Annotated in this window: 54 protein-coding genes and 1 riboswitch (1 of these 55 running past the window's edge); of the genes, 23 read left to right on the forward strand and 31 right to left on the reverse strand. The window is 60.6% G+C overall.

Annotated features, from left to right (window positions below; all coding sequences use genetic code 11):
* From BZK31_RS21685 to BZK31_RS21695, 3 genes are all read left to right on the forward strand, one after another.
* Positions 1-2,615, forward strand: a 2,615-nt coding sequence (locus BZK31_RS21685; protein WP_102136519.1) for a transglycosylase domain-containing protein, incomplete at its 5' end; no start/stop codon positions are given.
* Positions 2,616-2,716: 101 nt separating this feature from the next.
* Positions 2,717-3,316 (forward strand): PadR family transcriptional regulator, encoded by a 600-nt coding sequence (locus BZK31_RS21690; RefSeq protein WP_083185310.1) that lies wholly within the window; start codon positions 2,717-2,719, stop codon positions 3,314-3,316.
* Positions 3,313-4,080, forward strand: coding sequence for a siderophore-interacting protein (locus tag BZK31_RS21695; RefSeq protein ID WP_083185312.1), 768 nt, complete (start codon positions 3,313-3,315; stop codon positions 4,078-4,080). The genes BZK31_RS21690 and BZK31_RS21695 overlap by 4 nt, the downstream gene beginning before the upstream one ends.
* Before the next feature lie 54 nt (positions 4,081-4,134).
* On the opposite strand, the gene BZK31_RS21700 is transcribed toward BZK31_RS21695, so the two are convergent.
* Positions 4,135-4,794 (reverse strand): Pr6Pr family membrane protein, encoded by a 660-nt coding sequence (locus tag BZK31_RS21700; RefSeq protein WP_083185314.1) that lies wholly within the window; start codon positions 4,792-4,794, stop codon positions 4,135-4,137.
* Positions 4,795-4,836: 42 nt separating this feature from the next.
* Positions 4,837-5,064, reverse strand: coding sequence for a VF530 family protein (locus BZK31_RS21705; protein WP_083185316.1), 228 nt, complete (start codon positions 5,062-5,064; stop codon positions 4,837-4,839).
* Between the two features lie 436 nt (positions 5,065-5,500).
* Here BZK31_RS21705 and BZK31_RS21710 point away from each other — a divergent pair, with 436 nt between their 5' ends.
* Both BZK31_RS21710 and BZK31_RS21715 read left to right on the forward strand, forming a co-directional pair.
* Complete coding sequence (locus tag BZK31_RS21710; RefSeq protein WP_167378076.1) at positions 5,501-6,862, forward strand: carbohydrate porin; 1,362 nt, start codon at positions 5,501-5,503, stop codon at positions 6,860-6,862.
* A 125-nt stretch (positions 6,863-6,987) separates the two neighbouring features.
* Positions 6,988-9,411: a glucose/quinate/shikimate family membrane-bound PQQ-dependent dehydrogenase gene (locus BZK31_RS21715; RefSeq protein ID WP_083185319.1), complete on the forward strand. Its 2,424-nt coding sequence runs from the start codon at positions 6,988-6,990 to the stop codon at positions 9,409-9,411.
* Between the two features lie 138 nt (positions 9,412-9,549).
* Here the strand turns inward: BZK31_RS21715 and BZK31_RS21720 are convergent, their stop codons facing one another.
* From BZK31_RS21720 to BZK31_RS21755, 8 genes are all read right to left on the reverse strand, one after another.
* Positions 9,550-10,746 carry an ABC transporter substrate-binding protein gene (locus BZK31_RS21720; protein ID WP_083185321.1) on the reverse strand — a complete coding sequence of 399 codons (1,197 nt, stop codon included), beginning with the start codon at positions 10,744-10,746 and terminating at the stop codon, positions 9,550-9,552.
* Entirely contained in the window at positions 10,743-11,762 is a 1,020-nt protein-coding gene (locus tag BZK31_RS21725; protein ID WP_083185323.1) for a CobW family GTP-binding protein, read from the reverse strand. Before BZK31_RS21725 ends, BZK31_RS21720 begins: the two co-directional genes overlap by 4 nt.
* The gene (locus BZK31_RS21730) at positions 11,759-12,058 is read right to left on the reverse strand and encodes a hypothetical protein (RefSeq protein WP_083185324.1); all 300 of its coding nucleotides are present in this window, start codon (positions 12,056-12,058) and stop codon (positions 11,759-11,761) included. Before BZK31_RS21730 ends, BZK31_RS21725 begins: the two co-directional genes overlap by 4 nt.
* 23 nt (positions 12,059-12,081) lie before the next feature.
* Positions 12,082-12,831: an SDR family NAD(P)-dependent oxidoreductase gene (locus tag BZK31_RS21735; RefSeq protein WP_083185326.1), complete on the reverse strand. Its 750-nt coding sequence runs from the start codon at positions 12,829-12,831 to the stop codon at positions 12,082-12,084.
* A gap of 253 nt (positions 12,832-13,084) precedes the next feature.
* Entirely contained in the window at positions 13,085-13,846 is a 762-nt protein-coding gene (locus BZK31_RS21740) for an SDR family NAD(P)-dependent oxidoreductase (protein WP_083185327.1), read from the reverse strand.
* 10 nt (positions 13,847-13,856) lie between these two features.
* A complete protein-coding gene (locus tag BZK31_RS21745; RefSeq protein ID WP_083185329.1) occupies positions 13,857-15,197 on the reverse strand; it encodes an MFS transporter in 1,341 nt (446 codons plus the stop codon).
* A gap of 27 nt (positions 15,198-15,224) precedes the next feature.
* Complete coding sequence (locus tag BZK31_RS21750; protein WP_083185330.1) at positions 15,225-16,106, reverse strand: polysaccharide deacetylase family protein; 882 nt, start codon at positions 16,104-16,106, stop codon at positions 15,225-15,227.
* A gap of 73 nt (positions 16,107-16,179) precedes the next feature.
* Positions 16,180-17,559, reverse strand: a complete 1,380-nt coding sequence (locus BZK31_RS21755) for an amidase (protein WP_083185332.1) — start codon at positions 17,557-17,559, stop codon at positions 16,180-16,182.
* Between the two features lie 341 nt (positions 17,560-17,900).
* On the opposite strand from BZK31_RS21755, the gene BZK31_RS21760 reads away from it, so the two are divergent.
* Positions 17,901-18,893, forward strand: a complete 993-nt coding sequence (locus BZK31_RS21760; RefSeq protein WP_167378077.1) for a GntR family transcriptional regulator — start codon at positions 17,901-17,903, stop codon at positions 18,891-18,893.
* Positions 18,894-19,088: 195 nt separating this feature from the next.
* Here BZK31_RS21760 and BZK31_RS21765 read toward each other — a convergent pair whose 3' ends face one another.
* From BZK31_RS21765 to BZK31_RS21780, 4 genes are read right to left on the reverse strand one after another with little or no spacing between them, the layout of a single operon-like run.
* The gene (locus BZK31_RS21765; RefSeq protein WP_083185336.1) at positions 19,089-19,511 is read right to left on the reverse strand and encodes a group I truncated hemoglobin; all 423 of its coding nucleotides are present in this window, start codon (positions 19,509-19,511) and stop codon (positions 19,089-19,091) included.
* Positions 19,511-20,377: a DUF3034 family protein gene (locus BZK31_RS21770; protein ID WP_083185338.1), complete on the reverse strand. Its 867-nt coding sequence runs from the start codon at positions 20,375-20,377 to the stop codon at positions 19,511-19,513. Before BZK31_RS21770 ends, BZK31_RS21765 begins: the two co-directional genes overlap by 1 nt.
* Positions 20,367-22,736 (reverse strand): putative bifunctional diguanylate cyclase/phosphodiesterase, encoded by a 2,370-nt coding sequence (locus BZK31_RS21775; protein WP_083185340.1) that lies wholly within the window; start codon positions 22,734-22,736, stop codon positions 20,367-20,369. Before BZK31_RS21775 ends, BZK31_RS21770 begins: the two co-directional genes overlap by 11 nt.
* Positions 22,733-23,407: a methylamine utilization protein gene (locus tag BZK31_RS21780; protein ID WP_083185342.1), complete on the reverse strand. Its 675-nt coding sequence runs from the start codon at positions 23,405-23,407 to the stop codon at positions 22,733-22,735. Before BZK31_RS21780 ends, BZK31_RS21775 begins: the two co-directional genes overlap by 4 nt.
* Before the next feature lie 186 nt (positions 23,408-23,593).
* Between BZK31_RS21780 and lon the strand changes: the two genes are divergently transcribed.
* The 4 genes from lon to cmoB all read left to right on the forward strand — a co-directional run bounded on the left by lon (position 23,594) and on the right by cmoB (position 28,386).
* On the forward strand, positions 23,594-26,011 hold the full coding sequence (gene lon, locus BZK31_RS21785; RefSeq protein ID WP_083185344.1) for an endopeptidase La: 2,418 nt from the start codon (positions 23,594-23,596) through the stop codon (positions 26,009-26,011).
* A 170-nt stretch (positions 26,012-26,181) separates the two neighbouring features.
* Positions 26,182-26,574: a protease inhibitor I42 family protein gene (locus BZK31_RS21790; protein ID WP_083185345.1), complete on the forward strand. Its 393-nt coding sequence runs from the start codon at positions 26,182-26,184 to the stop codon at positions 26,572-26,574.
* Between the two features lie 112 nt (positions 26,575-26,686).
* The gene (gene cmoA, locus BZK31_RS21795) at positions 26,687-27,430 is read left to right on the forward strand and encodes a carboxy-S-adenosyl-L-methionine synthase CmoA (RefSeq protein ID WP_083185347.1); all 744 of its coding nucleotides are present in this window, start codon (positions 26,687-26,689) and stop codon (positions 27,428-27,430) included.
* On the forward strand, positions 27,427-28,386 hold the full coding sequence (cmoB, locus tag BZK31_RS21800; RefSeq protein ID WP_083185349.1) for a tRNA 5-methoxyuridine(34)/uridine 5-oxyacetic acid(34) synthase CmoB: 960 nt from the start codon (positions 27,427-27,429) through the stop codon (positions 28,384-28,386). Before cmoA ends, cmoB begins: the two co-directional genes overlap by 4 nt.
* Before the next feature lie 9 nt (positions 28,387-28,395).
* Here cmoB and pdxJ read toward each other — a convergent pair whose 3' ends face one another.
* The 11 genes from pdxJ to rpoE all read right to left on the reverse strand — a co-directional run bounded on the left by pdxJ (position 28,396) and on the right by rpoE (position 38,713).
* A complete protein-coding gene (gene pdxJ, locus BZK31_RS21805) occupies positions 28,396-29,136 on the reverse strand; it encodes a pyridoxine 5'-phosphate synthase (protein WP_083185351.1) in 741 nt (246 codons plus the stop codon).
* Between the two features lie 50 nt (positions 29,137-29,186).
* Entirely contained in the window at positions 29,187-29,870 is a 684-nt protein-coding gene (gene recO / locus BZK31_RS21810; protein ID WP_083185353.1) for a DNA repair protein RecO, read from the reverse strand.
* A gap of 67 nt (positions 29,871-29,937) precedes the next feature.
* The gene (gene era, locus BZK31_RS21815; RefSeq protein WP_083185355.1) at positions 29,938-30,840 is read right to left on the reverse strand and encodes a GTPase Era; all 903 of its coding nucleotides are present in this window, start codon (positions 30,838-30,840) and stop codon (positions 29,938-29,940) included.
* Positions 30,833-31,522: a ribonuclease III gene (rnc, locus tag BZK31_RS21820; RefSeq protein ID WP_083185357.1), complete on the reverse strand. Its 690-nt coding sequence runs from the start codon at positions 31,520-31,522 to the stop codon at positions 30,833-30,835. The genes era and rnc overlap by 8 nt, the downstream gene beginning before the upstream one ends.
* Positions 31,519-31,902: a DUF4845 domain-containing protein gene (locus tag BZK31_RS21825; RefSeq protein ID WP_083185359.1), complete on the reverse strand. Its 384-nt coding sequence runs from the start codon at positions 31,900-31,902 to the stop codon at positions 31,519-31,521. The genes rnc and BZK31_RS21825 overlap by 4 nt, the downstream gene beginning before the upstream one ends.
* An 85-nt stretch (positions 31,903-31,987) precedes the next feature.
* Positions 31,988-32,842 (reverse strand): signal peptidase I, encoded by an 855-nt coding sequence (gene lepB, locus BZK31_RS21830; RefSeq protein ID WP_083185361.1) that lies wholly within the window; start codon positions 32,840-32,842, stop codon positions 31,988-31,990.
* A 9-nt stretch (positions 32,843-32,851) separates the two neighbouring features.
* Positions 32,852-34,648: a translation elongation factor 4 gene (gene lepA / locus BZK31_RS21835; protein WP_083185363.1), complete on the reverse strand. Its 1,797-nt coding sequence runs from the start codon at positions 34,646-34,648 to the stop codon at positions 32,852-32,854.
* A gap of 171 nt (positions 34,649-34,819) precedes the next feature.
* On the reverse strand, positions 34,820-36,202 hold the full coding sequence (locus BZK31_RS21840) for a DegQ family serine endoprotease (RefSeq protein WP_415639725.1): 1,383 nt from the start codon (positions 36,200-36,202) through the stop codon (positions 34,820-34,822).
* A 334-nt stretch (positions 36,203-36,536) separates the two neighbouring features.
* A complete protein-coding gene (locus BZK31_RS21845; RefSeq protein ID WP_083185367.1) occupies positions 36,537-37,496 on the reverse strand; it encodes a MucB/RseB C-terminal domain-containing protein in 960 nt (319 codons plus the stop codon).
* Between the two features lie 8 nt (positions 37,497-37,504).
* Positions 37,505-38,098, reverse strand: a complete 594-nt coding sequence (locus tag BZK31_RS21850; protein ID WP_083185369.1) for an anti sigma-E factor RseA C-terminal domain-containing protein — start codon at positions 38,096-38,098, stop codon at positions 37,505-37,507.
* Between the two features lie 33 nt (positions 38,099-38,131).
* Positions 38,132-38,713, reverse strand: a complete 582-nt coding sequence (gene rpoE / locus BZK31_RS21855) for an RNA polymerase sigma factor RpoE/AlgU (RefSeq protein WP_002554912.1) — start codon at positions 38,711-38,713, stop codon at positions 38,132-38,134.
* Positions 38,714-39,201: 488 nt separating this feature from the next.
* Here rpoE and nadB point away from each other — a divergent pair, with 488 nt between their 5' ends.
* Positions 39,202-40,818, forward strand: a complete 1,617-nt coding sequence (gene nadB / locus BZK31_RS21860; protein ID WP_083185371.1) for an L-aspartate oxidase — start codon at positions 39,202-39,204, stop codon at positions 40,816-40,818.
* Here the strand turns inward: nadB and BZK31_RS21865 are convergent.
* Positions 40,787-41,251 carry a protein YgfX gene (locus tag BZK31_RS21865; protein ID WP_083185372.1) on the reverse strand — a complete coding sequence of 155 codons (465 nt, stop codon included), beginning with the start codon at positions 41,249-41,251 and terminating at the stop codon, positions 40,787-40,789. The genes nadB and BZK31_RS21865 overlap by 32 nt on opposite strands.
* The gene (locus BZK31_RS21870) at positions 41,235-41,489 is read right to left on the reverse strand and encodes an FAD assembly factor SdhE (RefSeq protein WP_083185416.1); all 255 of its coding nucleotides are present in this window, start codon (positions 41,487-41,489) and stop codon (positions 41,235-41,237) included. The genes BZK31_RS21865 and BZK31_RS21870 overlap by 17 nt, the downstream gene beginning before the upstream one ends.
* A 148-nt stretch (positions 41,490-41,637) precedes the next feature.
* Between BZK31_RS21870 and ygfZ the strand changes: the two genes are divergently transcribed.
* Both ygfZ and BZK31_RS21880 read left to right on the forward strand, forming a co-directional pair.
* Positions 41,638-42,579 (forward strand): CAF17-like 4Fe-4S cluster assembly/insertion protein YgfZ, encoded by a 942-nt coding sequence (gene ygfZ, locus BZK31_RS21875; RefSeq protein WP_167378078.1) that lies wholly within the window; start codon positions 41,638-41,640, stop codon positions 42,577-42,579.
* A gap of 109 nt (positions 42,580-42,688) precedes the next feature.
* A complete protein-coding gene (locus tag BZK31_RS21880; protein ID WP_083185374.1) occupies positions 42,689-43,510 on the forward strand; it encodes an HDOD domain-containing protein in 822 nt (273 codons plus the stop codon).
* Here BZK31_RS21880 and BZK31_RS21885 read toward each other — a convergent pair.
* Positions 43,504-44,895: a sensor histidine kinase gene (locus BZK31_RS21885; protein ID WP_083185376.1), complete on the reverse strand. Its 1,392-nt coding sequence runs from the start codon at positions 44,893-44,895 to the stop codon at positions 43,504-43,506. The two genes, BZK31_RS21880 and BZK31_RS21885, sit on opposite strands and share 7 nt — an antisense overlap.
* On the reverse strand, positions 44,888-45,559 hold the full coding sequence (locus tag BZK31_RS21890) for a response regulator (protein ID WP_083185378.1): 672 nt from the start codon (positions 45,557-45,559) through the stop codon (positions 44,888-44,890). The genes BZK31_RS21885 and BZK31_RS21890 overlap by 8 nt, the downstream gene beginning before the upstream one ends.
* A 486-nt stretch (positions 45,560-46,045) precedes the next feature.
* Between BZK31_RS21890 and BZK31_RS21895 the strand changes: the two genes are divergently transcribed.
* The 4 genes from BZK31_RS21895 to BZK31_RS21910 all read left to right on the forward strand — a co-directional run bounded on the left by BZK31_RS21895 (position 46,046) and on the right by BZK31_RS21910 (position 50,094).
* Positions 46,046-47,029, forward strand: a complete 984-nt coding sequence (locus BZK31_RS21895; RefSeq protein WP_208617221.1) for a Bug family tripartite tricarboxylate transporter substrate binding protein — start codon at positions 46,046-46,048, stop codon at positions 47,027-47,029.
* A gap of 62 nt (positions 47,030-47,091) precedes the next feature.
* Entirely contained in the window at positions 47,092-47,550 is a 459-nt protein-coding gene (locus tag BZK31_RS21900) for a tripartite tricarboxylate transporter TctB family protein (protein WP_083185382.1), read from the forward strand.
* Positions 47,551-47,552: 2 nt separating this feature from the next.
* Entirely contained in the window at positions 47,553-49,067 is a 1,515-nt protein-coding gene (locus BZK31_RS21905) for a tripartite tricarboxylate transporter permease (protein WP_083185384.1), read from the forward strand.
* Positions 49,060-50,094, forward strand: coding sequence for an AbrB family transcriptional regulator (locus BZK31_RS21910; RefSeq protein ID WP_083185386.1), 1,035 nt, complete (start codon positions 49,060-49,062; stop codon positions 50,092-50,094). Before BZK31_RS21905 ends, BZK31_RS21910 begins: the two co-directional genes overlap by 8 nt.
* Positions 50,095-50,098: 4 nt before the next feature.
* Here the strand turns inward: BZK31_RS21910 and ung are convergent, their stop codons facing one another.
* Positions 50,099-50,791, reverse strand: a complete 693-nt coding sequence (gene ung / locus BZK31_RS21915; RefSeq protein ID WP_083185388.1) for a uracil-DNA glycosylase — start codon at positions 50,789-50,791, stop codon at positions 50,099-50,101.
* A 170-nt stretch (positions 50,792-50,961) separates the two neighbouring features.
* Here ung and BZK31_RS21920 point away from each other — a divergent pair, with 170 nt between their 5' ends.
* Positions 50,962-52,074 (forward strand): enoyl-CoA hydratase/isomerase family protein, encoded by a 1,113-nt coding sequence (locus BZK31_RS21920; RefSeq protein WP_083185390.1) that lies wholly within the window; start codon positions 50,962-50,964, stop codon positions 52,072-52,074.
* A 217-nt stretch (positions 52,075-52,291) separates the two neighbouring features.
* Here BZK31_RS21920 and BZK31_RS21925 read toward each other — a convergent pair whose 3' ends face one another.
* Complete coding sequence (locus BZK31_RS21925) at positions 52,292-52,648, reverse strand: hypothetical protein (protein WP_167378079.1); 357 nt, start codon at positions 52,646-52,648, stop codon at positions 52,292-52,294.
* A 478-nt stretch (positions 52,649-53,126) separates the two neighbouring features.
* Positions 53,127-53,229, forward strand: a riboswitch (guanidine-I (ykkC/yxkD leader).
* 59 nt (positions 53,230-53,288) lie between these two features.
* Here BZK31_RS21925 and BZK31_RS21935 point away from each other — a divergent pair.
* The 5 genes in view from BZK31_RS21935 to BZK31_RS21955 are tightly spaced (at most 27 nt apart) and all read left to right on the forward strand, a layout consistent with a single transcriptional unit that may run on beyond the window.
* A complete protein-coding gene (locus tag BZK31_RS21935) occupies positions 53,289-54,362 on the forward strand; it encodes a putative urea ABC transporter substrate-binding protein (RefSeq protein WP_083185394.1) in 1,074 nt (357 codons plus the stop codon).
* Between the two features lie 27 nt (positions 54,363-54,389).
* Positions 54,390-55,205, forward strand: coding sequence for an ABC transporter permease (locus BZK31_RS21940; protein WP_083185396.1), 816 nt, complete (start codon positions 54,390-54,392; stop codon positions 55,203-55,205).
* A complete protein-coding gene (locus BZK31_RS21945; RefSeq protein WP_083185398.1) occupies positions 55,202-55,984 on the forward strand; it encodes an ABC transporter ATP-binding protein in 783 nt (260 codons plus the stop codon). The genes BZK31_RS21940 and BZK31_RS21945 overlap by 4 nt, the downstream gene beginning before the upstream one ends.
* Complete coding sequence (locus BZK31_RS21950; protein WP_083185400.1) at positions 55,981-56,706, forward strand: urea amidolyase associated protein UAAP1; 726 nt, start codon at positions 55,981-55,983, stop codon at positions 56,704-56,706. The genes BZK31_RS21945 and BZK31_RS21950 overlap by 4 nt, the downstream gene beginning before the upstream one ends.
* Before the next feature lie 13 nt (positions 56,707-56,719).
* On the forward strand, positions 56,720-57,251 hold the 5' portion of the coding sequence (locus BZK31_RS21955; RefSeq protein WP_415639724.1) for an urea amidolyase associated protein UAAP2. Its footprint extends 92 nt past the window's final position; only the first 532 of its 624 coding nucleotides appear in the window; it begins with the start codon at positions 56,720-56,722; its stop codon lies beyond the right edge, outside the window.

Below are 57,251 nucleotides of genomic sequence, written 5' to 3' on the forward strand. Positions count from 1 at the left end.
CCCTCGCTGACATCCCGCCGGTGGTAGTGCACAGCCTGTTGTTCATCGAAACCCGCGATCTGCTGGACCCGCAGCAACCCATGGCCAACCCGGCGGTGGACTGGCCGCGTTTCGCCAAGGCCGCGTGGTCGCAACTGGCCCGAATGCTGTCGCTGCCCGGCCAGTCCGCAGGCGGCAGTACGCTGGCCACGCAGTTGGAAAAGTATCGCCATTCTCCAGACGGCCTGACCCAGTCCGGCTCGGAGAAGATACGGCAAATGATTTCCGCCAGCGTACGTGCCTATCAGCCCGGCGCGCAGACGCTGGAAGTGCGCCAGCATGTGGTGCGCGACTACCTCAACAGCGTGCCGCTGTCTGCCGTCCCGGGGCACGGCGAAGTGCATGGTCTGGCCGAGGGCTTGCGCGTCTGGTTCGGCGTCGACTTTGCCCGTACCAACGAGATCCTCGCGTCCACACCCACCGACAAGAACGCCCTCGCCGAAAAAGCCCTGGCGTTGCGCGAAGTGCTGTCGCTGGTGATCGCCCAGCGTCGTCCCTCCCATTACCTGTCCAAGGGTCGACTGGAACTGGCGGACCTCACCGACAGCCATATTCGTCTGCTGGCAAACGCCAATGTCATCGATCAATCGCTGGCCGATGCCGCACTGGCCGCAACCGTTACCTATCGCGATTGGGTGCAGCAGCCGACGATACAGCCCATCGAGACCAATAAGGGCATCAGCGTTGCGCGCACCCGCCTGTCGAATCTGTTGAATCGCCCACTCTACGATCTGGACCGCCTCGACCTGTCGGCCACCAGCACGCTGCACGGTCAACTGCAGACGCAAGTCAGCCAATACCTGCGCGACCTGGCCAATCCGGAGTTTGCCGGCAGCATCGGTCTGCTGGGCGAGCGGCTGCTGACGCCTGCAAGCACTGCTCAAGTGCGTTACAGCTTCACGTTGTTCGAGCGTGGACCGGACGGCTCGCGGGTGCGGGTGCAGACCGACAGCACCGACCAGCCCTTCGACATTAACGAGGGCAGCAAACTGGAACTGGGCTCGACCGCCAAGATGCGTGTACTCACAACCTACCTGGAGATCATTGCCGAGCTGCACGGACGCTACGCTGGTATGAGCGTGGCCCAACTGCGCAAAGTTCCGGTCGAGGAGCCCGACCGGCTGACGCGCTGGTGTGTGGATTATCTGTTGCAGAACAAGGACCGCGACCTGTCGAAGATGCTGTCAGCGGCGCTGGATCGCACCTATTCGGCCAGCCCCGGGGAAGCCTTTTTTACGGGCGGGGGCATGCACCGTTTCAACAATTTCCGGCATGAGGACGACGGACGCATTCCGACCCTGCGCGAATCGTTGCGCGAGTCGATCAACCTGCCGTTCATTCGGCTGATGCGCGATGTGGTGCGTTACAGCACCTATCAGGCACCGAGCAACAGTGCCGCGCTGCTCAAGGATGATGACAACCCGCGCCGTCAGGAATACCTGAGCCAATTCGCTGACCGCGAAGGCACCGTGTTCCTGCTGCGCTTCTGGAAGCGCTATAAGGACAAGACCACTCAGGAACGACTGGACACCTTCCTCGACGGCATTCTTCCAACCGCGATTCGCCTGGCCGCCGTGCACCGCTACCTGCTGCCGGGTGCCGACCGCAGTACGTTCAACGCCTTCGTGCGTGCGCACCTCGAAGACACCAGAGCGATCACGAAGCTGACCGACAAACGCCTGGCGGAGCTGTATGACGGCTATGGTCCGGGCGCCTATGACCTGCCTGATCAAGGCTATGTTGCACGGGTGCATCCGCTGGACCTGTGGCTGGTGGGCTATCTGCTCAAGCACCCGGAGGCGCAATTCAAGGACGCCGTCGCCGCCAGCCGTTTCGAGCGCCAGGAAGTCTACGGCTGGCTGTTCAAAAGCCGGCACAAGGGCGCACGTGACAGCCGCATTCGCACGATGATGGAGGTCGAAGCATTTCTGGACATCGAACAACGCTGGCAGCGCGTGGGTTATCCGTTCGATCATCTGGTGCCTTCGCTGGCAACCGCCATCGGCAGCTCCGGTGATCGTCCGGCCGCGCTGGCAGAGTTGATCGGCATCATTCAGAACGATGGCATCCGTCTGCCCGCCGTGCGCATCGACAGCCTGCACTTTGCTGCCGACACGCCCTACGAAACCGAACTGACCGTCAATCCTGAGCTGGGTCAGCGGGTGCTGCCTTCAGAGGTTGCCGCTGCAATGCGCGAAGCATTGTCGCAAGTGGTGGACGGTGGTACGGCAAAACGCGTGCAGGGCACTTTCAAAATGCAGGATGGCAGCGTGCTGGCGATGGGCGGCAAGACCGGCACTGGCGACAACCGGATCGAGAGCATTGGCGCTGGCGGCCGGATCATCAGCTCGCGGGCCGTCAACCGCACCGCGACCTTCGTGTTTTACATCGGCGAAAACCATTTCGGCACCCTGACCGCATTCGTGCCGGGCCGCGCCGCCGAAGGCTTCCGCTTCACCTCGGCGCTCCCGGTGCAAGTACTCAAAGGCATGGCGCCGATCCTCACGCCGTACCTTGAGAACAATGGCCGGGCCATGTGCAACACGCCTTCGCCCCCCAGTGGCACAGGCGCTTGAATCGGCAAGCGCCTGATAAAGACACGCATGACCGTTCGTCATGATCCCTTGTGAATCAATTTAGATATATCTTAAGGTATATCTAACTTGTAACGAGAGAGATGAAGACTATGCGTGATGACGCTCATCACCCCCGCCCCCGTCCCCCGCATGCCCGTGAACCGGGCGAAGGCCGTGACGGTTTTGAAAAGCGTCCCGGCCGTGAACGCGGCGGACGTGGCCCGCGTGTATTTGCTCCGGGCGATCTGAAATTACTGCTGCTGGCATTGATTGCCGAACAGCCCGCCCATGGCTATGACCTGATCCGCAAGATCGAAGCGCTGTTCGACGGTGCTTACTGTCCCAGCCCGGGCGTGATTTACCCGACCCTGACCTTTCTGGAAGAAAGCGAGATGATTCTTGGCGACGCACAGGCAGGTAAAAAGCTTTACACGGTGACCGACGCCGGACGAGCGTCGTTGCTTGAGCAGGCCGTGGCGCTGGACGGCGTGCGTACCCGCATCGACGTCAGCAAGCGCTCGCTGCGTGGTCACGACCGCCCGCCGGAAATTCACGAAGCGGTGCACAACCTGCGTCACGCCATGCACCTGCACGATGGCCGCTGGAGCCCCGAAGAAATCGTTCGGGTTCGCGACCTGCTCAATAACACCGCCAAGGCCATCGTCGATGGGCCGCAACCTGCATCGGAGCCCTCGGAATGAATTCAGAACAATCGATCCATCGCGTCATGCACGAAATCAAACGTCGCAAACTGCGAGTCCTGCGCGTGACCCAGTTGACCCCGCTGATGCGTCGCATCACCCTGCAAGGCCCGGAACTTCAAGGTTTCATCAGCCTGGGCACCGATGATCACGTCAAACTGTTCTTCCCGCGCACGCCGCAGGAACAGGAAGCGCTGGAAAACCTGACACCTGCCAGCGACAAGGACACGCCACGTCCGCCGATGCGCGACTACACGCCGCGTCGCTACGATGAAGCCACCGGCGAGTTGGACATCGATTTCGTGCTGCACGGCGAAGGTCCCGCCGCGACCTGGGCAGCTCAGGCCGAGCCGGGACAGTTTCTGCACATTGCCGGGCCGAAAGGCTCGATGGTGGTGCCGGACATGTTCGACAGTTACTTGCTGATTGGCGATGAAACCGCCATTCCTGCCATCGCCCGTCGTCTGGAATCCCTGCCTGCCAACCGTGCTGCGCTGGTGGTGGTGGAGGTGGCCAACGAGCAAGAGCAGCAGGTATTCCAGAGCGCGGCACAGGTCGATGTGATTTGGATTGTACGAGGCGAGCAGAGCCTGATCGATGTCACCCGCCGCCTGGAGATGCCTGAGGGCAAGCTCTACGCCTGGGTGGCGACAGAATCCGGTCTGTCTCGCAAACTGCGCCGGGTATTGCTGGAAGAATTCGGGCTCGACGAAGCGTTCGTCAAGGCCGCTGGCTACTGGAAGCTGGACGGCGAAGAGGACTGAATCTCGAGGGTCTGGCGCGCTCGGCTGCGCCAGACCACGCGGCGGCGTGCATCCTCACTTCTGGCGACTCGACGCCCAGCGATCCACCCCCACCAGCATCAGTGCGATCACCACGAACCCCAGCAACACACCCAGAGCGTTGATGAAGGCCTTGGTGAAGCCAATCGTACCGATATCGATGAACGGGTACATGTAGTCGCCGACCACGTTGCCGCGCAGCAGGATGTAGGCGAAGTACACAATCGGGTACAGCGCCCACAACAACACCTGCTTAAAGCGCAACAGTCCCTTCGGCACGCACCTCCACCAGTACGCCAGAAACGCCAGCGGCATCACGTCATGCAGCAACTCGTCAGCAATGAACTGCCAGCCTTGCGGGTGCCAGAGATGGCGCAACAGGATGTTGTAGGCAATCCCGACCAACGCGATGCTCACCGCAATACCGCCACACACCACCGGATCACGAAAGAACCGGTGCCCTGCCGACTGCCTCTGGCTGAGCGCACAGCTTAGCGCGACCGCCCCCAGCGTATTGGTGAGCACGGTAAAGAAACTGAAGAAGCGCACCAGTCCACCCAGCAGACTGGCGTGATCCATCCAGCGCCCGATCAGGATCAGGTAAAGCTGAATCGCCAGACCGGACCAGCCCAGGCAGGCGGCCAGCAGAATGAGGTAGCGCTGCCGTTGCGTGCGGGGCAGGTGTTGACTGTGCATCGGTCTGTATCCTTGAGTGTCAGCGTCCCTGCCACGCGTTGATTACCAGCCTTTGCTGCGATGCAGCTTCACGTACAGACCTTCCACCTTTTCCCGCGCCCACGGCGTCTTGCGCAGAAACGTCAGGCTGGACTTGATGCTCGGGTCGCTCTTGAAGCAGCGAATGTCGATGCGCTCGGCCAGCCCGGACCATTCGTAATGCTCGACCAGGGCTCTGAGGATCTGCTCCAGCGTAACGCCGTGCAGCGGGTCGGTATTGGATGTTGTCATGACAAACCTTGAAGCCAATGAAGGGGGGATGAACGAAGGTACGTACCTGCGGCTCTGTACGAAAAGTCGGCGAGCGAAGGTCAGGCAGGGAGCGGAGTCTACGTGTTGTGATTGAGCATTCCGAGCCTGTTTTTAACGCCGCATCACCGAGCGCAGCCACTTTTGGTACGGAGCCTAGCCGAGCCGCCGTGCGGCGGGAAGGGCTATGCGCGCAATGTGTGCAGCAGCACTAAAAGTAGCGCGCCAAAGCACTGTTACCAAACCTGCAATGATCCATGTCAAGTAAACCTCTTTCAGTAAACTCGTTAGCGTCCTATCATTGTCGCCTTCAACGCTGAATCGATTCTCTATCTCGGGAGTTTCACCGACGGCTGCCAAGACGGCCGCGGCAGAGCCTTGTCGTTCCTAAAAAATCAAAGAAAGAATGCCCCTTTTCATGCCCAGTTCATCAAGACACCCCCGACTTGCCACGGTTCATCGTGCTGTCAGCCTGTGCGGTCTGACACTTCTCGGCCTGGCGGGCACGGTTCACGCCGCCCCGGCCCTGTCACCCGACTCACCCTGGATGCTGGGTGACTGGGGCGGCAAACGTACCGACCTGTCACAGCAGGGTGTCGATTTCAAACTTGACTACACCAGCGAGACTGGCGCGAATCTGCATGGCGGCTACAACCACGACAAGGCAACACGCTACAGCGACCAGATCGCCGTGGGCGCGCATCTGGATCTGCAGAAAATCCTCGGCTGGCATGATGCCGAATTCCAGTTGACCCTGAACAACCGCAACGGCGACAACATCAGCAACGACCGGATCGGCGATCCACGCACCGGGACGATTTCCTCTTCGCAGGAAGTCTGGGGCCGCGGCAGTGTCACCCGACTCACGCAGCTGTGGTATCAGCAGACATTTTTCGAGCAGGCCTTGAGCGTCAAGCTCGGCCGGTTCAACGAAGGCGAAGACTTCAACAGCATCCCTTGCGATTTCCAGAATCTGTCGCTGTGCGGCTCGCAGGTCGGCAACTACGTCAACACTTGGTACAACTGGCCGATCAGCCAGTGGGCCCTGCGCGTCAAGTATCAGCTCACGCCCGAGGTCTTCGTTCAGGTCGGCGCCTTCGAGCAGAACCCGTCCAATCTGGAAAACGACAACGCTTTCAAACTCAGCGCAAGCGGCACCAGAGGTGCGGTATTGCCGGTCGAGGTGGTCTGGTCGCCGAAGGTCAACGGCCTGCCGGGCGAGTACCGCGCCGGTTATTACTACAGCACCGCTGATAGCGAAGACGTCTACAAAAACACCGACGGTCAGCCTGCTGCTCTCACTGGCACGGCGTATCGTGGAGCTTCGAGCAAACACGGCTTATGGCTCAATCTGCGCCAGCAAGTCACTCAGCGTGATGGCGACGCCAGCCGCGGTCTGAGCCTGTTTGCCAACGGCACGATGCATGACAAGAAAACCAACATGGTCGACAACTACGTGTCGGTCGGCATGGTTTATCGCGGCGCCTTCGATGCCCGCACTCAGGACGATATAGGCCTGGGTCTGTCGCGCATTCATGTCAATCCGGCGTACCGGAAAGACGCCGATGCACGAAATCAGGCAGCGGCGGTCTACGACTACAACGACCCATCCTATATGCCGCTGCAGGACACGGAATACAACGCCGAGCTGTATTACGGCGTGCACGTGACCGACTGGCTGACCGTTCGACCAAACCTGCAATACGTCCGTCATCCGGGCGGTCTGGACGAGGTCGACGATGCGCTGGTGGCCGGTTTGAAAATGCAACTCTCGTTCTGACCAACGGTTGAATTCAACCGTCGGTAAATCGTCTCAACCTTTAGCTTGGCTTCAAGAGCGACATCAAGGCCTGCATTCCCGCAGTTCAGGGCGTCAATCATTCAATTCTCGCGGAGATTCGCATTATGAGCACTGATGGTGCTTCGGGTAGAAATCGTCTGTTACCGACATTGCTCGGGCTGGTGATTCTGTTGATGGGGCTGGCCCTGGTGGTCGGCGGCATCAGATTGCTGCAACTGGACGGTTCGCTGTATTACCTGCTGGCCGGTATCGGCTTCGCGGTAACCGGCGCGCTGTTGATCACCGGGCGCAGCGCGGCGCTGGGCCTCTACGCCCTGCTGCTATTCGCGAGCACCGTCTGGTCGCTGTGGGAAGTCGGTCTGGACTGGTGGCAACTGGTGCCGCGTCTGGCCCTGTGGTTCGCGCTGGGTCTGGTGTTGCTGCTGCCCTGGTTCCGTCGCCCGCTGCTGCGTAACGGCCCGGCCCGCATGGGTACCGGTGCGTTGAGCATCGCCGTGGTGCTCGCTGGTCTGACTGCGCTGGCCAGCCAGTTCACCAACCCGGGTCGCATTGAAGGTCAACTGGACCGCGAGACCGCAGGCACGACCAATACCGCACCGGCCATGCCCGATGGCGACTGGCAGTCCTATGGCCGCACCGGTTTCGGCGACCGCTACTCGCCGCTGGCGCAGATCACGCCGGAAAACGTGAGCAAGCTGGAGCCGGCCTGGACCTATCGCACCGGCGATATTCCAGGGCCGAATGACCCGGGCGAGACGACCGCCGAGAACACCCCGCTCAAGGTCAACGGCATGCTGTACGTCTGCACGCCGCACAGCCAGGTGATCGCGCTTGACCCGGATTCGGGCAAGGAAATCTGGCGCTTCGATCCGAAGATCAGCACTCAGAACGCCGAGAACTTCAAAGGCTGGGCGCACATGACCTGCCGTGGTGTCTCGTATCACGATGACGCCGCTTATGCCGCCGCTGGCGCTCCGGCGCAAAGCCCGGCAGCTCCGGCCGCACAGGGCGCAACCACTGCAAGTGCCTGCCCACGCCGGATCTTCCTGCCAACGGCCGACACCCGTCTGATCGCCCTGAACGCCGACACTGGCCAGATGTGCGAAGACTTCGGCAACAAGGGGTCGGTCGATCTGACCGCCAACATGGGCACCTTCGCGCCAGGCGGTTACTACTCGACGTCGCCACCGGCCGTGACCAAGGACCTGGTGATCATCGGTGGCCACGTCACCGACAACGTCTCGATGGACGAGCCGTCCGGCGTGATCCGTGCGTACGACGTGCACACCGGTCGTCTGGTCTGGAACTGGGACAGCGGCAACCCTGAAGCCACGGCGCCCATCGCCGAAGGCCAGGTCTACACCCGCAACTCGCCGAATATGTGGTCCATGTTCAGCGTCGATGAAAAGCTGGGTATGATCTATCTGCCAATGGGCAACCAGACACCCGATCAGTGGGGCGGCGACCGCACACCAGAGTCCGAGAAGTACAGCGCAGGCCTGGTGGCACTGGACATCGCGACCGGTCGCGTGCGGTGGGATTATCAGTTCACGCATCACGACTTGTGGGACATGGATGTGGGCGGTCAGCCGACCCTCATGGACATGAAAACCGCCGACGGCATGAAACCCGCTGTACTGGCTTCGACCAAGCAGGGCAGCATCTATGTGCTGGACCGCAGCAATGGTCAGCCTATCGTGCCGATCAATGAAGTGCCGGTGCCACAAGGCGCGGTCGAAGGTGACCACACCTCGCCGACCCAGCCCAAGTCTGACCTGAACTTCATGCCACCTCCGTTGAAAGAGCGCGATATGTGGGGCGTGACCCCGTTCGACCAGATGCTGTGCCGGATCGACTTCAAGTCGCTGCGTTACGATGGCCCGTTCACCCCGCCATCGCTGCAAGGCTCGATCGTTTACCCAGGCAACTTCGGCGTGTTCGACTGGGGTGGTATCTCCATTGATCCGGTTCGCCAGATTGCCTTCGTCAACCCGAGCTACATGGCGTTCCGCTCCAAGCTGGTTCCGGCGGCCGAAGTTGAAGGCGGCCCGGGTCGCAAGAGCGAGACCGAAGGCGTACAGCCTAACAAAGGCGCACCTTACGGCGTGATCCTCGAAGCCCTGCTGTCGCCAATGGGCCTGCCGTGCCAGGCACCGGCGTGGGGCTACGTGGCGGCGGTCGATCTGACCAACCACAAAACCATCTGGATGCACAAGAACGGCACCGTGCGTGACAGCTCGCCGGTTCCAATTCCGCTGACCATGGGCGTTCCGAGCCTGGGTGGTACGTTCACGACTGCCAGCGGTCTGGCGTTCCTGAGCGGCACACTTGACCAGTACCTGCGCGCCTACGACGTTCGTAACGGCAAGCAGTTGTGGGAAGGCCGCCTGCCAGCAGGCGCGCAGACCACACCAATGACCTACACCGGCAAGGACGGTCAGCAATACGTGCTGGTCGTGGCTGGCGGTCACGGCTCGCTGGGCACCAAGCAAGGTGACTACGTGATGGCGTTCAAACTGCCGAAGTGATGCATTGCTGAGGTAAACGAAAGGCGGCCATCGAAAGATAGCCGCCTTTTTTGTGGGTCATGTCCTGTCCTGCGTCCGGCATGTGCAGCGCCGCTTCTATAGAACCAGATCCCTCTGGAATGCAGAGCATCGTCAAGCTCAGCGGGTTTTCACGCCTGTCTTGCTGCCCGCCCGCAGGATGTCGCTCCAGCGTCGTACGAGGTAGTTGTGCTCGTTCATGACCGAGTTCCACACGGCAATGTGGCCCATGCGCTCTTCGTACGAGCCGCCGTCACGCACTTCACCGGCATCGATCAGCGGCAGGCCGTCGCTGCCCAGCAGTTGTTCGCGTGCGGGCAGTCCGGCGTACCAATAGTCCCATTCCGCAGCGCTCAGGTGATCGCGGCTGCGTGCCGGGTTGCCGATGTAGTAACCCTGCCGCGCCATCACCGCGCCCGGCCAGCCGGACAGCCACCAGTTCAGGTACGCATAGGCCGCATCGAGCACCCGCCCCTTGGCGTGGCGCGACAGGGACAACCCGCCGAACCAGCCGCGATAGCCTTCCTTCGGCACCGCCACGCGGTATTTGACGCCCGCGCGGTGCAGCCGGACCAGAGTAGGCGACCACAAGCTCTGGATGTCGATGGTCGGGCTAAGCATCAATTCGGCAGCCTCTTCGTCGTCCGACCAGAACGCACCGAAATGCCCTTGCTGCTGTTTGCGCACCAGGACATCGGCAAGCAGGTCGATTTCCTCGATGCTCATGTTGCCGATGTCCTTGAACTGCGCCAGCCCCGCGCCTTCCACGGCCAGCGCGGCATCCAGCGCACCGATGGCGGCATCGCTCTGCAGGGCGATGCGCCCGCTCCAGACCGGATCGAGCAGCCAGCCCCAGCTTTCATCGGCCGGACTCAGGCCGTCGGGCAGGCGTTCCGGGCGATAGGCGAAGCTGTCGGCGTTGTGGGTCAGCGGCAGCATGCTGATGCGTTCGGTCACCGCACTACCCAGGCTGCCGTCGTGCTGCACGAACAACCGCTCGCTGGGCACGCTGCCGCTACCCGGCTGATCGGTCGGCCTCAGGCGGCCATGTTTGGGCAAATCGTTGATTTCGTGCCACAGCGCAATCCGACGCGTGTCGATGGGCTGAATCGCCCGTGCCGGCCAGACGAAATCGACGTTGTGAAACCACTGATCGTAAAGGTCATAACTGTCCGGCTGCATGACTGCAATCCGCTGCGCGGTCTGCACGTCGTGAATCTGATAAATCAGCTTTATGCCCAGTTCCTGCTCGGCACGCTCACGCAGCGATTCAAGCAAGGTGACCGAAGTGCCCAGCACCCGCAGCGTGATGCTCATGCTGCAGTCTCGCTTTGCGGTGAGTTTAAAGGTGGCGCGAAGCTGCTAGAGAATACGTCGAACGAGCGACGCAGCAGGTCCGGGTCCAACCCGCGCAGGATGAACACCAGACGCGAAGTGCGATCCTCGCCGGGCCAGGCGTCAAGGTGGACAGGCGCATGCAGGCAGTGCTGCACACCATGGATCACGACAGGGGCCTGATTGGCATTCACGTTGAGCAGTCCTTTGACACGCAGGATTCGTTCGCCGTGGCATCTTAACAGCATCGACAACCAGACCCCGAACCCTACCCAGTCCAGTGGCCGGTCGAAGGTCAGGCAGCAGACCTGAGCATCACCATGCCTGGGTAGGGTCGATTGCGGGCGATGCAACTGCCAGCGCGTCACTTCCTGCGCCGGTTCCGAACTGCGAATGCCCTGCCCCAATAGCAGTTGATCGCCACTGTGAACCTGGACGGTATCCAGCAGCGGCGCGGAAAAATTGAGTGCCTGCAAATGAACACGCAACGCGTCGAGGGCCGATGCGTCAACAAGGTCGGTCTTGCTCAGCAATAACCGGTCCGCCGCTGCGACCTGTGCCAGCCATTCGGGATGCAGGCGCTCTTGCAATGCAGCATGACAGGCATCGACCAGCGTGATGATCAGCCCCAGATGAAAGCGCCCGCGCAATTGCGGGTCGTTACTCACTGTCGTGAGAATCGGGGCCGGATCGGCCAGCCCGGTGGTTTCCAGAATGACGCGGCGAAACGCCGGAATCTCGCCACGACTGCGACGCTCCAGCAGGCCAAGCAAGGCGTCTTTCAACTCGCCACGAATCGAACAACAGATGCAGCCACTGGGCAACAGAACTGTGTCTGGTGCGACCTCTTCGACCAACAGGTGATCGATGCCGACGTCGCCGAATTCGTTGATCAGCAGCGCGGTGTCGCCCATGGTTTCGTCGGCCAGCAGGCGCTTGAGCAACGTGGTCTTGCCGCTGCCCAGAAAGCCGGTAATTACGTTCAGGGCAATGCTCATGAGGACCTCTGCAAATGATCGAGCAGACGTGAGTCGAGCGGATCCAGCGGCCGGCCAATCAACAGTTCGGCTTTTTGCCAGAGCTGTTCCAGCCCGGTTGCCAGCTCCTGTTTGCCCGTGGCACCGAGCAACAGATACGACACGCCTTGAAAGTCTTCAACCTTCAGACGAAACGGTGCAACCACGATGTTGATCGCCGCAATACGACGCAGGCGCTCACGCCGCCGGGGCAGTTCTCCACTCAGCGGATCGCTCCAGTGCACGTCTTCGCCCAACAGGCCGCACAGTCCACACATGGGTCATTCCTCGCTAGGATTCATCACGGCATCACGTCGCCAGAGTTCGGCCCCAACGTCTGACCGACAAACAGATTACCGCCCGGCTCGCTGGCCAGCAGTACCGCGACCGGTGCCACTTCCTCTGCAAGACCGAACCGTCCCAGTGGCAGCTCGGCCGCCTTGGCGACTTTCCAGGCACTGCTGATTCCGGCCACCAGCGGCGTTTCGATAGGACCGGGCGCGATGGCGTTGACCAGCACGTTGTCCTTGGCAACTTCCAGCGCCAGCGATTTGGTAAAGCCGATGACACCGGCCTTGGCCGCAGCGTAATGAGTCAGCTCCGCGCCACCCTTGATGCCCAGTTGCGAGGCGACGTTGATGATTCGTCCCCAGCGCTGCGCCAGCATGTACGGCAGCGCGCGCTGACTGGCGACGAACACGCTGGTCAGGTCGACGCGCAGCATGTCGTTCCACATCTCGATGCTCAGGTCCACGCAGCGCGCCTGAGTCAGCATGCCCGCGTTGTTGACCAGAATGTCGATGCCGCCAAACTGCGCGACACAGGCATCGACGCTGGCCTGCGCGCCTTCGACACTGCCGACGTCGGCCACACATGCCTGCACCTGCGCGCCAAGCTGGCGGCATTGTTCAGCAACCTTCGCCAGGCCGTCCGGATCCCTGTCGCCCAATACCAGGCGCGCACCTTCGGCGGCATAGGCCAGAGCGATCGCAGCGCCGATGCCACTGCCCGCGCCAGTGATCACGGCGCGTTTGTCTTTGAGTTGTTGCATGGCAAGTTCCTTCAACAGTCATAAGGCGGTCACCTGACCGCCCCACAGGTTGTGCATTACATCCAGCTCGAGCGAGCGGACTTGTCCGCGAAAGGGCTGATGTGTCCCCGCCTGACAGCGCCACTGGGCCTCGGCATTCGCGGACGAGTCCGCTCCCACAGGTTGTGCATTGCGTCCAGCCCGTGCGAGCGGACTTGTCCGCGAAAAGGCTGTGCATATCCACGTCTGACAGCGCCACTGGCACTACGGGATCTCATTCCGGCCAGCGCACCGTCAGGCCGCCATCGACCACGATGCTCTGGCCGGTCAGGTAGCTGGCTTCGTCGCTGCACAGAAACCGCACCAGTGATGCCACTTCATCCGCTCGTCCGACGCGCCCGAGCGGAATCGCCCTGGCGGCCTGCTTCAACCCCTCCGGCCCAAGCGAGTTCTTGCTGTCCAGCGATTGCGGCGTTTCGATCAGGCCGGGAATCACCGCGTTGCACCGGATGCCTCTGGGCGCCAGTTCCACCGCCAGCGAACGGCAAAGCCCCGGCACACCGGCCTTGGCGGCCGCGTAATGCGAATGGTCCTGCCAGCCGTAGACGCCACCGGCAATCGACGAGATCGCCACCAGCGCCCCGCCCTCGCCCATGTGCCTGGCGGCAGCACGGAAGGTGCGCATCACGCCGGTCAGGTCCACGTCGAGCATTTCATTCCAGCGCTCGTCGGTCATTTCCAGCAGCGGTGCGCGGCGCAGCAGGCCCGCATTGGCCACCGCGTAATCGATCCGGCCGAACGTCTGCAAGGCCTGGTGCGCCAGATCATCGACCGATTCGGTGCAAGTGACGTCCAGTGGCAGCATCAGGCACTCGCCACCTGCCGCCTCGACCAATCGCCGGGTTTCATTCGGGTCGTGGGGGTCGGCAGGGTAAAAACCGCCGACCACAGCCACGCCCTGCCGCGCAAACGCCACGGCCAGCGCCTGACCGATGCCGCTGGCGGCCCCCGTGACCAAGGCCACTTTACGAGTCATATGTAATTCCTCACTTAACGGTTTCAGGGCGTACGTGACGGGCCGCGAACATCAGCGCGCCGGACAGGAAGCAAGGTAGCGCACCGAAGTACAGCGCCGAGGTCTGCCAGTCGCCGCCCGCACTCAGCACCGAAGTAGCACCGAAGCCTGCCACGACCGCGCCGATAGGCCCCATGGCGTGGATGATCGCGCCACCGGTCGCACGGATGCTGGTCGGAAAACTTTCACTGATGAAGAACAACGCCGCCGAGTAAGGCCCGATCAGGAAGAACAGACCCAGGCTGTACAGCCCGACCACTGTCGGCAGGTTGCTTGGCCCGTAGAGCATGCCCGCGAACGCCAGACCGCCGAGCATCCAGCCAAGACCGATCACGTTGCGACGGCCGATCTTGTCGCCCATCCAGCCGTGGCTCAGGTAGCCGCAGTAACCCACCAGGTTGGACAGCACCAGGATGATCAACGAGTTCTCGAACGAAATGTGGTGCACGCTGACGATCACCGTTGTGCCCAATACGCTGAATACCTGGATCGCGGCCCAGTTCAGCAGAATGGCAGCACCGATCACCAGCGTGGCGCGCAGCGAGGTGCCACGAAACGCAGCGCCGATGCCTGCCTTGCTGTGTTCGTCGTAGTCGACGCCGTAGGTATGCGCCACGGCCTGAGCCTGGCTGATCTCACCCTTTTTACGCAACTGCGTGATGCGCTGGTGAATCTGGAACTGCGGGCTCTCTTTGAGCTTGCGCGCCATGATCGCAATGATGATCGCCGGGATCGCCGCAAACACGAAGCAGCCCTGCCAGCCGATGATCGGCAACAACACCGCCGTCAGGCCCGCGGCGATCAGCGCGCCAACCGGCCAGCCGCCCTGCACCAGGCTGTAGATGAAGCCCCGGCGTTTGGCCAGACGCGGATCATCGGAGGCCGCGTAGATTTCACTCAGATAGGTCGCATTGACTGTCTCTTCCGCATAACCCAGACCGCCCAGCGAACGGATCAGGATCAGCGGCGACTTGCCCCACGCTCCGCCAATGGCCGTGAGCGCCGAGCAGATCGCCGAGCCGCTCACGGTAAACATGATGCCAACGCGCCGTCCCAGGCGATCCACCAACGGGCCAATGGCCAGTGCCACCACTGCCGTGCCGACCGCAACCCAGGTCGCGATTTCGGCTTGCTCCACCTCACTCCAGGAAAAATGCCGACCGATCTCTGGCAGCAGCGTGCCGAACAGAATGAAGTCGTAAACCGCAAACACCCACGCAAAAAACGCAATCCATGTGGCGAAACGCACTTGTTCAGGCGTCAACTGCTCTGGCTTCCAGCCGGTCAGGTCAAGCTTGTTGTAGATGGACATGAGTGATGCCTCGGACAGGGCTAGGGGTCAACGATTACGTGGGTTACGACGAACGAAGTCGTCGGCGATCTCGTCGAAGGTGACGAACCTGACGCCCGCATGGCTCTGGATATGCTCGATCAGACGCTCGAGCATCAGCAGCACCTGTGGCCGTCCGGAAACGTCGGGGTGAATGGTCATGGTGAACACCGCGTGTTCATGCTCGCGGTACACCCAGTCGAACTGGTCACGCCACATTTCTTCCAGATGGCGCGGGTTGACGAAGCCGTGGCTGTTGGGCGCCTTTTTGATGAACATCATCGGTGGCAGGTCGTCCAGGTACCAGTTGGCCGGGATCTCGACCAGGTCGGTTTCCTCACCCCGCACCAACGGCTTCATCCAGGTGTCGGGGTGCTGGCTGTAATCGATCTTGGTCCACGTGTCGCCGACGCGAACGTAGTACGGGTGAAAGTCGTTGTGCATCAGGCTGTGGTCGTACTTGATGCCTTTCTTGAGCAGCAGTTCGTTGGTGACATTGCTGAACTCCCACCACGGCGCGACGTAGCCGGTCGGACGCTTACCGGTCATTTGCGTGATCAGGTCGATCGACTTGTCGAGCACGATCTCTTCCTGCTCGGGGGTCATCGCAATCGGGTTTTCGTGGCTGTAACCGTGCACGCCGATCTCGTGACCGGCATCGGCCACCGCCTTCATCTGCTCGGGGAAGGTTTCCATCGAATGCCCCGGAATGAACCAGGTGGTGCGCAATCCGTAACGCTCGAACAGCTTGAGCAGGCGCGGCGCACCGACTTCACCGGCGAACAGGCCACGGGAAATATCGTCCGGCGAATCTTCGCCGCCGTAAGAGCCCAGCCAGCCCGCCACCGCATCCACATCCACGCCAAACGCACACAGAATTTCTTTCGCCATTTTTCTTCTCCTGCTGGTTGATCAGACCGGCTTCGCCGCATCCTCGCGGATGCGGGTCAGCCATTGATAGGGTTCAAGGTGTTTTGAGCAGCGCTTCCACGGCCAGCGCGGCGCGTAACAAACGGGCGTCCTCCCCGGCCGGAGCGCTGAGCAGCAGGCCGGTGGGCAGACCGCATGCATCGAAACCGCTGGGCAAGGAAACGCCCGGCATGTTCAGCAGACTGCCGGGCATAGTCAGGCGAAGCGTCGCGAGGTTGGTTTGAATGAACAGTTCGTCATCACTCAGCAGTGGCGCGAGCGGCGGCGCGACATGCGCGACGGTTGGGGTCAGCAACAGCGCGCCATCGAGTTCGAGGGTCAGTTGATCCTGCAGACGCTCGCGAGCGGCGTACAGCTGAATCAGCAGGCTGGCAGGCATGTGCCGCGCGGCCTCCAGACGCTTGCGCACCCGTGGGTCGAGCTGACTGGCGGCATCGCTGTCGAGCAATGGCTGATGCAGGGCGAACGCTTCTGCGGCACCGAGCCAGCCGCTTTGCTGGATCAACTGCAGCGTGGCCTGAAAGGCCTCGCAAGGTCGCGACTCGATCAACGCGCCCGCGTTGCGCAAGGCTTCGACGGCCCGCAACAGGTTGTCGCGGACCGCCGACTCGACGCGCTCATCGTCCAGCACTGCCTGATCGACGATGAAGCGCTGACCGGCCAGACTGCGCGGCACCAGCGAGGTGGGCTTGCTGCGTGCGCACAACAGGTCGTCGATGACCAGCGCGTCCCGAACGCTGCGGGTCAAAGGCCCGACGCTGTCCAGAGTGAGCGCCAGAGGAAATACGCCGTCGCGGCTGTAACGGCGGCTGGTACTGCGAAACCCCACCAACCCGTTCAGCGCTGCCGGCAGACGAATCGAACCCGCGGTGTCCGTGCCCATCGCAATCGGTACGATGCCCGCGGAGACCGCGACTGCCGAACCTGAGGACGAGCCACCGGGAATGCGCGGCGAAGCATCGCTCAGCGGGTTGATCGGCGTACCGAAATGCGGGTTCAAGCCCAGGCCGGAATACGCGAATTCACTGAGCGTGGTCTTGCCCAGGCTGACCATGCCGGAACGCGCCAGCAACCCGACTGCAGGTGCATCGAGCCACGCGGCACTGACCTGTCGGCGTGTGGCGGAGCCCGCAGTGGTGACCGACCCTGCGACATCGAACAAGTCTTTCCAGGCCACCGGTACACCATCCAGCGGACCCGACGGCAGTCCCTGTTTCCAGCGTGCGGCGGACGCTTCGGCTTCACGGCGCGCTCGCTCGACGCTCATCGAAATGAACACATGTTCGACCCGGGCAGACTGCTCAAGCGCCTGTTCCAACGCCTGCACGGGATTATTTCGACCCAGAGCGAAGTCTTCGGCCATCGCGCAGGCATCTTGGGCAGAGCTGTTAACGACGGTATCCACTGCTGACATGGCGCACCTGAAAATGTACTTATTAATAAAATGTACATTTAATAAAGGCAGAATCCATGCCAGTCTGTTGCCCGCAGCCCATGAGAACGCTTGGCTGATCAAGCCAATCACGCTGAAACCGTCGGTTTAGAACCCTCTCTTGAAAGGGCGAAGATGGAAATTCGGCGCAAAACAGCCATTGATCGGCTGTCACAATGAAATAATGTATCTTTATTAAAAGATACATTTTAGTGCAGATAGGTAACGGTAGCCCTATGAGTGAGCATCCCGATGTACCTCAAGGTGACAGTCACGCATCTGTGCGAGAATCGTTCGTCAGCCGTCAGAAGTGTAAGAAAACGATGTCAGATGAGGATTCGCGCAGCGCGTCGCGCTACGCCACCATCCGTGAAGTGTTACGTAACGCTATCCTCACGGGTGCGGCCGCCAATGGACTGGTGCTGCTCGAAGCACCTTTGGCAGACCTGTTTGGCACCAGCCGCGTGCCGGTGCGCAAGGCACTCCACCTGCTGCATGAAGAAGGCCTGATCAGTCGATTCGACGGGCGCGGTTTCCTGGTCAATCCCGAAGGTCTTGATGTGGAACCCCTGCGCCTGAGCCTGAGCCACACGCAGTTCGGCCTGGACAGCAACGAAGAACTGGTGGACACCCGCCCGCTGGGTGAACGCATTCACGACGAGATCGGGTCGGCACTGTCGGCCTGTATCGCTTTCGGCCACTACCGTCTGGATGAACAGAGCGCCGCCGAGCACTACGGCGTCAGCCGCGCCGTGGTCCGCGAAGCGTTAATGCGACTGCGCGATCGCGGTCTGGTGGAGAAGGAGCCGTACTCGCAGTGGCTGGCCGGACCTTTGACCGCACGGGAAGTGACCGATGATTACGAACTGCGTGCCTGCCTGGAGCCCGAAGCCCTGCGCCAGACTGCGCCGAAGCTGAACCGTGAACACCTGGAAGCCATGCTGGCCAGAGTCATCGAGGCGCAAAACGCCGAACGTTGCAGCCTGGAGCAGATCGAGCAACTGGAAGAGGACCTGCACCGGCACTGTCTGGCCGGTCTGCAGAACCGTAAGATCGCGACCCTGATCAGTCAGGCCCAGAGCCCGATGATCATCAATCGAATCTTTTATCGCCTGCTGGGCATCGGTGCCGACGAGGCGATGCTCGCCGAGCACCGAATGATCCTTGAACTGCTGCTGCACGGCGCCTTCGATGCCGCAGCCCTCAACCTCAAGGAACACCTGCAACGCGCTCGGCAACGCATGCTTCAGCGCCTGAAAGTGCTGTCGGTCCTGCCCGAGCAGGAGGTGCCGGCTTACCTGACGCGTCTGAGCTGAGGAAGACTTTCTCGGCCCGCTCTCGGTCCTTGATGGTGAGCCACCACCCACAGTTGCTGAACAACCGGGTGGCACCGGTCGCTGCCAGGCAGCGACGGCGCCAACGTGAGTGTGACGCGAGATACCGGACAAAATGCCAAACGGAGTTTAAGAACTTTCCTATAGGTCGTGTCTGAAGCCTGCGTGCAGGCCGTGCTACTTGCCAATCACTTCGCCGCGCATCGCGGCCAATCGGGCGATGAAGCGGTTTTGCACCGGCACCGGAACGTGCTCGCTGTCCATCGACGCGATCAGGTTCTCCACCAGCGCGTTGAAGTCGCTGGGCGTCAGGTTCTGGCCCTTGTGCGACTCGGCCAGACTGTCGCCGGTGTAGGTGCAGGGGCCATCGGCGACCACGCAGAACTTTTCGACCAGCCGGTCGCGCAGCAGGACGATATTGACCCGCCTGAAACGCTCGACGATCCGGTCGTCTTTGGCGGCGTTCAGCAGCATGCCTTCGACGATGCGCTGGATGCCGGCGCGCTGGCCGAGGTCTTGATACAAACTTTCGTCACGGGAGGGATGCTGAGCGCAACCGATCAGCAAGGCCAGCGTCAGGCCCATCAGAAAACGGATCATCAGAAGCTCCCCTGGACCGACAGATAGGTGCCGTTCTGGTTATCCAGCGTGGCAATTTCACCCAGCCGGGCGTAGGCCAGAACGAACGACACATGTTTGTTGGGGAAATAGCCGACAAATACATCCGCCCAATCGCTCTCGCCCGCAAAGGACAGGTTGTCGGGTTTTTCCCGGTATTCCATGCCCACGGCCCAGCGCGGGTTGAACAACACCGCCACCGAACCTTCCTTGAGCAGACTGCGACTGTCACGACGATCGCCACCAAATCCCAGCAGGCCGGTTTCGTTGGCCCGGCTGTAACGCACGCCGCCGTTGACGACCACGTTGTAGCCAAACGCCGCCCCCATGAACAGTCGGCTGGCGGTCAGGTAGCCCTCGACGTCCGAATCACGTCTGGCGCCTACCAGACTGGGAATCAGGAAGTCGTTCTGATGCTTGTATTGAACGCCCAGCGACACCTGCGGCAGGCTGTCGTAGATCAGATCACCGAACAGGCGCACCTTGACGCCGAAGACATCCTGACTGAGGTTGTCATCCGGCAGGCTCAGCCTGTGTTGCAACGGGCTGATATCGAAACGCTGATGCGCGTAGGAAAGCTCCACGCGGTTCCCGTAGGCGAGCGCCAGACCCGCCACATCCAGGTTGTAGTCCGGCAGATTGATGTGAGTGGCAAACGCGGTAGCACCCCACTCGCCCTGCTCGCTGTAGCCGGTGATCACGGCCCAGGGCGTAATGCCGCCGCCCGCGCTGCCTTCAATGTTACTGGCACCACCCGTGGCGATCAGACGACCGTTATCGGCCGACGCCAGCGGTACGACCGCCGCCAACAGGCAGCCCGACATCATTAATACTGTTTTATAAGACATGGCTCAACGCACCGTCTTTGCTGGATGAAGCGTGTGATTTGACGACCCAGCTTTCGAATGCAGCGGCGGGCAATGGCCGGCTGATCAGATAACCCTGGGCGGTATCGCAATGCCAGCGCCGCAACAGGTCCAGGCTGTGTTGATATTCAACGCCTTCGGCCACGACTTTGAGCCCAAGGTTGTGGCTCATTTCGATGGTCGAACGCACGATGACCGCGTCCTCGCTGGTTTCATCCAGGTTGCGCACGAAGGATTGGTCAATCTTGAGTTCCTGCACCGGCAAACGCTTGAGGTGCGCCAGTGACGAGTAACCGGTGCCGAAGTCGTCCACCGACAGGCTGATGCCACAGTCGCGCAGGCGATGCAGCACCACCAGTGCTTTTTCCGGCTCGCTCATGATGGCGCTTTCGGTGATTTCGAAGACCAGTTGCTCTGCCGGTACGTCGTACTGTTCAAGCAGACGCATGACGAATCCGGCCAGGTCGTCGCCCAGCAGGTCGTCAGCGGAAATGTTCACCGAAACCTGCAGCACCAGACCGCGCTTGCGCCAATCGGCCAACTGGCGCATGGCTTCTTCGATGACCCAGTTGGTCAGCACATGAATGCTGCCGGTGCGCTCGGCCAGCACGATGAATTCAGCAGGCGAAACGTTACCGAACTGCGGATGACTCCAGCGCAGCAGCGCTTCAGCCTGACGTACAGTGCCTTGGCGGATGTCCAGCTTGGGCTGGTAATGCAACACCAGCTCACCATTTTGCGGCGCCTTGCGCAGATCGCGGATCAGGCTGATTTGACGCTGGTGCGCCAGGTCGCGGCCGTCCTGATAGATCTGCAGACGCCCCGGCAGGAACGCAGCGTCCTTGCGAGCGATGGCTGCACGGTTGACCAGTTCCTGCGCCGAATGACCATGTTCCGGGTAGACCGTGATACCGACGCAGCAGTCGAGCGCGATGTCGTGGTTATCGATCCGCTGCGGCTCGCTGAGCAAGCGTTGCAAGGCGTCGCCGGTTGCCACCGCGCCGTCACTGGTGGTGTGGTCGAGCAACAGGAGAAACTCGTTGGCCGACAGGCGTGCCACGGTATCACCGGCGCGCAGCGTGCTCTGCAAACGCTGGCCCACTTGCCGCAGCATCTGCTCCACCCCTTCGGTGCCGGAGCCTTCATTGATCGCGGCAAGGTTTTCGATGCTCAGGTACAGCAGCGCCACTGGACGTTCTGCAGAAATGGCGCTGCCCAGTCGCTCCATGACCAGCGCGCGGTTGGGCAGACCGGTCAGATTATCGTGCAGTGCGTTGTGCGCCAGTTGCCCTTCGCGCACCGCAATGCCGTGCTGCATGGTGTTGATCGCAGCCGCGAGCATGCCGAGTTCGTCACTGCGGGCCATGTTGACCGGGGTTTCATAATCGCCGTCACCAATACGCTTGGCCGCGATGGCCAGCGCACGCACCGGCAGCGACACGCTGCGAGCCAGCGCCAGTGTCCCGATCAGCGAAGCCAGCAACGCTGCCATGGAAATCCAGAAAATCTTTTCATCCAGCGGTGCAAAGGCCTGCAAGGCTTTGTCCAGCGGGCTTTGCAGCAACGCGATGACCTGATCATCGCCAGGATTTCCGGTGCTGGCGAGCATCAGCGTCTGACTGAGGAAGTTCAGGTTCGACTGCTCGGTGAGCCGCATCTGTCCACCGGAAGAACTGCGCATCAGATCGATTAGCCCCGCATGCAGGGCTTCGGGCTGGGTACTGATCAGACTGCCTGGTTGCCCATGCTCGACCGTGAGGAACGACACCTCCAGACCGCTGAGCGAGCGCAGCTCTTCGGCGATGTCGCTGTCGATGGAAAACCCCATGACCACCCGACCGATCGGCAACGGCGCCAGCACGGTGCTTTCAACCAGCAAGTGAGGCGTTCCGCCGCCCGGCACGATCAGCACCGACTGACCGCTGCGCTTGGCGGTACGCAATGCCTGGTCATAGACGAACTGCGACCCTTCACGCACTTCAGGCACGGTGCTGGCGATCACCACGCCGTCCATGCCCAGCAAAAACATGTCGCTGGCGTTGATGCGCTTGCCATGGTTGAGCAGTACTGAACGAATGGTCGATGCGTCGGAACTGGCCACCGCATCGCGAAACCCGAAGTCGGCGGAGAGCAGTTGCACCGCATCACGCAGCCGCTTGCCGCGCAGGTCGATCAAACGCTCGAATACACGACTGCCCACTTCCAGTTGTGCCTGGGCCTGTGTGCGCACGGCATCACCCGTCGCCACCTTGACCGCAAAAAACACAGCGCACACCACGATCATCAACAGGGCAATCAAAACCCCCGCGATGCGCGCCTGGAAGCTGACTTTAAGGTTCATTCATGCGCTGCCTTATGAAAGGCATCGCCAAAGCCGCTGGTCGCCGGCCTTGCAGGCTTGTCGTCGGCTTTCAACTCGACCGGCAGGCTGAAGCGCTGAGTAAGGCCAGCGGCCGGAATGTCGAATTCGCCGCCGGAAACCGGCTGCATATCCTCGATCTGCGGGTGCCAGAGCGTGGCCTGGTAATGACCCGCGGGCATCTGGTCGAGCTTGATCATGCCGTTGCTGTCGGTCACACCGAACCAGGGCTCGTCCGTGACATAGATGTAGCCGACCATCCAGTCATGAATGTTGCAGCCCAAAACCACGACGCCCGGCTTGTCGAACAGCAGCGGTTCGGAAGGCGTGCCCTCGTACAGGCGCAACTCGAAGCGCTTGGCCGGAGAAAAGGAATAGACCTGATGGCGGATGTTGTCGCTGTTGGGGAATTTGACCTGAGTGCTGGTGTGAACGGCCAGCACATGAGGCGCGAACTCCTGATCGCGTTGATCCATCGACGCCTTGAGCGGCGCGGGTGTCGGGTCGGGCGGGCCTTTGAGGGTCACCACGGCATCGGCCAGTGGCTTGCCCTGCTTGTCGAGCATCTGCGCCGTGAAGGTTGCGGCCGAAGCACTGGCCGCCGATACCGCGAACAGTCCAGCAAGCAGTGCTGAAAAAAATACGTTGGTCATAACCGATTCAACCCAAGACGGCACAGTGCCGCATAGAAATAAGCCAGCCCTGGCGACATCCGAGAGATCCCGGCGAGCGCTGAAACCAGCGTTTTTATCGCCACTATTCACACTATCGACCGAAGCCATTGAAACCTGAGGATGCTTGCCCCATCTAAGAGCCATGTTCAATTTCTCAGGTGCCCCATGAGCGACCAGCAGACAGACTCGCAAGATTTGCCGAACGATGCAGCCGAGCACGACATGTCGCTGAGCTCCGACAGCACCTCCCTTGCCCTTCCCGGCCAGAACCTGCCGGACAAGGTCTACATCATCCCGATCCACAACCGTCCGTTCTTCCCGGCCCAGGTCTTGCCGGTGATCGTCAATGAAGAGCCATGGGCCGAGACGCTTGAGCTGGTCAGCAAGTCCGAGCATCACTCCCTTGCGCTGTTTTTCATGGACACGCCGCAGGAAGATCCGCGCCACTTCAATACGGGTGCGCTGCCCGAGTATGGCACTTTGGTCAAGGTTCACCACGCCAGCCGTGAAAATGGTCGCTTGCAGTTCGTGGCGCAAGGTCTGAGCCGTGTGCGAATCCGCACCTGGCTCAAGCACCATCGCCCACCGTATCTGGTAGAAGTCGAGTACCCGCAGCAGCCCAACGAGCCGACCGACGAGGTCAAGGCCTACGGCATGGCTTTGATCAATGCGATCAAGGAACTGCTGCCGCTCAACCCGCTGTACAGCGAAGAGTTGAAAAACTATCTGAATCGCTTCAGCCCGAACGATCCATCGCCGCTGACCGATTTCGCGGCGGCGCTGACCTCAGCGACCGGCGTCGAGCTGCAGCAGGTGCTGGATTGCGTGCCCATGCTCAAGCGCATGGAAAAAGTGCTGCCGATGCTGCGCAAGGAAGTCGAAGTCGCGCGCCTGCAGAAAGAAATTTCCGCCGAGGTCAATCGCAAGATCGGCGAGCACCAGCGCCAGTTCTTCCTCAAGGAACAGCTCAAGGTCATTCAGCAGGAGCTGGGCCTGAGCAAGGACGATCGCAGCGCCGACATCGAACAGTTTGAGCAGCGCCTGGAAGGCAAGACCCTGCCTGCGCAAGCGCGCAAGAAGTTCGACGAGGAAATCGGCAAGCTCAAGGTGCTGGAAACCGGCTCGCCGGAATACGCCGTGACACGCAATTACCTGGACTGGACCAGCTCCCTGCCGTGGGGCGTCTATGGCGCGGATAAGCTGGATCTCAAGCACGCGCGCAAGGTGCTCGATCAGCACCATGCCGGTCTGGATGACATCAAGGCGCGGATCCTCGAGTTCCTCGCGGTCGGCGCCTACAAGGGCGAAATCAGTGGTTCGATCGTGCTGCTGGTCGGTCCGCCCGGCGTGGGCAAGACCAGCGTCGGACGTTCGATTGCCGAATCGCTGGGTCGTCCGTTCTATCGCCTCAGCGTCGGCGGCATGCGTGACGAAGCGGAAATCAAGGGCCATCGCCGCACCTACATCGGCGCCCAGCCCGGCAAGCTGGTGCAGGCACTCAAAGACGTGGAAGTGATGAATCCGGTCATCATGCTCGACGAAATCGACAAGATGGGCCAGAGCTACCAGGGCGACCCGGCGTCAGCGCTGCTGGAAACCCTGGACCCGGAACAGAACGTCGAATTCCTCGATCATTACCTCGACCTGCGCCTGGACTTGTCCAAGGTGCTGTTCGTCTGCACCGCCAATACCCTGGACTCGATTCCCGGCCCGTTGCTGGACCGTATGGAAGTGATTCGCCTGTCCGGCTACATCACCGAAGAAAAACTCGCCATCGCCAAGCGCCACCTGTGGCCCAAGCAACTGGCCAAAGCGGGCGTTGCCAAGAACAAGCTGACCATCAGCGACAGTGCTCTGCGAGCGGTCATTGAAGGCTATGCGCGTGAAGCCGGTGTGCGGCATCTGGAGAAACAGCTGGGCAAGCTGGTGCGCAAGGCGGTGGTCAAACTGCTGGATACGCCTGACTCGGTGATCAAGATCGGGCCAAAGGACCTGGAAGCGTCGCTGGGCATGCCGGTGTTCCGCAGCGAACAGGTGTTGTCGGGCACAGGCGTCATTACGGGTCTGGCATGGACCAGCATGGGCGGCGCGACGCTGCCGATCGAAGCCACCCGCATTCACACCTTGAACCGGGGCTTCAAGCTGACCGGTCAATTGGGTGACGTGATGAAGGAATCTGCGGAAATTGCCTACAGCTATGTCAGCTCCAATCTGTCGAAGTTTGGCGGTGATGCGAAGTTCTTTGACGAAGCATTCGTGCACTTGCACGTACCTGAAGGCGCGACGCCAAAAGACGGCCCGAGCGCCGGCGTGACCATGGCCAGCGCTCTGCTGTCCCTGGCCCGCAATCAGCCACCGAAGAAAGGCGTCGCCATGACCGGCGAGCTGACCCTGACCGGGCACGTGCTGCCAATTGGCGGTGTAAGGGAAAAAGTGATTGCGGCGCGTCGTCAGAAGATCAACGAACTGATCCTCCCCGAGCCGAATCGAGGCAACTTCGAGGAACTGCCGGACTACCTGAAGGAAGGCCTGACGGTTCACTTCGCCAAGCGCTTTGCCGACGTAGCCAAGGTTCTGTTCTGACAGACAACGCCGGTGCTCCTGCGCATTGGGCAGGAGCCATTGCCTCCAGCCTGATCTCCAACGCCTGCACAGCGGTCATCCCGGACAAGTCCGGGATGACCGCTCCCGGCTCCCCTCAAAAACCCTGATCGGTTATCCTCCAGCATCGTCACGTAAAACCGGACCTTGCCATGACCCGTGCCCGCCTCCTCGCGCCCTTTAGCCTCGCTCTGCTGAGTGCCTGCGCCCAGACACCGAAGAACATCGTTTCCATCGACAGCCAGAGCGACTGCCCGCTGACGCTGAAAACCGGCCAGACGCTGATCCTGACCCTGCCCAGCAACCCGACTACCGGCTTTCGCTGGCTGACCCAGAACCCTGCGCAAAATATCTTGCGCAGCCTCGGGCCTGAGGTCTACGCCAACGGCGGCAACAAGGAAATGATCGGCAGCGGCGGCGAATCGGTCTGGCGTTACAAAGCCAGCGAAGCAGGCAGCGGGCGGCTGCTGATGGTCTATCAGCAGCCTTGGGCGCCGGAAGTGCCGCCAGAGCAGACCTTCGACTGTTCGATCAAGGTCGACTGAAGCCTTCTCGCTACGTTGCGCGGCGACTCATCCGAGAAGCTGCGCTGCCCCATGCATCCCGTCGACAACTTGGCTAGAATGCCCGCCTTTCAAAGCCTTCGCCGGAATCGCCGTGAGCAAAGAACCCGACCGCCTATTCGCCCAACCGCTAGCCCAGGTGCCTGACTTCGCCTTCAACGAAGACGTGGTGCGCGTGTTTCCGGACATGATCAAGCGCTCGGTGCCCGGCTATCCGACGATCGTCGAAAACCTCGGCGTGCTGGCTGCACAGTTCGCACAGCCAGACACGGTGCTGTACGACCTGGGCAGCTCGCTGGGCGCAGTCACTCAGGCATTGCGCCGCCATGTGCGCCACGAAGGCTGCCGGGTAATCGCCATCGACAATTCGGCGGCGATGGTTGAACGCTGTCGCGAATACCTCAATGCCCAGAACTCGATGTTCCAGGAGCTGCTGCCGGTGGAGGTGGTAGAGGGCGACATTCTGGCTCTGAGGTTCCAGCCAGCCTCGGTGGTCGCGCTGAACTTTACCCTGCAATTCATCGCCCCCCAACAGCGTCTGGAACTGCTTGGCCGGATCCGCAGCGCGCTGGTGCCTGGCGGTGCGCTGATCCTGTCCGAAAAACTGCGCTTCGATGATGGGCAGGAACACGCGTTACTGACTGACCTGCACATTGCCTTCAAGCGCGCCAATGGTTACAGCGATCTGGAAATCGCCCAGAAACGCAGTGCCATCGAAAACGTCATGAAGCCCGACAGCCTCGAAGAACATCGCCAACGCCTGCTCGCCGCCGGATTCTCCAAAGTGGTGCCGTGGTTCCAATGCCTTAACTTTGCCTCGTTGATTGCCCTGCCATGATTGATCTCGCTCCGCTCGTCCGCCGTCTGGCCGCAACTCCGCTCGCGGCCTGGGCCAACGGCCTGCAAGCCCAGCTCGACACCAAGATGACCAAAGGACACGGCGATCTGCAGCGCTGGCAAAGCGCGCTGGACGCCCTGCCCGACCTGACGCCGGACCGGATTGAGCTGACTGACAGCTTTACCCTGGAAACCGCGTGCAACGGCGAAACACGCACCGTACTGCGCAAGGCGCTGATGGGTTTGTCGCCATGGCGCAAAGGACCGTTCAACGTGTTCGGCGTCCACATCGACACCGAATGGCGTTCGGACTGGAAATGGTCACGGGTATCGCCGCACCTCGACCTGAAAGGCAAGCGCGTGCTGGATGTGGGCTGCGGCAATGGCTATTACCAGTGGCGCATGCTGGGCGCCGGTGCCGACTGCGTGATCGGCGTCGATCCAAACTGGCTGTTCTTCTGCCAGTTCCAGGCCATGCAGCGTTACCTGCCCGAGCTGCCCGCCTGGCACCTGCCGTTCGCGCTGGAGGATCTGCCCGCCAATCTGGAAGGGTTCGACACGGTGTTTTCCATGGGCGTGCTGTATCACCGCAAATCGCCCATCGATCACCTGCTGGCGCTGAAAGACTGCCTGGTCAAAGGCGGCGAACTGGTCATGGAAACGCTGGTGATACCGGGCGACGTGCATCAGGTACTGGTGCCGGAAGACCGCTACGCACAGATGCGTAACGTCTGGTTTCTGCCGTCAGTGCCCGCGCTGGAGCTTTGGATGCGTCGTGCGGGCTTCACCGACGTGCGTTGCGTGGACGTCAGCCATACGACAATCGAGGAGCAGCGCAGCACCGAATGGATGCGCTATCAGTCGCTGGGCGACTTCCTCGACCCGACAGACCACAGCAAGACCGTCGAAGGCCTGCCCGCGCCGATGCGGGCAGTGATCGTCGGGCGTAAACCTTGAACGAAGTGCTTATCGTGCCGCCGCCACGATCAACGCCTTCATCTCGGCCACCGCCGCCTTGAAGCCGACGAATAGCGCATGCGCGACCAACGCGTGACCGATGTTCAGTTCATTGATGCCCTTGATCGCGGCGACCGCTTCGACGTTGTGATAATGCAGGCCGTGACCGGCATTGACGATCAGCCCATGGTCCAGACCAAAGGTCACGCCATCAGCAATCCGCTGCAGCTCTTCAGCCACCTCCGTCGGCGTCTGCGCATCGGCGTAGCGGCCGGTGTGCAGTTCGATGGCGGGTGCGCCGACTCGCCTGGACGCTGCAATCTGACGCTCGTCGGCATCAATGAACAGCGACACCTCACACCCGATCTTCGCCAGGCGTTCGACCGCAGCCTTGATGCGGGCTTCCTGACCGGCGACGTCCAGCCCGCCTTCAGTGGTCAATTCCTGACGCGTTTCCGGCACCAGGCACACATGCGCCGGACGAATACGCTCGGCAAACGCCAGCATCCCTTCGGTCACGCCCATTTCGAAATTCATGCGGGTCTGTAACACATCCTTGAGCAACAGCACGTCACGCTCCTGAATGTGACGACGGTCTTCACGCAGATGCACCGTAATGCCATCGGCGCCCGCCTCTTCGGCGTCCAGCGCGGCCTTGACCGGATCCGGATAACGCGTGCCGCGGGCCTGACGCAAGGTGGCCACGTGATCGATGTTCACGCCAAGAAGAATGCGAGTGCTTTGAGTCACGGAAAGTCTCCTGAAGGAATTCGAAGCAGGCCGCAGAGCATAAAGCCTGACTACGGCTTGCGAAACAGTTCGCGGCTGACGAGTGGTCGGCCGCCCAAATGTACGGCCAGGGCCTGGCGCATCAAGCGCTTGGCCGCCGACAACGCGCCGGGGGCGCTCCAGTCGGCTTCGGCCATGGCCAGCAATTCAACACCCTGAAACAGGCCGGGTTGCAACAGGTAGACCCGCTCGAGCCCGGCGTCGACCTGCAGACGGTACATGCCGTCGGCGGCCAGGCGTTCGCCGTTGATATCGGTGTCCAGCGCAAAGCCGTACCCCAAATCATCCAGCAAACGCCATTCGAAAGAACGCAGCAAGGGTTCCAGCGGGCGGCCTTGGGCCAGCGCAACCAGGGTGGCAGCGTAGTGATCGAACACGGCGGGATGCGGGTCTTCGGACGGGAGCAGGCGAATCAGCAGTTCATTGAGGTACATGCCACTGAACAACGCCTCGCCTGTCATCCAGGTGGCGACACCGGCACTCTCCATGCGACCGACGTTCTTCAGCTCGCCTCGCCCGCGAAATTCGACTTCAAGCGGCACAAAGGGGCGCGCCAGCGAACCGGCCTTGCCCTTGGCGCTGCGCAGCACCGCCCGCAGCCGTCCTTGAGGCGTGAGGAAATCGACCAACGCGCTGTTTTCGCGATACGCACGGCTGTGCAACACATAAGCAGGTTGGCCGGTTGGCGTGCTCATCGGGCAGGCTCGAAAAGGAAAGTGTTCACCCGGCCTCAAGGGTTATCCTGGCCGGGTGACGGGCAGCCTAGAGGTCGCCGTAGCCCAGCGAGCGCAGTGCACGCTCGTCATCGGACCAGCCGCCTTTGACCTTGACCCAGAGGTTGAGCATCACCTTGGAGTCGAACAGCAACTCCATATCACGACGGGCATCGCTGCCGATGCGCTTGATGCGCTCGCCCTTGTCGCCAATGATGATTTTCTTCTGGCCATCGCGCTCGACGAGGATCAGGGCGTGAATATGCAGCGTTCTGCCCTGCTGCTTGAACTCTTCGATCTCGACGGTGATCTGGTACGGAAGCTCGGCACCCAGCTGACGCATGATCTTCTCGCGAACCAGCTCTGCGGCCAGAAAGCGGCTGCTGCGGTCGGTGATCTGGTCTTCCGGGAAGAAGTGGTCGTTCTCCGGCAGATGCGATGCAATCAGGCCTTCCAGCGCTTCGAGATTGTGACCGTGCTGCGCGGAAATCGGCACGATGGACGCATTTGGCAACTGGCCTTGAAGCCATTCCAGATGCGGCATCAGATCGCTCTTGTCTTCAATGCGGTCGGTCTTGTTGATTGCCAGAATGACCGGCCCCTGAACGTACTGAACACGCTCCAGCACCATCTGGTCTTCATCGGTCCAGCGCGTGCGGTCGACAACGAAGATCACCACGTCGACGTCCTTCAACGCAGCCGATGCGGTCTTGTTCATGTAACGGTTGAGGGCTTTTTCGCCATTTTTGTGCATGCCCGGGGTGTCAACGTAGATCGCCTGCACGGCGCCTTCGGTCTTGATGCCCAGCATGTTGTGGCGAGTGGTCTGCGGCTTGCGCGAAGTGATCGCCAGCTTCTGCCCCAGAATGTGATTGAGCAGCGTGGACTTGCCTACGTTGGGGCGGCCGACGATGGCAACATAGCCACAGCGTGTTGCAGTTGAATCAGTCATGACCGTTCTCCACGCCAAGGGCAATGAGTGCTGCGGCCGCGGCTACCTGTTCGGCAATCCGGCGGCTGACACCCTGACCTCGACTCTTTTCATTCAATAAGGTGATCTCGCATTCGACGAAGAACGTCCGGCAATGCGGTTCACCCTGGATATCCACCACTTCGTAACGCGGCAGCTCACAGGCCCGCGACTGCAGAAACTCCTGCAATCGGGTTTTCGGGTCCTTGTTAGTGTCCACCAGCGTCAGGCTGTCGAACTCGGTCGTCAGCCATGCCAGCACACGCTCACGCGCAGCCTCCATGCCCGCGTCCAGATAGATCGCGCCGATCAGCGCCTCGAGGGCGTCGGCCAGAATCGATTCACGACGGAAGCCGCCGCTCTTCAGTTCGCCAGAGCCCAGACGCAGATACTCACCCAGATCGAAACCACGCGCCAGCAGCGCTAGCGTCTCGCCTTTCACCAGACGCGCCCGCAAACGGGACAACTGGCCTTCGCGGGCCTGCGGGAAACGCTCGAACAGCGCCTCGCCCGCCACGAAGTTGAGAATGGCATCGCCGAGAAACTCCAGACGCTCGTTGTTGCGACCGGCAAAACTGCGGTGGGTCAGGGCCAGGACCATCAGTTCCTGATCCTTGAAGGTGTAGCCGAGCTGACGCTCAAGGCGGCTCAAGGATACGCTCACGGTCTGCCCACGCTCAGTTGCTTGTCGAACTTGATGACCACGTCGATGTTCTGAATCAGTGGCTCACGCTGCTCGTAATTCAAATGGGCTTTGAACGCGTTGTTCTCCACCGTTACTTTTAAAGCCTTGTTCAAATCTATATCCCGGATGCTGTTGAGCTGCATGCTCTTTTCGACATAACTGTAAAATTCGTTGACCGTGGTGATATCCAGGCCCTTGTTCGTCTCGACCGCTTCGATGATTTTCGTCATCTCCATGTAATCGAGGTAGTGGGGAACGATCTTGAGCGCGGTGCTGACCGCAAAGGCGACCAGTGCCAGCGTCAGCAGCCATCCCACCCAAGACAACCCTTTTTGAGAAGCAGGGAACGTCGTGTTCACTGTTGACCCTCCTGGACGCACTGCCAGCGGCAGGCCGAAGCTGTCCCAAATGACATGCGGCGCTGCTCAGGCAGCGCCGCACGGATTATTTGATCAACCCTACGCGTGAAAAATTAGGGAAGTGACTCAGTTTAGGCTCGGGCCAGCTCATCCAGACAGCAAACGCCTTACCGACGATGTTCTTGTCCGGAACCATGCCCAGCTCGTCCTTAGGAATGTTGGGGTCATCCCAGTAACGGCTGTCGTTGGAGTTGTCGCGGTTGTCGCCCATCATGAAGTAATGCGCGGCAGGTACGGTCCACTCGCTGTCCGGCGGTGCACGGTAGCGGCTCATTTCCTGACGGATCTGGTGCTCGACGCTGCCTAGTTGCTCTTCGTACAGCTCGGCGCTGCCCAGTGTACCAGGCTCGGTGCCGATCAGCTTTTTGGCAACCAGTTCGCCATTGACGAACAGCCGCTTGTCGCTGGTATAGCGAATCCGGTCACCCGGCAGGCCGACCACACGCTTGATGTAGTTGACGCTCGGGTCGCTAGGGTAGCGAAACACCATCACGTCACCACGCTGTGGATCACCAATCTGGATCACCTTCTGGTCCAGTACCGGCAATCGGATACCGTAGGAGAACTTGTTCACCAGAATGAAATCGCCCACGTCCAGCGTCGGCTTCATGGAGCCCGACGGAATCTGGAAGGGTTCGACCAGAAACGAGCGCAGCACCAGCACGATAAACAACACCGGAAAGAACGATTTGCCGTATTCAACCAGCAGAGGCTCTTTGTTCAATCGCTCGACGACGGCGATGTCAGGCTCTTTGACGCTGCCCTGATAATTGGCGATGGCGACCCGCCGGCGAGGCGCCAGGAAAGCCAGATCAATCAGTGCAAGCACGCCACAGACGAAGACAGCGATGACCAACAACAGCGGGAAATTTAGTGACATAGGACCTGACTATTCCAACCTGAGCACTGCAAGGAAAGCTTCCTGTGGAATTTCCACGTTGCCGACCTGCTTCATGCGTTTCTTACCGGCCTTTTGCTTCTCCAGCAGTTTGCGCTTACGGCTCACGTCGCCACCGTAACACTTGGCCAGTACGTTCTTTCTGAGTGCCTTGACGGTTGTCCGGGCCACGATCTGACCACCAATGGCGGCCTGAATTGCCACGTCGAACATCTGCCGCGGGATCAGCTCTTTCATCTTCTCGGTCAATGCGCGACCCTTGTAATGCGCATTGTCACGGTGAACGATCAGCGCCAGGGCGTCGACCTTCTCGCCGTTGATCAGCACATCGAGCTTGACCAGGTTGGCAGACTGGTAACGGTCGAAATGGTAGTCCAGCGACGCATAACCACGGCTGACCGACTTGAGACGGTCGAAGAAGTCCAGGACCACTTCGTTCATCGGCAAATCGTAGCTGACCTGAACCTGCGTTCCGAGGAACAGCATGTCATGCTGCACGCCGCGTTTTTCAATGCACAACGTGATGACGTTGCCCAAGTGCTCCTGAGGCACAAGAATATTTGCCCGAACGATAGGTTCGCGCATGTCTTCAATGGCCGAAACATCTGGCAGTTTGGACGGGTTATCGACGTAAATCGTTTCGCCTGTCTTGAGCAGAAGCTCGAAAATAACCGTGGGCGCAGTGGTGATCAGGTCAAGATCGTATTCGCGCTCCAGACGTTCCTGGATGATCTCCATGTGGAGCATGCCGAGGAAGCCGCAGCGGAAACCGAAGCCCAGCGCATCGGAGCTTTCCGGCAGGTATTGCAGCGAGGAGTCGTTGAGCGTCAGTTTCTGCAACGCCTCGCGGAAGTCTTCGAAATCATCGGAGCTGACCGGGAACAGACCGGCGTACACCTGAGGCTGGATACGTTTGAAGCCTGGCAGCACTTCGACATCCGGCGTGGAGCTCAGAGTCAGGGTGTCACCGACCGGCGCACCATGAATGTCCTTGATGCCCGCAATGATGAAACCCACTTCGCCAGCTTTCAGGTCCACGGTCGCGGTGTGCTTGGGGTTGAAGACCCCGACGCTGTCAACCAGGTGCATCTTGCCGGTGGATTTGACGAGGATCTTGTCGCCCTTCTTGACCCGACCGTGACGCACACGTACCAGAGACACAACGCCCAGGTAGTTGTCGAACCAGGAGTCGATGATCAACGCCTGCAGCGGATCTTCGATGTTGCCGGTCGGCGCCGGAATGGTAGTCACCAGGCGCTCGAGCACCTCGTCGACGCCCATGCCGCTTTTGGCACTGCAGGCCACGGCGTCAGTGGCGTCGATGCCGATGATTTTCTCGATCTCTTCCTTGACGCGGTCCGGATCGGCCTGCGGCAAGTCCATTTTGTTCAGTACCGGCATGACCTCAAGGCCTTGCTCGATAGCGGTGTAGCAGTTGGCAACCGACTGAGCCTCGACGCCCTGCCCCGCATCGACAACCAGCAGCGCGCCCTCACAGGCCGCCAGCGAGCGGCTGACTTCATAGGTGAAGTCCACGTGGCCCGGGGTGTCAATGAAGTTCAGCTGGTAGGTGATACCGTCTTTGGCCTTGTAGTACAGGGTAACGCTGTGGGCCTTGATGGTGATCCCGCGCTCGCGCTCAAGATCCATGGAGTCAAGCACCTGCGCTTCCATTTCGCGCTCGGACAGGCCGCCGCACATTTGAATGAAGCGGTCGGCCAGCGTCGACTTGCCATGGTCAATGTGGGCGATGATGGAGAAATTGCGGATATGACTCAAATCACTCACGGATCAACACTCAAAAAGGTTGCAGGCAGATTGCCCGCCGAAAAATAGCCGGGAATTGTACCTGAAGGATGCCCGAGGCGTCACGCTTGCAGGCAGATGGATCAGCGCAACGCTGAAATGCAGACGTGAAAAAGGGCGGTCGGCGCCGCCCTCCTTCACTCGGCCAGCCTGTTATTCAGCCAGCTTGAACGTGATGAACGTCGCACGGCCCTGACGCAGGACGCGCATCGAGACAGAACGGTCCTTGGGCAGGCTTTTCGCCACTTCGGTGAACTGCTTGGCCGAAGTGATCGCCTGGTTGTTCAGGTGGGTGATCACGTCACCCGCCTGCAGACCGATCAGGGCAGCCGGACCACCGGTCACTTCCTTGATGGCCACGCCACCCTTGATGTCCAGCGTCTTCTTCTGTTCGGCAGTCAACTCGATCACCGAAACACCAAGGCGGTTGCTGCTGCGCTCGGCACCGGCACCCGGTACGCCGCCCATCTCCTGACCTTCATCCGGCAGCGCGCCGACGGTCACGGTCAGGTTCTGGCGCTTGCCATCACGGATGACCTCAAGTTCGGCCTTGCTGCCGTCCTTGAGATTGCCAATCAGGTGCGGCAGGTCCGCAGACATGATGATCGGCTGACCGTTGGCACTCAGAATAACGTCACCCACCTGCAAACCGCCCTTGGCGGCAGGACCGTCTTCAAGCACCTGTGCAACCAGCGCACCGGCAGGCTTGTCCAGACCAAAGGATTCAGCCAGGTCCTTGTTGACCTCCTGAATCACGACGCCCAGCCAGCCGCGGCTGACTTTGCCGCTGGCCTTGAGCTGATTGGCAACGTCCATGGCTACGTCGATTGGAATCGCGAACGACAGGCCCATGAAGCCACCGGAGCGGGTGAAGATTTGCGAGTTAATACCCACCACTTCGCCAGCCATGTTGAACAGGGGACCGCCGGAGTTGCCGGGGTTGATCGCCACGTCGGTCTGGATGAACGGCACGTAGGTGTCGTTAGGCAAGCTACGACCCTTGGCGCTGACGATACCTTTGGTCACCGAATGATCGAAACCGAACGGAGAACCGATCGCGAGCACCCACTCACCCACTTTGAGCTTGTTGGAGTTGCCCAGCTTGGCGGTTGGCAGGTCCTTACCTTCGATTTTCAGAACCGCCACGTCGGTGCGTGGATCGGTGCCGACCAGCTTGGCCTTCAATTCGCTGCGATCGGACAGGCGCACGAGAATTTCGTCGGCACCGTCGATGACGTGGTTATTGGTCAGCACATAGCCGTCGGACGAAATGATGAAGCCCGAACCCAGCGATTGGGCTTCGCGCTGACGGTCACCTTTTCCTGGCGGACGCGACCCCGGCGGCATGCTGCGCTCAAGAAACTCGCGAAGCATGGGCGGAAGGCCTTCAAGATCCGGCACCTGCTGGTTGGCAATGGCGCGATCAGGCAATTTCTGACGGGTGCTAATATTCACGACCGCCGGCGATGCCTGCTCGACCAGCCCAGTGAAGTCCGGCAAGTCTTCAGCCTGAACGGCAGCGACCTGCCCGAGCATCAGCACGGCGGCAATGAATGATAGGTAAGATTTCATGCGTGGTATCGACATACGGCTCCCGTTCACAACGAGCAAAATTAAGCAGTACAAGTCAGCTGACTCAAAGAACCGGCACCGCGTGATGCCTGTCTCCAGCGCTTTTTACGGCCCCACAAACGACAAAGGCCACAGCTGCGAGGCTGTGACCTATAGAAAAAAACGAGTTGTTTTGCAACTTGCAAAGCTCACCAAACATTTCAGCGCCTCTGCCCATGGCCAGTTTGACTGCGGTCTGGCGGCTCACCGAGCCCAAGATGAAAAATTTTACATCCTGGGCGCTTTTCAGGGTCTTGCACTAATTTTTTGCCTGAGCATCAGTGCTGCGGATCGACAACGCAATGCGCTCAGCGGTCCCCAACGGTATTTCTCCGACCACGGTGACCATGGTGTCGCCCTGAGGCGTGGTCAGACGTCGCGATACTGCAACGGTCGGCCCCAACTGGGTGCGGATGTCCGAGGACGCGTTCCCGTTTACAGGCTCGATAAACACCGAGAATCGCGCCAGGCCGTCGCCGTACATCAGGCTGGTCACCGGCGAATGGGATTCAGGGTCCTTGCGAACACCACTGCTGCTCAACTCGAAGCCTGACGGCAACCAATCGGAGCGCCATGCAACCGGACTGGCCTGGGTCTGAGGCCTGGTCTTTGTCACGACGACAGGTTTGCAATCGGCACTGGCCTGCAGAGACTGCTCGGTCGGGCCGTTGGCAGTATCCAGATCGGTGAACTGGAAGCGTTCCAGCAACTGGCCTTTATCACTCAACAGCAGCGACTTGAGTGCAAGGCCGGTTTCGTTATCGATATGCAATTCCATACCGTAGCGATGCTGGTCCTTGGGTGTCACAGCGACAATAGTGGCCTGACGACCGGCAACCCTCGACTTGCCGACAACCTTCATGTCGTACCAGTCAGAGAGTTTCTTGACGTCGAATGTTCGCGAAGAAGCGCCGGAAGTGTTAGTCACACCGGCTTCAAGGGTGCCGCTGACGCACTGGGTAAGCCCGTCAACGCGTGACACCTCCTGAGCGGATCCATCAAGTTGCAACAAGCGCTCACTGATCTTGCCCTCCGCTACGCGGTGCCAGATCCGGTGGGTAGAAAAACTACCGTTACGCTCGTAAACGAATGTGCCTTGATAGCTCTGCTGCTGATCAACCTGCCCAAGACGTTTGAGCATGTCTTGGGCATCATCAGCATGCACTGGGAGGGCAAGCCATCCACCAAGCAACAACGGCAGTAGAGGGACGACTCGCATGTTCCTCCTTAACGGTTTTCCAGGCTGGCGGCACGAGCGTAAGGCAGCGCGCTTTCAGTACCCTTCACGGCAGCTTCCTGTGCATGCTGGCGCAGGTAACCTGGCAGACGCTTATCGCCTTCACCGGCTTGACCTTGCAGTACACCATTGGCCATCGGGCCTGGTGCCTGTTCAGCGCTCTCGGTGTATCCAGCCAGTACGGCCGGACCTTTGACTTGCGGAACGGTCAGGTTGGCAGGCTGCTGCGACTGTTGGGCCAGTTGCGTACCAGTGATTTCGTCTTGGTTGTACAGGCGTACACCCGCCAGAACAGCAACGGTAACCGAAGCGGCAACGGCCAGACGACCCAGCGAGCGCCACGGACCGCGGGCTGCTTTGAGGGGGCTGACTTCATCGGCGATCGCGGCAGATACAGCTGCCGAAATATCCAGATGAGGCATCAGCAGTTCCTTGTGCATCGCTGCACGGGCAATCTGATAACGCGACCATGTGGCACGTGTATCTGCATCGTCAATGGCATTCAATACCCGACGCAATTCCAATTCGTCCGCTTCATTATCCATCACTGCGGACAGCGATTCCTGCAGGGCTTCACGACTCATGGCGGGTTCCTCTCTTGGGCTATCGCCGCTGTCTCAGGATTCCTGCAACAACGGCTGCAGGGCTTTATCGATGGCTTCCCGAGCGCGAAAGATGCGAGAGCGCACGGTACCAACAGGACATTGCATGACGCTCGCAATGTCTTCGTAACTCAGACCGTCGAATTCACGTAAAGTTAGTGCAGTACGCAAATCTTCCGGGAGAAGCTGGATGGTCCGATGGACAGTGCCCTCGATCTCATCCCTCAACAATGCACGCTCCGGCGACTCGATGTCCTTGAGGCCGTGATCGCCATCGTAGAACTCCGCGTCCTCAGACCTCACATCGCTATCTGGCGGCCGCCGACCGCGCGACACCAAATAGTTTTTCGCCGTGTTGATGGCGATGCGGTACAGCCACGTATAAAACGCGCTATCGCCGCGAAAATTTCCGAGTGCGCGGTAGGCCTTGATGAAAGCCTCCTGCGCAACATCCTGAGCCTCATGGGTGTCGTGCACGAATCGCACGATCAACCCTAGAATCTTGTGCTGATACTTCAGCACCAACAGATCAAATGCTCGCGTGTCCCCGCGCTGTACGCGCTCGACAAGCTGCTGATCCTCTTCCTGGGTTAGCATGAACACTCCTCATTGAGCTTAAAGGAGCGTTGCAACTGATATTGTTCAGGCTCGCAAACATAGACTCGGGCTTTTCGCAAAAGTTCTCCCCCTTCAAGCAAGTTTCCTGCAGGCAATCATGAACCCTGCAAGAAAAACGCAGCTCGACCGGGCCGGCTGCGTGAATAGTCTTGTCGCCAGATGCACAGTCGATGATCACTTATCTAACCCTGGGCATGCCGACGCTGTTCCTTTATAGGCAACCTGCTATTGAGTCTGGATCCCGGTGAAAAGTTCCATCAGCACAAGTGCAGGAGTGAATGCAAACTCCACGTTCTCTCTGAATCAATGAATGTATTTCAAGGATTGAAGCAGAGGAAACGGGGTGCATCACGTCGAGGACTGGAGCACAATCATCGCCCGCCGTGGTTTCACATTGCCATGAGGCGCGGCTATTGTGCCGATCCCCATATACTTATACTAGTGGCCGCCGAGGGCAGAATTCGCAGATGAGCCAACATTTTCAGCATGACGTACTGGTGATCGGCAGCGGAGCCGCAGGCTTGAGCCTTGCATTGACCCTTCCCATCCATCTGCGCATTGCGGTTCTAAGCAAGGGCGACCTGTCCAACGGCTCCACGTTCTGGGCTCAGGGCGGCGTCGCTGCGGTACTGGACGACACCGACACCGTCCAGTCGCACGTTGAAGATACGTTGAACGCTGGCGGCGGACTGTGCGATGAAGAAGCCGTGCGCTTCACGGTTGAACACAGCCGTGAAGCGATTCAGTGGCTGATCGACCAAGGCGTTCCTTTCACCCGTGGCGATCACGCGGACACGGAGGAAAGCGGCTTCCAGTTTCACCTGACCCGCGAAGGCGGCCACAGTCACCGTCGCATCATTCATGCGGCGGACGCCACTGGTGCGGCGATTTTCAAGACACTTTTCGACCAGGCCAGCAAGCGACCCAATATCGAATTGCTCGAACAGCGTGCTGCCATCGACCTGATCACCGAGCGCAGGCTGGGTATGGATGGCCAGCGCTGTCTGGGTGCCTACGTGCTTAATCGCAAGAGTGGCGAAGTCGATACCTATGGCGCGCGTTTCACGATCCTGGCGTCAGGCGGCGCCGCCAAAGTCTACCTCTACACCAGCAACCCGGATGGTGCGTGCGGCGATGGCATCGCGATGGCCTGGCGTTCCGGCTGTCGGGTGGCCAACCTGGAATTCAACCAATTCCACCCTACCTGCCTGTATCACCCGCAAGCCAAGAGCTTTCTGATCACCGAAGCCCTACGTGGCGAAGGGGCTTACCTCAAGCTGCCGAACGGTGAGCGGTTCATGCCACGTTTCGACGAACGGGCAGAACTGGCACCGCGTGACATCGTGGCACGCGCGATCGACCACGAAATGAAGCGCCTGGGTATCGACTGCGTCTACCTGGACATCAGCCACAAGCCGGAAGCCTTCATCAAGAGCCATTTTCCGACCGTTTACGAGCGCTGCCTCGAGTTCTCGATCGACATCACCCGACAGCCGATCCCGGTCGTGCCCGCAGCGCACTACACCTGCGGTGGCGTGATGGTGGACAGCCACGGCCATACCGATGTGCCCGGCCTGTACGCCATCGGCGAAACCAGTTTCACCGGCCTGCACGGCGCCAACCGCATGGCCAGCAATTCACTGCTTGAGTGCTTCGTTTACGCCCGCTCGGCTGCTGCGGACATCGAGAGCCAGCTGGCTGACGTGCAGATGCCGAGCAACCTTCCCGCGTGGGACGCGAGTCAGGTCACCGATTCGGACGAAGACGTGATCATCGCGCACAACTGGGATGAATTGCGGCGATTCATGTGGGACTACGTCGGCATCGTGCGCACCAACAAGCGCCTGCAACGGGCACAGCATCGAGTGCGGCTGCTACTGGATGAAATCGACGAGTTTTACAGTAACTACAAGGTCAGCCGCGACCTGATCGAATTGCGCAATCTGGCGCAGGTTGCAGAACTGATGATCCGCTCGGCGATGGCGCGCAAGGAGAGTCGCGGCCTGCATTACACGCTGGATTACCCGGACCTGCTTCCGGAAGCGCTGGACACTATTCTGATACCACCCACCTACGTCGGCTGAACTTGAGGCGCACGCGCAGACGCCGGTGAAGGTCCGGGGTCTGCGCGTCGAAGGGGATGCAGCAGCTTTTGATCGGCCCTTTCGCCCGACCACCGCTGACCAGACGAAAACGCAGGATCACGACCAGCGGCAAGGCCAGACTGTCCCGGCAGAGCTGAACCGGCTGCCAGCCGCCCCGCTCGCTCCACACCCGCCAGCCTTGCAGGTCACGCTGAAGCCCGGTAAATGCCGCCGGATGGCTGAGCAGGATTGATCTGGGTAGCGACCACAACCCGTGAGCGAGGCAAAGCGCGATGCCGATTGCCGACACCCACAACGGAACGTCCAGCCAGCACAGCGAAATCAACGCCAGTGCCTGTGCGATCAGGTACAACGTCAGCAGCAGACGAGACGCCTGCCAGCGACACTCGAAGCGATCACTTGGGCTGAACACGGTCCAGAATCATGCGCACCATACGCTGCAATTCAGGGTCTTCGGACTCGGCACGCTGCATGAACCAGCCGAACATGTCCTGATCCTCGCAACTGAGCAGCCGGCGATACAGATCGCGGTCCACGTCATTCAAATGCGGGTAGACCTCTCGAACAAACGGCACCAGCAGCACGTCCAGTTCGAGCATGCCGCGGCGGCTGTGCCAGTAAAGGCGGTTGAGTTCAACGTCTTCGACCATGGAGCGCTCCTCAAAGTAGGCGGCGAGTATACAGCCGTGAGGCGGCAGCGCGAATCGGGCAATGGTCGCAGCAGTTTTCATGTAGCCGTATTCAGATTCATGACTGGGCACTATGATGTGCCCCAGACTTTTTCCATTTGCGATGACCATGGCCCACTCAGCTTTCTTCTGCACGCTATCCCATGAGGGCATTCTTGCCGTTCGCGGCGTGGATGCCAGCAAATTTCTGCAGGGACAATTGACCTGCAACTTCAACTACCTGAGCGACGAGCGATCCAGCCTCGGTGCGCGCTGTACCCAGAAAGGCCGGATGCAATCCAGCTTTCGGGTGGTGTTCGAAGGCGACGGTTGCCTGTTGGCAATGGCGCGGGAACTGATCGAACCGCAACTGCTGGACCTGCGCAAATACGCGGTGTTCTCCAAGTCGAAGCTGACCGACGAAAGCGCCGCCTGGGTGCGTTTCGGCCTGCAGGATGGCGATGGCGCCCTGACCAGCCTGGGGCTGGACCTGGCGCAGGAAACCGACGCGGTGACCCGCGCCAATGACCTGATCGCAATTCGTGTATCGCCTTCGCGGGCCGAGCTGTGGGTGCGGGCCGAACAGGCCGACAACATCCGCTCGCGCCTGGCCTCGCATCTGGGCGAGGGTTCGCTCAATGACTGGCTGTTGGGTCAGATCCAGGCCGGTATCGGTCAGGTATTCATCGAAACCCGTGAAGAGTTCATCCCGCAGATGATCAACCTGCAGGCGGTGGGCGGGGTCAGCTTCAAGAAGGGCTGTTACACCGGCCAGGAAATCGTGGCGCGCATGCAGTACCTGGGCAAACTCAAGCGCAGGCTTTATCGGCTGTCCATGCAGGGCGAGACTGTCCCTACACCTGGCACCGCGCTGTTTTCTCCTGTGCATGCCAGTTCTGCAGGCAACGTTGTGATCGCCGCGCGGTCAGAGCAGGGTATCGAGTTGCTCGCCGTGCTTCAGGCCGATGCCGCGGAAAGCGGTGACGTGCACCTCGACTCTGCCGACGGCCCTTCCCTGCAACTCTGTGAGCTGCCCTACACTCTGGACAGCAAGCTCGAAACGCAGCGATAACGCGAGCGAACACTCCCGGGTTCTCATTGTCAGTACAGCGACCCGGCGTTCGGGCGCTTCCTGAGCGCCCGGAACACTCTGGACACCCCCTACGGCTGCGAGACGCAACATGAGCAAGATGGCTGACGAGGTGCAGAGAAACTTGATCAAGGCCATCGACAGAGATGCCTTGTTTCTCCCGACCCTGCCAGAAGTAGCACTGAAGATCCGCCTTGCCGCTGAAGACACCGAGATCAGTATCGCAGCACTGAGCAAGGTTATCGGCAGCGACACTGCCCTGTCCGCGCGACTCATCAAAGTGGCGAACAGTCCGTTGCTGCGCCCCAATTTCGAGGTCAGCGACGTCAACACCGCCATTCGCCGCCTGGGCGTGAATTACACCTGCAACCTGGCCATCGGCCTGGTGGTCGAGCAAATGTTCCACGCCAAGTCGGAAGTCATCGAACAGAAGATGCGGGAAATCTGGAAGCAGAGCCTGCAGGTCGCCGGCATCAGTTACACCCTGTGCCAGCGCTACACCAATCTCAAGCCGGATCAGGCCACGCTTGCCGGACTGATCCACCTGATCGGGATTCTGCCGATCCTGACCTATGCCGAAGACCACTTCGACCTGCTGGCCGACCCGGTCAGCCTCAATCATGTGATCGACAACATTCATCCAGTCATCGGTGAACGTCTGCTGCGCTCATGGGATTTTCCGGAGCCACTGGCTTCGGTGCCTGGCAAATTCCAGGACTTCACCCGCGTCTCGAAAAGCCCCGACTACATCGATCTGGTGCAGATTGCGACCGTTCATGTTCACAAGAACAGCGATCATCCTTTCAGCCAGATCGAGATCGTCGATCTGCCAGCCTACAGCCAACTCAGGCTGAGCAGAGCCGACGGGCTGCTGAGTGCCGAGATGGATGACGCCATGGACATGCTTTACTGAGCCTGTGCCACACCGAAACTGACCCTGACCTTCAAACCGCGCTCGGCACCGTCATGCAACGAGATACGGGCAAGGTGCGCGCGACAGATTTCCCCGACGATGGCCAGTCCCAGCCCCGCTCCGCTGCCCTGCTGGCTGCGTCGATAGAAGCGCTCGAAGACCCGCTCGCGCTCTTCCTGCGGAATACCGGGACCGTCATCCTCGACTTCCAGAATGCCCGGCGCATAAACCCTCAACACTACATTGCCACTTGGAGGTGTATGGGCCAGTGCGTTATCAATCAGGTTACTGAGCAACTCGTTGAGCAGTGTCGGCTCGCCCTTAAGCCAGACCGGCTCATCAGCCTCCAGCGCCAGCGCGACGCCGCGTGAATGCGCCAGCGGCGCCATGGCCATGCCAAGCTCGCGGGCCAACTGACTGAGGTCCAGCTGCTGCGCGCCACCTTCGGCAATCGCACGGGCACCGTTTTCAATGCGCGCCAACGACAACAGCTGGTTGGCCAGATGAGTCAGTCGATCGGTGCCGAGCGCGGCCGACTCCAGCGTCGCCCGCCACTGTTGCGGATCACGTTCGCGCAGGCCCAGTTCCACGCGCGCCTTGAGAGCCGCCAGTGGCGTGCGCAGCTCGTGAGCGGCATCGGCGATGAACTGCGCCTGCCGTTCGAATTGCAAACGCAAGCGCTCAGTGAAGTGGTTCAGGGCGCCGACCAACGGTCGCAGCTCGTGTTGCACCTCAACCATGGGCAGCGCGCGCAGGTCGTCCGGCTCACGCTCTTCGACAGCAGTGCGCAACCGTTCCAGCGGACGCAATGCGGCACTGACGGTAAACCAGACCAGCAACAGCGCGCCGCCGCCGAGCATCCCCAGCCGCAGCAAAGTATCGGCCATCAGGCTGCGCGCCATGCCCTTGCGTGCTTCCTGGGTCTCGGCGACACGGATTTCAGCGGTGCCGTTCATGCCCGGATCGGTGACCGGCTTGAGCAGGCTGACGACCCGCACGTCCTGCCCCTGATAGACCCCGTTATAAAATTTGGCCAGCGCTGGATAGTCGTCCGTGCGCAAGGTGCCCGCCGGTGGCGATGGCAGGTTTTCGTAGCCGGAAATCAGCTTCTGATTGATGTCGTTGACCTGATAGTAGATCCGGCCCTCGCTGTCGTAAGCGAACGTATCCAGCGCCACATAGGGAATGTCCGCACTCAATGTGCCGTCACGCTGGGTCAGTCCAGCGGCAATGGTCCGGGCCGAAGCCAACAGCGTGCGGTCATACGCCGTGTCGGCCACCTCGCGGCCATTCCAGTAGGCGCTCATGCCGCTGGCCAGCATCAAGACCACCAGCAGCAATGCGAGATTCCACAGCAGTCGCCAGCGCAGGCTGTCGTTAATCATCGCGACTTTCCAGCAGATACCCCAAGCCACGGAAGGTCACGATCGCCACCGAATGGCCGTCGAGTTTCTTGCGCAGGCGATGCACGTAGATTTCGATGGCGTCGGGGCTGGCCTCTTCATCGAGCCCAAATACCTGCGCCGCCAGTTGCTCCTTGCTCATCACCCGACCGGGCCTGGCGATCAGGGCTTCGAGCACGGCTTGCTCACGAGATGTCAGGGTCAGCAATTCGTCGCCGAGCGTGAAACGGCGAGTGTCCAGGTCGTAAGCCAGCGCACCGCAGCGCTGCTGACGCTCGCCGCCCAGCACACTGCGGCGCAGCAACGCCTTGACCCGCGCTTCCAGCTCCGACAACTCGAATGGCTTGGCCAGGTAGTCATCAGCGCCCAGATTGAGACCATGGACCCTATCCTTGACGTCACTGCGTGCTGTCAGCATGAGCACTGGCAGGTTTTTGCTGCGAGCGCGCAATCGCGCCAGCACTTCGAAGCCGTCCATGCGCGGCAAACCTACGTCGAGGATCGCGACGGCGTATTCCTCGCTGGTCAGCGCCAGGTCGGCAGCAACGCCGTCATGCAGGACGTCGACGGTCAAACCCGCGCTCTTGAGCGCCTGCGCGACACTTTCAGCCAGTTGCAGATGATCTTCCACAAGAAGAACACGCATCGCCGTCTCCTGTTTGTCGGTGTTGTTATTGAGGCTCGTGGAAGCGGAGTTTACAGGCGCGCCGCACGCTGTGAAGCACTGAAACAACTCGCGGCATCGCACAATGCATTGAAAGGTAGGTGAAAGGTTTGTCATTTAGCATCGCCGTACGACCCGCCAAAGGGTAAGTGAACAAGGCGCCCGGATGCGTCTGAACAATAAAAACAATAAAACGGTAAATGGAGTCACATCATGTCAATGCCTTCCCCGGCTCGACAGTGCGTCTATCGCATTCAATTCCCGACCGCTTCCGGTCCGTACTTCCCATGCTCACCACCTCGTGACATCACACTAAGCGTCGATGCACTCGCTGCACGTTTCCAGCACTTCCATGCAGTGGTCTGCAGGCACACTCCTGCCTGTTTCCCGTTTTTGTTACGGGATGTATCCGGCAATCGAACGAACTGAACAGCTTTCCACATCCAAAAACAAAAACATCTCAGGAGACTGAACATGAAACTTTCCTTGCGTCAGATAGCAATGACTGCCGGCTGCATGCTGGTGGCCACGCAGTTGCTCGCCGAGCCCAAACGCCCTGAATGCATCGCGCCAGCCTCGCCAGGTGGCGGTTTCGACCTGACCTGCAAACTGGTCCAGAGCGCGCTGATCAACGAGAAAATCCTCACAAGCCCAATGCGGGTGACTTACATGCCGGGTGGTGTCGGTGCAGTGGCTTACAACGCGGTGGTGGCGCAACGTCCGGCCGATGCCGGCACCCTCGTCGCCTGGTCCAGCGGCTCGTTGCTCAATCTGGCGCAGGGCAAGTTCGGTCGCTTCGATGAAAACGCCGTGCGCTGGCTGGCCGCGGTCGGCACCAGCTATGGCGCGATCGCGGTCAAGAGCGACTCGCCTTACAAAAATCTCGATGATCTGGTCAAGGCCCTCAAGGCCGATCCGAGCAAAGTGGTGATCGGCTCGGGTGGCACCGTCGGCAGTCAGGACTGGATGCAGACCGCACTGATCGCCAAGGCCGCCGGGATCAATCCACGCGTGCTGCGCTACGTGGCGCTGGAGGGTGGCGGTGAAATCGCCACGGCACTGCTCGGCGGGCATATTCAGGTCGGCAGCACCGACATTTCCGACTCCATGCCGCACATCCTGAGCGGTGACATGCGCCTGTTGGCGGTGTTCGCCGAACAACGCATCGACGAACCGGAAATGAAAGACATCCCCACCGCCAGAGAGCAGGGCTACGACATCGTCTGGCCGGTAGTGCGTGGCTTCTACCTCGGGCCGAAGGTCAGCGATGAAGACTATAACTGGTGGAAAGCCTCGTTCGACAAAATGCTCGCCTCGCAAGAGTTCGCCAAGCTGCGTGACCAGCGCGAGCTGTTCCCGTTCGCCATGACCGGCGTCGAACTGGACACCTACGTCAAGAAACAGGTGGCCGACTACAAAGTGCTGGCCAAGGAATTCGGCCTGATTCAGTGATTGCAGCCAATTGACTGACATTCGGTTGCGCCTGCCGGACAGGCGCGACTCAGGAGCTTCCCATGGTCATACAACGCATTTTTGCCGGCGTTCTGCTGTTGGCCTGCATCGGCCTGGCCCTTATGGCCTGGCCCTATCAGGCGCCTTTTTCGTACGAACCGGTGGGCCCTCGAGCCTTTCCGTTGTTGATGCTCGGTCTGATGGGCGTCGCCCTGTTGTACCTGCTGTTTCGCCCGACCCCGATCGTGCACAGCGAAGACGAGCCTGAGCTGGACCGCGAAACACTGGTCAAGATCGCCATCTGCATTGGCCTGCTGCTGGTGTTCGCCGGCCTGTTCGAACCGCTGGGTTTCATTCTCAGCAGCATCCTGATCGGCATTCCCATGGCACGCCTGTATGGCGGGCGCTGGGTGCCCAGTGTGGTGGTGGTGATTCTGATGAGCGTCGGCCTTTACCTGCTGTTCGATAAAGCCATGGACGTTCCCTTGCCTTTGGGCCTGCTCAGCGTTCTGGAGAATTAAACGTGGATACTTTCAGCTACCTGGGTCAAGGCTTCGGCGTGGCCTTGACGCCCTACAACCTCATCACCGCTCTGTCCGGCACCTTGATAGGCACCGTGGTCGGCCTGTTGCCGGGCCTGGGGCCGATCAACGGCGTGGCGCTGTTGATTCCCATCGCGTTTGCCCTGGGCCTTCCGCCTGAATCGGCGCTGATCCTGCTGGCCGCGGTCTATCTGGGGTGCGAGTACGGCGGGCGCATCAGCTCGATCCTGCTGAACATTCCGGGAGAGGCGTCCACGGTCATGACCACGCTGGACGGCTACCCGATGGCGCGTCAGGGCCTGGCCGGTGTCGCGCTGTCGTTGTCGGCATGGAGTTCGTTCATCGGTGCATTCATTGCTACCTGCGGGATGGTGCTGTTCGCGCCGTTGTTGGCCAAATGGGCGATTGCCTTCGGACCGGCGGAATACTTCGTGCTGATGGTCTTCGCCATCGTCTGCCTGGGCGGCATGGCCGGCGACAAGCCGCTCAAGACGTTCATCGCAGCGCTGATCGGACTGTTTCTGTCGGCGGTCGGCATCGATGCCAACAGCGGCGTGTATCGCTTCACCGGTGACAACATCCACCTGGCCGACGGTATCCAGTTCGTCGTACTGGTGCTGGGGCTGTTTTCCATCAGCGAAATCCTTCTGCTGCTGGAGAAAACCCACCGTGGTCAGGAAGCGGTGAAAGCCACCGGGCGCATGATGTTCAACCTCAAGGAAGCGGCAGCGGTGTTCGTGGTGAACATTCGCTGCGGACTGATGGGGTTCATTCTCGGCGTGCTGCCGGGTGCGGGCGCGACGCTGGCCAGCGCCGTGGCTTACATGACGGAAAAACGCATCGCCGGGCCTGAGGGCAAATTCGGCCAGGGTGACATGCGCGGTCTGGCCGCACCGGAAACCGCCATCGGGGCCACGGCCTGTGGCGCGCTGGTGCCGATGCTGACGCTGGGGGTTCCGGGTTCCGGCACCACGGCGGTGATGATCGGCGCCCTGTCGCTGTACAACATTACGCCCGGTCCGATGCTGTTTCAGCAGCAACCGGACATTGTCTGGGGCCTGATCGCCTCGCTGTTCATCGCCAACATCATGCTGGTGATCCTGAACATCCCGATGATCCGCATCTTTACCCGCATCCTCGCCGTGCCGAACTGGGCGCTGGTGCCGGTCATCGCGATCATCACCGGGATCGGCGTCTATGCCGTGCACGCCACCACCTTCGATCTGTTTCTGATGGTCGGTATCGGCATCTTCGGGTACATCCTGCGCAAGCTGGACTTCCCGCTGTCGCCCATTCTGCTGGGGTTCATCCTCGGTGGGCTGATGGAGCAGAACCTGCGGCGCGCCCTGTCGATCTCCAATGGTGAACTGGGCATTCTCTGGGCCAGTCCGATTACCCTCGGTGTGTGGGTGCTGACCGTGTTCATGCTGCTGTTCCCGCTGATCCGTATCTGGCGCAAACGTGCCAGACAGCGAGTTGCCATGACCGATGTCTGATTCGTCCTTGCGCAACTGGTGGCCGACGCCTCTGGTCGGCCTGCTGGGTGGTTACCTCGCCAGTCTGGTCGGCTGGCCGTTGCCCTGGATGGTCGGCTCGCTGCTGGCGATCATCCTCGTGCGCTGCCTGACTGCATGGCAGATCACCCAGATACCCGGTGGCCGCAAATGCGGCCAGTTGGTCATCGGGATCGGCATCGGCCTGCATTTCACACCCGTGGTGATCGAGCAGGTGCTGGCGCATTTCGGACTGATTTTCTTCGGTGCACTGGTCACCAGCCTGTCGTGTCTGGTCGGCGTGTGGCTGATGCTGCGCACCGGGGAGGATCGTCCGACCGCGTTCTTTTCCAGCATGCCGGGCGGATCCGGCGAGATGGTCAACCTCGGCGCACGCAACGGAGCGACCCTGAGCAGCGTGGCGGCGGCGCAGAGTCTGCGGGTGCTGGCGGTAGTGTTATGCGTTCCGGCGATTTTCAAATACCTGCTCGGCGATGGCGCCCCGGCAGTGCACGTCACCAGCGTCGATTGGCGCTGGCTGGCGTTTCTGCTGCCCTGCGGCGCATTGCTGGCCTGGGGATGGCAACGTCTCAAGCAACCCAATCCGTGGCTGTTCGGACCGCTGTTGCTCAGCGCCGTGGTCAGCGTGGTCTGGGACCTGAAAATCGGTTTGCCCAACGGCGCCAGCCAGTTGGGTCAGCTGTTGATCGGCAGCGGACTGGGCTGTCATTTCAATCGGGAATTCTTCCGGCGTGCGCCGTCGTTTCTGGCGCGAACGCTGCTGGGCACCGCGCTGACCATGATGATCGCAGCCCTGGCCGCCGTGGGGCTCAGCGCCCTCACCCACCTGGACTTGCGCTCACTGACACTGGGCATGATGCCCGGCGGTATCGCCGAGATGAGCCTGACCGCAGAGGTGTTGCAACTGTCGGTGCCGCTGGTCACCGCGATGCAGGTCATGCGCTTGCTGTTCGTGCTGTTCCTGGCCGAGCCGCTGTTCCGACGCTGGAACAGGCGACTCGAGAACTGACGCTTCAGAGCGTCGGCAAACGCCAGTCGATCGGCTGGAGGCCATTCTGTTCGAGGTACTTGTTGGCCCGTCCGAAATGCCCGTTGCCGATGAACCCCTTGTAAGCCGACAGCGGCGATGGATGGACTGAGGTCAGCACCAGATGCTTGGTCGCGTCGACCAGCTTCTGTTTGCTCTGTGCGTGCGCGCCCCATAACAGAAACACCAGGTGCGGTTGATGCTCGCTGACCACCTGAATGATCCGGTCGGTGAAATGCTGCCAGCCCTTGCCCGCATGGGACGCCGCATTGGCCCGCTCGACAGTAAGGGTGGTATTAAGCAGCAGAACACCCTGATCCGCCCAGGATTGCAGGCAGCCGTGGTTGGGGATGTCGATGTTCAGGTCGCGTTTCAGTTCTTTGTAGATGTTGACCAGTGACGGTGGCGTCTGCACGCCAGGCTGTACGGAGAAGCACAAGCCGTGGGCCTGACGGGGGCCGTGATAGGGATCCTGACCGAGAATCACCACTTTCACGTTATCCAGCGGCGTGGAGTTGAGCGCGTTGAAGATCAGCGGACCTGGCGGATAAATTTCCTTGCCTGCGGCATGCTCCTGACGCAGGAACTCACGCAGCTGGTGCATATAGGGCTTGTCGAACTCGTCGCGCAGCGCTTCTTTCCAGCTGGGTTCAAGCTTGATGCGGTCGTCGCTAGTCATGGTCACATCCGGTAAAAATCTTGCGCGGACACTAGGAAAGCTCGTCACCAAAGTCAAATACACCGCGTCGATATGAGCTTTTTCCTACACTCAACCGCAGATTTGCCTTGCAACTAAGTGGTACAGCGTAAAGACCAACGTTAACTGCCGTGCACGTCAGAGAGGTTACGATGAATCTGCAATTCGAAGAACTTCACGCTCAAGGCACCTCGCGCATCGGGATTGCCACGCTGGACGCCGAGAAGTCGCTCAACGCCTTGTCGCTGCCGATGATTCTGGCGCTTCAGGATCAGCTGGACGCGTGGGCAGGTGATCCGCGGATCGTGTGCGTGTTGCTGCGCGGCAATGGCGCGAAGGCGTTCTGTGCCGGCGGCGATGTACGCACGCTGGCGGAAACCTGCCTGAACGAGCCGGGGACCGTGCCCCCCTTGGCGGCGCATTTCTTCGGCGCTGAATATCGGCTCGATTACAGTTTGCACACCTACCCCAAACCGTTGATCTGCTGGGCGCATGGCTACGTGCTGGGTGGCGGCATGGGCCTGCTGCAGGGTGCCAATATCCGCATCGTCACCCAAAGCAGCCGCCTGGCAATGCCTGAGATCAGCATCGGCCTGTACCCCGATGTCGGCGCCAGTTGGTTCCTGTCACGTCTGCCGGGGAAACTGGGTCTGTTTCTCGGTCTGACCGCCTCGCACGTCAACGGGCGCGACGCGCTGGATCTGGACCTTGCCGACCGTTGCTTGCTCGACGACCAGCAAGCGGACCTGATCGACGGTCTGGTGCAGCTCAACTGGCAGGAACAGGTTGGCGTACAACTCAACAGCCTGCTCAAGGCGCTGCAGCACGAAGCGCACGTTGAACTGCCCGAGGCCCAATGGCTGCCGCGCAGGGAGAGGATCGACAGCTTGCTGGACGTGGGCAATCTGGTCTGTGCCTGGCAGGCAATCAGTCACTTGCAGCATCAGGACGACGCATTACTGGCCAAAGGTGCCAGGAATCTGGTCGAAGGCTGTCCTGTCACCGCGCACCTGGTCTGGGAACAGATCGGCCGCGCCCGCCACCTGTCATTGGCTCAGGTGTTCCAGATGGAATACGCCATGAGCCTCAATTGCTGCCGTCATCCGGAGTTCAGCGAGGGCGTACGCGCAAGACTGATAGACAAGGACCATAAGCCGCACTGGCACTGGCCGGACGTCAGTAAAGTCCCTCTTGCGGTGATCGAGGCACATTTTGAAAAGGTCTGGGAAGGCCGCCATCCGTTGGCGGACCTGTCGGAATACTGATCTGGAAGGTCGGCCCTGTTTGCGAACCAGTTCGGCCGTTGCGCCTCGAAACGGCTTGCAGACTTTTTCGCGGACAAGTTGGCTCCCACGAGGCAAGCTGCCCCCCAAAAGTCAGATGAATGTCCAACTGTTGGGCGGCAGATCACTCTTCCATGACGCTGATTTTTTTAACGTGGGAGCCAACTTGTCCGCGAAATCGATCGAGTCGCAATACCACCTAGCGATGGCCTCCACGCCCGCCTCGGCCGTCACCTCTTCCGTGATCACGCCCGCCTCGGCCGCCGTGATCGTCCCAACCGCGATTGCCACGGTAGTCGCCGCGGTAATTTCCACGATAGCCATCATTGCCACGCAAACCATCGTTGCGCCAGCCATAGCCCGGCTGGCGGCCGGGTACGTAGTAGCGCGGCTGTGGCGGCGGCGCGTAATAACGCAGTGCCGGGGCGTAATAGCGTTGTTGGTAGTAGCGCGGTTGAGGCGCCACGTAGATGCGTCGTTCCTGATAATAGGTGGAACGATAGCCATTGTCATAAGCGTATCCGCCAGCGACGACCGTCGTCGGTTGCGTGTACACATCGGATTCGTAGTAACCAGGGCCTGCGTAGCAACCAGCAAGGAAAAGGGTCAGCAAAACGATAAGCAAGGGTCTTCGATACATGGCGGCCTCCCGGACCGCGATTGGGCACGAACCAGCGACGCTGGTCGGCGTCTGCCAAGTGGCTGGCGGACGAAGAATCAGACACTCAAAAGGCTGTCTAGTGCGGCCGTCCCCGCCCCGCCGATCAACGGCGACACGCGCAAAAATGCCCGAAAAGCCCCTGAAATCAAGGTGTTCAGCCCTGTATCCGCTTATTACAAAGGTGCTACAAAACATTTCAACCTGACGCCTCATCGCGGTGCGGACGCGCACCAGCACAAGGCATGTTGCGGGGTTCGGTCGTTCGATAAAACGGAAGCGCCCCTTGAAAAACGGGGCTATGGGTGAGTTGGCACAACTCTCGCTTAGCAGCCTGTGTGCAGGAGTCAACACACGGTTCGCGGCACCACAATTTGCAATAGCTGACTAGGGTTCCGGCTTGCCAGACGGCAAGTGGCTGGTCCGAGAGTTGGCGACCTCCAGTAGAGGTTACACGGCGGGACAAAAGCCCGGGAGACAGGACACCAGTGGTGTCACGTTGCTCCTGGCCGCCCTTTTCACTACTGGAGATCTCTCGATGCTCAAGTCAACGTCACGTCTCTCAGGCCTGCTCTGCGCCGGTCTTCTCGCTGCATTGAGCTTTTCGGCGAACGCCGCCCAGAAAGATCACTTCAACGTTTGCTGGACGATCTATGCCGGCTGGATGCCGTGGGAATACGCGGGCACCCAGGGCATCGTCGACAAATGGGCGAAGAAGTACAACATCAAGATCGATGTTACCCAGCTCAATGACTATGTCGAGTCGATCAACCAGTACACCGCAGGCCAGTTCGATGGCTGCACCATGACCAACATGGATGCGCTGACCATTCCCGCCGCCGGTGGCGTGGAAAGCACCGCGCTGATCGTCAGCGATTTCTCCAACGGCAACGACGGTGTCGTACTCAAGGGCGAAGGCAAGAAGATTGCCGACCTCAAGGGCATGGAGGTCAATCTGGTCGAACTGTCGGTCTCCCATTACCTGCTGGCCCGCGCGCTGGACAGCGCCAGGCTCAGTGAAAAGGACCTGAAGGTGGTCAACACCTCGGACGCCGACATCTCCGCCGCCTTCAATACCGAAGACGTCACTGCCGTCACCACCTGGAATCCGATGCTCTCTGAGATCAAGGCCAAGCCAGGTGTGACCGAGGTCTTCAACTCCAGCCAGATCCCCGGCGAAATCATGGACATGATGGTGGTCAACACCCAGACCCTGAAAGACAACCCGGCACTGGGCAAGGCATTGACCGGCGCGTGGTTTGAAGTGGTTGCGCTGATGAACGCCAAAAACGCTCAGAGCAAGGCGGCTCTGGAACACATGGCCAAGGCGTCGGGCACCGATCTGGCCGGTTTCCAGTCGCAACTGGACACCACCAAACTGTTCGCCACCCCGAAGGAAGCGCTTGAGTTCGCCACCAGCAAGCAGTTGCCGGAAACCATGGGCAAGGTCGCCAGCTTTTCGTTCGCGCACGGCTTGCTCGGCGAAGGCGCGAAAGACGCCACGGCCGTGGGCATGACCTTCGCCAACGGTGTGACCACCGGCGACAAGGGCAATCTCAGGCTGCATTTTGACCCCAGCTACGTGCAGATGGCCGCCGACGGCAAGCTGTAACTCACGTTCCGCACAAAGGTCACTGCCATGCGTTTGATAAACCGCCATCCGGACCGCGCCGGTCGCCTGATCCTGGTGATCCTGCCGTTCGCCCTGCTGCTGTTCGCCTACTTTCTGGGCTCGGCCAGCAGACTCGCGGAAAACCCCAACGACAAACTGCTGCCCAGCGCGGTGCAGATGGCCGACGCGGTCAATCGCATGGCGTTCAAGGCCGATACCCGAACCGGGGAATACCTGTTGTGGCAGGACACTGCGTCCAGCCTTCAACGGCTGGCGATCGGTCTGGGCATCAGCGCGTTGCTGGGGCTGTGCCTGGGCATCGCAGCCGGAATTCTGCCGATGTTCGGCGCCCCGCTGTCGCCCTTATTGACGGTGTTATCAATGGTGCCGCCACTGGCGATTCTGCCGATTCTGTTCATCGTCTTCGGCTTGGGTGAGCTGTCGAAAGTGATGCTGATCGTCATCGGCATCACGCCCATCCTGGCGAGGGATCTGGAACAGCGCGCCCGGGAAATTCCGGTAGAACTGCTGATCAAGGCCCAGACCTTAGGCGCCTCGACCTGGACGCTGATCCTGCGGGTGATCCTGCCGCAACTGCTGCCGCGTCTGCTGATCGCTCTGCGACTGGTGTTGGGTTCCGCGTGGCTGTTTTTGATTGCGGCGGAAGCTATCGCTTCCACCGACGGTCTGGGCTATCGGATCTTTCTGGTCCGCCGCTACCTGGCGATGGACGTGATTCTGCCTTATGTGGTGTGGATCACCCTGCTCGCCTGGCTGATGGACTGGGGCCTGAAAGCCCTGACTCGTCGTGCGTTTCCCTGGTACGAAGGAGCGCGGGCATGAGTTTTATCTGCGTACGCAACGTCTGGCAGCAATACGACGAACAGGTGGTGCTCGAAGGCCTGAATCTGGACGTCGCCGAGGGCGAGTTCTGCACCCTGGTCGGCGCGTCGGGTTGCGGCAAATCGACCTTCCTTCGTCTGCTGCTGGGCCAGGAAACCTCAAGCCGTGGCTCCATCACCCTCGATGGTCAGCCGCTGTCCAACGAGCCCGACGCCAGTCGCGGAGTGGTTTTCCAGCGCTACTCGGTGTTTGCGCACCTGAGCGTCCTGGACAACGTCGCACTGGGCCTTGAGCTGCCCCGCTCGCGCTGGATCGGTCGGCTGTTCGGTCAGGCCAAGCGTGATGCGCGGGAGCAGGCGGCGTTATTGCTGAACAAAGTCGGGCTGGGTCATGCGCTGGACAAGTACCCCTCGCAATTGTCCGGTGGCATGCAGCAACGCCTGGCTATCGCTCAAGCGTTGATCATGAAACCTCGCGTGTTGCTGCTCGATGAGCCGTTCGGCGCGCTCGACCCAGGCATTCGCAAGGACATGCATCACCTGCTGCTGGACCTTTGGCGGGAAACGCAATTGACGGTGTTCATGGTCACCCACGACCTGTCCGAAGGCTTCAATCTGGGCACGCGCCTGCTGGTCTTCGACAAGGTCCGCCACGACCCGCATTCGCCAGGCGCCTATGGCGCCCGCATCACTTACGACATTCCCCTCAACAGCGAGCGTCGCGCCGAGCGCGCCGCACTCGAACTGCTGAAACCGGCTTTGGAGGAGCCCACGCCATGACTGACTCGACCACACTCTACCCCGTATTTGCCGAAGAACTGCTGCCCGGCGGCGGCCACCGTTCGTTCATTCTCAAGCGCGGCGAACTGCTGCGTCTGACCGACCTGAACGGCAATGCCAACGTCAGCCTGACGCTGCTCAACGCCCATGAAAAGACCGAGCGCCTGAACCTGCCCGACAGCCTCAAGTGCCAGCACACCGCGCGACTGAGCGCCGGTCACTGCCTGTACTCGGACATGGGCCGCGTGCTGGCCGCCATCGTCACTGACACCTGTGGCTGGAGCGACAGCATCGGCGGCGTCCTCAACGCTCAGGAAGTCGCTGAAAAATACGGCCAGGGCCGCTACCAGGAACTGCGCAACGGCTTCTTCCGCAATGGCGTCGACAACCTGCTGGTCGAGCTGGGCAAGTGGGGGCTGGGCCTGTCGGACCTGCTGATGACGCTGAACCTGTTCAGCCGGGTCAATGTGGACGAAACCGGCGCGCTGCATTTCGTCCCGGACAACTCGAAGGCCGGCGATTACATCGAGCTGTATGCGCCGATGGACACGCTGGTGGTGCTGACCGCGCTGCAACATCCGATGGACCCCAACCCGAACTATGCACCGCAGTCACTCACGCTGAGCTGGATGAAAGCCGACGCCAGCATCGCCGAGCACTGCCGCACCTCGCGCCCGGAAAACGAGCGCGGCTTTATCAACACCGACCGCCTGTTCGCCTGAGGAGGGCCCTGTCATGACTCTGCATGCCCACGACCATCATTGCTGCGATGCCACCATTCCCGCTGGCGAGCCCTTCCTCGCCGAGGTCAAGGCCGGCCAGACGGTGCGCATTCTCGACCTGGAAGGCAATCAGGCAGTCGATACGCTGTTCTTCAGCCTCGCCAACCCGCGTGAGCGCTACGACGTGCAACGCACCCTGCGCCGCCAGAACAGCGTCTACCTGACCACCGGCAGCGTGCTGTTTTCCAACCTCGGCCAGCCGATGCTGACCATCGTCGATGACACCTGCGGTCGTCACGATACGCTGGGCGGTGCCTGTGCCCAGGAAAGCAACACCGTGCGTTACGCCCTGGACAAACGCCACATGCACAGCTGCCGCGACAACTACCTGCGCGCCTGCCTGCACGACGGTCGCCTGACCAAGGGCGACATCGGTCCGAACATCAACTTCTTCATGAACGTGCCCGTTACCGCCGACGGCGGCCTGACCTTCGAGGATGGCATTTCCGCCCCTGGCAAGTACGTCGAACTGCGCGCCGAGATGG

The sequence above is a fragment of the Pseudomonas floridensis genome, from assembly GCF_002087235.1.
GTDB lineage: Bacteria > Pseudomonadota > Gammaproteobacteria > Pseudomonadales > Pseudomonadaceae > Aquipseudomonas > Aquipseudomonas floridensis.

Coding starts and splice junctions, on each gene's coding strand:
- BZK31_RS21690 (WP_083185310.1), top strand. CDS start 2,717: ATGAAGACTATGCGTGATGACGCTCATCACCCCCGCCCCCGTCCCCCG.
- BZK31_RS21695 (WP_083185312.1), top strand. CDS start 3,313: ATGAATTCAGAACAATCGATCCATCGCGTCATGCACGAAATCAAACGT.
- BZK31_RS21700 (WP_083185314.1), bottom strand. CDS start 4,794: ATGCACAGTCAACACCTGCCCCGCACGCAACGGCAGCGCTACCTCATT.
- BZK31_RS21705 (WP_083185316.1), bottom strand. CDS start 5,064: ATGACAACATCCAATACCGACCCGCTGCACGGCGTTACGCTGGAGCAG.
- BZK31_RS21710 (WP_167378076.1), top strand. CDS start 5,501: ATGCCCAGTTCATCAAGACACCCCCGACTTGCCACGGTTCATCGTGCT.
- BZK31_RS21715 (WP_083185319.1), top strand. CDS start 6,988: ATGAGCACTGATGGTGCTTCGGGTAGAAATCGTCTGTTACCGACATTG.
- BZK31_RS21720 (WP_083185321.1), bottom strand. CDS start 10,746: ATGAGCATCACGCTGCGGGTGCTGGGCACTTCGGTCACCTTGCTTGAA.
- BZK31_RS21725 (WP_083185323.1), bottom strand. CDS start 11,762: ATGAGCATTGCCCTGAACGTAATTACCGGCTTTCTGGGCAGCGGCAAG.
- BZK31_RS21730 (WP_083185324.1), bottom strand. CDS start 12,058: ATGTGTGGACTGTGCGGCCTGTTGGGCGAAGACGTGCACTGGAGCGAT.
- BZK31_RS21735 (WP_083185326.1), bottom strand. CDS start 12,831: ATGCAACAACTCAAAGACAAACGCGCCGTGATCACTGGCGCGGGCAGT.
- BZK31_RS21740 (WP_083185327.1), bottom strand. CDS start 13,846: ATGACTCGTAAAGTGGCCTTGGTCACGGGGGCCGCCAGCGGCATCGGT.
- BZK31_RS21745 (WP_083185329.1), bottom strand. CDS start 15,197: ATGTCCATCTACAACAAGCTTGACCTGACCGGCTGGAAGCCAGAGCAG.
- BZK31_RS21750 (WP_083185330.1), bottom strand. CDS start 16,106: ATGGCGAAAGAAATTCTGTGTGCGTTTGGCGTGGATGTGGATGCGGTG.
- BZK31_RS21755 (WP_083185332.1), bottom strand. CDS start 17,559: ATGTCAGCAGTGGATACCGTCGTTAACAGCTCTGCCCAAGATGCCTGC.
- BZK31_RS21760 (WP_167378077.1), top strand. CDS start 17,901: ATGTCAGATGAGGATTCGCGCAGCGCGTCGCGCTACGCCACCATCCGT.
- BZK31_RS21765 (WP_083185336.1), bottom strand. CDS start 19,511: ATGATCCGTTTTCTGATGGGCCTGACGCTGGCCTTGCTGATCGGTTGC.
- BZK31_RS21770 (WP_083185338.1), bottom strand. CDS start 20,377: ATGTCTTATAAAACAGTATTAATGATGTCGGGCTGCCTGTTGGCGGCG.
- BZK31_RS21775 (WP_083185340.1), bottom strand. CDS start 22,736: ATGAACCTTAAAGTCAGCTTCCAGGCGCGCATCGCGGGGGTTTTGATT.
- BZK31_RS21780 (WP_083185342.1), bottom strand. CDS start 23,407: ATGACCAACGTATTTTTTTCAGCACTGCTTGCTGGACTGTTCGCGGTA.
- lon (WP_083185344.1), top strand. CDS start 23,594: ATGAGCGACCAGCAGACAGACTCGCAAGATTTGCCGAACGATGCAGCC.
- BZK31_RS21790 (WP_083185345.1), top strand. CDS start 26,182: ATGACCCGTGCCCGCCTCCTCGCGCCCTTTAGCCTCGCTCTGCTGAGT.
- cmoB (WP_083185349.1), top strand. CDS start 27,427: ATGATTGATCTCGCTCCGCTCGTCCGCCGTCTGGCCGCAACTCCGCTC.
- recO (WP_083185353.1), bottom strand. CDS start 29,870: ATGAGCACGCCAACCGGCCAACCTGCTTATGTGTTGCACAGCCGTGCG.
- era (WP_083185355.1), bottom strand. CDS start 30,840: ATGACTGATTCAACTGCAACACGCTGTGGCTATGTTGCCATCGTCGGC.
- lepB (WP_083185361.1), bottom strand. CDS start 32,842: ATGTCACTAAATTTCCCGCTGTTGTTGGTCATCGCTGTCTTCGTCTGT.
- BZK31_RS21840 (WP_415639725.1), bottom strand. CDS start 36,202: ATGCTCGGGCAGGTCGCTGCCGTTCAGGCTGAAGACTTGCCGGACTTC.
- BZK31_RS21845 (WP_083185367.1), bottom strand. CDS start 37,496: ATGCGAGTCGTCCCTCTACTGCCGTTGTTGCTTGGTGGATGGCTTGCC.
- BZK31_RS21850 (WP_083185369.1), bottom strand. CDS start 38,098: ATGAGTCGTGAAGCCCTGCAGGAATCGCTGTCCGCAGTGATGGATAAT.
- rpoE (WP_002554912.1), bottom strand. CDS start 38,713: ATGCTAACCCAGGAAGAGGATCAGCAGCTTGTCGAGCGCGTACAGCGC.
- nadB (WP_083185371.1), top strand. CDS start 39,202: ATGAGCCAACATTTTCAGCATGACGTACTGGTGATCGGCAGCGGAGCC.
- BZK31_RS21870 (WP_083185416.1), bottom strand. CDS start 41,489: ATGGTCGAAGACGTTGAACTCAACCGCCTTTACTGGCACAGCCGCCGC.
- ygfZ (WP_167378078.1), top strand. CDS start 41,638: ATGGCCCACTCAGCTTTCTTCTGCACGCTATCCCATGAGGGCATTCTT.
- BZK31_RS21880 (WP_083185374.1), top strand. CDS start 42,689: ATGAGCAAGATGGCTGACGAGGTGCAGAGAAACTTGATCAAGGCCATC.
- BZK31_RS21885 (WP_083185376.1), bottom strand. CDS start 44,895: ATGATTAACGACAGCCTGCGCTGGCGACTGCTGTGGAATCTCGCATTG.
- BZK31_RS21890 (WP_083185378.1), bottom strand. CDS start 45,559: ATGCGTGTTCTTCTTGTGGAAGATCATCTGCAACTGGCTGAAAGTGTC.
- BZK31_RS21900 (WP_083185382.1), top strand. CDS start 47,092: ATGGTCATACAACGCATTTTTGCCGGCGTTCTGCTGTTGGCCTGCATC.
- BZK31_RS21910 (WP_083185386.1), top strand. CDS start 49,060: ATGTCTGATTCGTCCTTGCGCAACTGGTGGCCGACGCCTCTGGTCGGC.
- ung (WP_083185388.1), bottom strand. CDS start 50,791: ATGACTAGCGACGACCGCATCAAGCTTGAACCCAGCTGGAAAGAAGCG.
- BZK31_RS21920 (WP_083185390.1), top strand. CDS start 50,962: ATGAATCTGCAATTCGAAGAACTTCACGCTCAAGGCACCTCGCGCATC.
- BZK31_RS21935 (WP_083185394.1), top strand. CDS start 53,289: ATGCTCAAGTCAACGTCACGTCTCTCAGGCCTGCTCTGCGCCGGTCTT.
- BZK31_RS21940 (WP_083185396.1), top strand. CDS start 54,390: ATGCGTTTGATAAACCGCCATCCGGACCGCGCCGGTCGCCTGATCCTG.
- BZK31_RS21945 (WP_083185398.1), top strand. CDS start 55,202: ATGAGTTTTATCTGCGTACGCAACGTCTGGCAGCAATACGACGAACAG.
- BZK31_RS21950 (WP_083185400.1), top strand. CDS start 55,981: ATGACTGACTCGACCACACTCTACCCCGTATTTGCCGAAGAACTGCTG.